Here is a 53531-nt window from a genome sequence, read left to right on the forward strand (position 1 = left end):
GCGTCGACCTCCTGGTCAAGCTGATCTCCCACCAGCTCGGCGCGGCCGATCCCGAGATCGACAAGACCGTGCAGACCGTCGACCGCAAGCTCGACGAGCGCGTCATCGCGGGCGGTTTCGGCGCCGACTGAGGCGCGGCGACGATCGGGCCGGGCCGGATGTGACATCGCGCACGGAAGGCGCCGGCCTCCACAGGTAGGTTCACGTCGGGCCAGCGCTCCTGGCCTTGGAACCGGTCGGCATGGTGGGAGAGGGAGCTTTGCTCGCCCGCCGTGCCGGCCGGTTCTCGTTCAGGGCGCCCCCGAGGCGGGCTTGGCCCGCCGGTTGCGGAGACGGGGTCAGCTGGGCAGCCACCGTGCCGGAATGGAGCGGCAGGCGGGCGCCCGAGCAGGAGTGCCGACAGTGGCCATGCCCGCCCCCCTCCCCCCGTCGTCCCAGATCGAGACTCTTCCGGCCGCGCTGGTCCGCGCCCGCGCCGTCGCCGACGCGAACCGGCTCCGGGCGCTCGCCCGCGTGGCGCTCCGCGACGGTGCGCCGATGCCGGAGCTGAGAGCCTTCAACGCCCGGGCGGCCGCCCGCCGCGTCCTCGCCCACGCGCGCATCCTCATGGAGCGCGAGGCCGCCGAAACGGCGCGGCCCGAGCCGACGGCCCTGGCCGAGCTCGCGGCCTGATCCGGGCCGGCAAGCCTGCGCGGCCGACTTCCCGCGCCCTACTCCATGTGCTGCGTCACCGCGATGGTGAAGGTCTGCCCCTTGGCCGAGGAGCCGGCGACCGCCTCGACGCGGACCGTGTCGGTCACGCCCCAGTCCGGCCCCGCCCGGTAGAACAGCCCCAGGGCCGGAAGCTTCCGGTCCGGGCAGGTCCTGGACTCGGCTTTCAGGTTGAGCGCGACGAGCCTCACGGTGAGCGTCCCGCGCGACGGGGGCGTCGCGATCCGCAGGTCCGGTGCGGGCAGGCCCGAGCATTCCGCGTTGACGTTGGCGTAGACGCCGAGCTGCACCTCCTGGCCCGCCGCGGCCTTCAGCGAGCGGTCGTCCCCGCCGGGGCCGGGCTCGGCCAGCGCGGGCTGCGCGGCGAGAAGGGCGGCCGCCAGCGCGCCCGCGCGGATGGTGTGCTGCATCGCTTGCGCCTCCCGACGCGTCTGCCAGACGACGGCGGATCGCCGCGGATGTTCCCCGGATCCTCAGCGCGGGGCCGCCCGTGCGGCGGCCGCGCAGCTATGATCGAGCAGCTTCTCGGCGTGGCTGCCCGGGGACCGGTTGGCCAGCACGTAGAAGCCCGGTTCGGGGTCCTGCGGCGACGTCGCGACCGCCGCGAGGCTGGTGGCACGCAGGTTCGTCCGATGTCCCGGCAGGCGCGTCAGGGCCGCGAAGGGGTTGAACTCGGCCGCCTCGGCCGCGGGGACGCGCATCGCGAGGAAGCGGCTGCCCTGGAGCGCGACCGGCAGGGGCGCCCAGCGGGCGGTCACGCCGGCGCCGTAGCGCTGCAGGACGGCGCGCACGCCCGGCTTGAGGCAGTCGAGATGGATGTGCAGCTGGTCCTGGCTGCGGCCGCCAGCCGAGTTCACGGCGAGCCCCACCCCCTCGATCGGCAAGCGGCTCCCGAGCGCCTCGATCACGGAGCGTCGCGCCGCGAGGGCGGCGCGCCAGTAGGCGGCGCCGTCGGCCTGCTGCAGCACGGGCGCTTCGAGGCCGACCACGTCGGCGGTCGGCATGACGACGGTGTGGGTCGGCTGCCCCGGCGCCCGCAGCACGGCCGTGCCGGGCCGCCCCGCATTGCCGAGGTCGACGGCGAGGCACGGGAAGGTCTGCCCGAGGGTCCGCTTCGCGAGGATGCAGCCCTGCAGGGCCGTCCAGAGGATGCCGCGGGACGGGTCCGGGACCGCGTGCGCCGGCCTTGCACACAGCGCTGCGCCGAGCGCCAGGGCGCAGGCGAGGCGGAGCCTCCTCATCGGGCTCCGCGGCCGGGCGTCCGGGTGGCCCCGGCCCGGATCGGGGCGCGCGGGCGCCTCACTCGTCACCGGGTTGGCTGACCATCAGGACGGTCGCCTGCAGCCGCTGCCGGTCGAGCGGCCCGGCGACGGCCTGCCGGGGCGGGGGCGCCGCGCGGTGGGGCGAGGTCGGGGATTCGAGCCGCGCGCTGCGCAGGGCGCGGTCGAGCTGGGCCCGGGTCGAGGTGTCGACCAGGAGCGTGAGGCCGCCGATGACGAGGGCGGACATGCAGGCGGTGGAGAGGAGGGTCGAGATGCTGGGCACGGCTGAGATCCTGTCGACCCAACCTACCCCTCGGCGCCGCTCGCCGATGCAGCCGGCCGGACACAGGGACCGGGCGGCACGCGGTTGCCAACAGATTGTGATGCGGAGGCCGATCCGGGCTCAGCCCCGAAGCGGCTCGGTCAGCGGCGCTGGACGACCGGGAGGATTGGAGCGGGTGAAGGGAATCGAACCCTCGTATTCAGCTTGGAAGGCTGCTGCTCTACCATTGAGCTACACCCGCGCGAGGGGCCGGATAGCACGGCCGTCCGGCCTTGAGAAGGCGGCCCGCCCTCGTTCGCGACCGATCGCTTCACCCGCGCGGGCTCGCCTGCGCAGTTGTGATGGGACGAGGCGATGGGAAGTGCTTGGTGGGGGAAGTAGGACTCGAACCTACGAAGCTTACGCAGCGGATTTACAGTCCGCCCCCTTTGCCGCTCGGGACATTCCCCCAAACTGCGGGCCCTGAAGGCCGCGTGCGGCCCTTATGATGAGGGCTCCGGCGGGTGTCAACCGGCTTGCGGTCCGCGCGCCGGTCCTCAACCGCACGGGGCGAGATCGCAGATCCGCACCTGCGTCCGCTCGGCGCCGCGCCAGCGGTCGCAGGCGAGTGTCCCGGCCACGTGGAACTCGCGCCCGACGCCGTTGAGGAGGGCCTGCCCGAGCGGTCCCTGCGCTGCGCGGAACGAGATGGCGCCGATGGCCTGCCCGTCGCGGCTGCGCAGGCGCGCGCGCACGTGCCCGTTGCCGACGAGGCCGGCATCGACGATCCGATGGCGCGGCAGGGCGAAGACGGGCTCCGGCGCGCCGGAGCCGAAGGGGCCGGCCTGCGCGATCAGCCGTACGGTCTCGGCGGTGGCGCCGCCCGCGCTGAGCGTACCGTCGAGGAGGAGCGCCTCCGCCGCGCGGGCGCTCCGCACGGGTGCGCCGAGCGCCTCGGCGAGATGCGCCTGGAAGCGGGCGAGGTCGGCCGCCGCGATGGTGGCGCCCGCCGCCATGGCGTGGCCGCCGCCCTTCCGGGCGAGGCCGGCCGCGACGCCGTGGCGGACGGCTTGCCCGAGATCGACGCCGGGGATCGAGCGGCCGGACCCCACCGCGGTGCCGTCCGGGCGGAGCGCGAAGGCGAAGGCGGGGCGGCCGAAGCGTTCCTTGAGGCGCGCCGCGATCAGCCCGACGACGCCCGGGTGCCACTCGGGCGAGCCCGCGACCAGAACCGTTCGGTCCGGATCGAGGCCGAGCTCCCGGTCCATCTCGGCCTCGGCCGCCGCCACCGCCTCGGCCTCGATCACCTGCCGCTCGCGGTTCAGACGGTCGAGCTCGGCCGCGATGCGGGCGGCCTCCGCGGGGTCCTGCGTGCCGAGGAGCTTCGCCCCGAGCGAGGCGTCGCCGATCCGCCCGCCCGCGTTGATCCTCGGCCCGATCAGGTAGCCGAGGTGCCAGGCCTGCGGCGGCTCGTCGAGGGAGGCGGCGTCGCACAGGGCGGCGAGGCCGCGGCGCCCGCGCCCGCGCATCACCGTGAGGCCCTGCACCACGAAGGCGCGGTTGAGGCCGACGAGGGGCACCACGTCGGCGACCGTGGCGAGGGCCACGAGGTCGAGGGCGTCGGCGAGGCTCGGCTCCGGCCGCCCCTGGAAGAAGCCCTCCCGCCGCAGGGCCCGGTTCAGGGCCACCAGCGTGAGGAAGACGATCCCCGCCGCGCAGAGATGGCCGAGGCCCGAAAGGTCGTCGAGGCGGTTCGGGTTCACCACGGCGCGGGCCGGCGGCAGCGTCTCGGCGGCGGCGTGGTGGTCGAGCACGATCACGTCGAGGCCGATCTCCCGCGCCACCTCCAGGGGATCGTGCCCGCTCGTGCCGCAATCGACCGTGACGAGGAGGGTGGCGCCGTCCGCGGCGAGCGCCCGCACCGCCTCGGCGTTCGGGCCGTAGCCCTCCGTGATGCGGTCCGGGATGTGGATGCGGGTCGGCACGCCGAGGGCGCGCAGGTGGCCGGCGAGCAGGGCGGCGCTCGCGGCCCCGTCCACGTCGTAGTCGCCGAAGATCGCCACGGTCTCGCCGAGGCGCACGGCGCGGGCGAGGCGCTCCGCCGCCGCCTCCATGTCGAGCAGGCAGTCGGGGTCGGGCATCAGGTCCCGCAGGCGGGGCTTCAGGTAGCCCTCGGCCTCCCCCGGCAGCACCCCGCGGCCCGCGAGCACGCGGGCGAGCAGGTCCGGCAGGCCGTGCGCCTGGGTCATGGTGAGGGCGTGCCCCTGCGCGGCGGCCGCGCCGCAGCGCTCTCGCCAGACCCGCCCGAGGAGCGAGGCGGTGACGTCGAGGAGGGCGCGCGGTTCGGGCATGGCGATGGCGGCGGACACGGGGCGGGATCATAACCGCAACCGGCGCCCGATGCTGCCGCACCGATGCGACAGGGCGCTCCCCGAATGCGTGCCCGTCCCCTACCCTGCCGGATCGGCGTCAATGCGCACCCGCAGGATCGCGTAGGGCGGCTGCTGCAGGTCGCGGCCTCCGTTGTATTCCGGGCGCCGGTTCACCTGCGCGGCCGAGACGTAGAGCCAGCGGTCCGGCGTGATCCAGAACGTGTCGGCCCAGATCAGGCGCTCATCCGAGGCGATCACCTCGATCCGCCCGTCCGGATGGCGGCGGCCGACCGCGTTCTGCTCCTGCAGGGTGAGGTAGACGCGGTCCTGCGAATCGGTGGTGAGGCCGCCGGTCATGCCCTTCTCGCCGAGGTCCTCGACGCCGGCCGCCACCTCGGCGTCCGTGGCGTCCGGATCGAGCAGGGAGGCCGTGTCGACCGCGTAGAGGCGCCGCCCGATCAGCGGCGCGTAGTAGAGCCGCCGCCCGTCCGGGCTGAGGGCGATGCCGTTGGCGCCGCCCTGCACGGGCTTCTCCGGGCCGCCCTCAAGGCGCAGCACGACGGGGCGATGCTCGACGAACTTGACGAGATTCTTCTGCGACTTCGTGCTGGCGTGGCCCTGCAGGCGCCGGACCACCCGGCCGCTGTCCAGGTCGACCGCGAGGATCGCCCCCTCCTCGCCCTGGCCCTGGTCGGTGACGTAGGCCAGCGCCCGGCCCTCGCGGATGTCGACCCGCAGGTCGTTGAGCGAGGAGGAGGGCGTGACGCCCGCCTCGAGAGGCACCACCCGGCGGATCCGGTTCTCGGCGAGGTCGACCTGGACGAGCTTCGCGCCGCCGGGCACGGGCGGCCCCTTGCCCTCCGGCAGGCCGGCGTCGAGGAGCCAGAGGGTGTCGTCGCGGTCGATGACGCCGTTCGGTACGTGCAGGAGGCTCGCCTGCGGGCTCTTCGGGTCCGGCCGGTTCATCGCCTCGCTCGGGTAGGGCCGCACCGTGCCGTCCGGCGCCACCTCGCCGACCGTGATCGGCACCGTCGCGTCGAAGCGGGGCATCATCACGAAGACGCGGCCCGTGCGCGAGATGGCGAGCCCGGTCGGCGTCGAGGGGGCGTTCGCGAGGAGCGCCAGCTCCATCGGGCCGGCCGGCCGGCTCGTCGCGCTCCGCGCCCCGGCGGGCGGCGTGGCTTCGGCCGTCGGCGCCGCCTCGGCGTGGCGCGTCAGGCCGAGGGCGGCGGCGGCCGTCAGGCCATGCGCGATCAGGTGGCGGCGGTCGAGCGCCATGCGGTCTCCTCCGGATTTTCGTGCGTCAGCGGCCTGCGACCCGTAGGTCGAGGGCGTGGATGGATCCCCCCGCCGAGACGAACAGGCGCCGTCCTTCCGGGCCGCCGAAGGCGACGTTGGCGGCGGCGCGCGGCGTGGCGATGCGCCCGAGCCAGGTGCCGTCCGGGTCGAACACGCGCACGCCGTCCTCGCAGGCGGCGTAGAGGCGGCCGGCCCGGTCGACGGCGAGCCCGTCCGGCGCGCCGGAATCGAGCTCGGCGAAGCGGCGCGGGGGCCCGAGCCGGTGATCGGGCCCGACCGGGAGGGCGAGGATCGCGCGGGCGCCCTCCGGCTGGAGCGCGGCGCCCGCGTCGCTGAGATAGAAGGTGCGCCCGTCCGGCGCGAAGGCGAGGCCGTTCGGCTGGTCGGCCGCGTCCGTCATCGCCTCGACGCGGCCGGGCTCGCTCACGCGGTAGACCCGCCGCGCGCCCTGCGCGGGCTCGGCCATCACGCCCTCGTCGGGCTGGCGGATGCCGAAGACCGGGTCGGTGAACCAGATCGCGCCGTCCGGCCCCAGCACGGCGTCGTTCGGTGCGTTGAGCGGCCGGCCCGCGAAGCTGTCGGCCAGCACGGTCAGTCCGCCGTCCGGCTCCCGGCGCACGACCCGCCGGCCCCGGTGCTCGCAGGTGACGAGGCACCCCGCGCCGTCGAGCGCGTTGCCGTTGGCGTTGTTCGAGGGGTCGCGGAAGGTCCGCGCCCGGCCGTCCGGCCCGAGCACGCTGATGCGGTTCGCCTTCACGTCGCTGAAGACGAGGCCGCCGAGCTGCGGCGCCGGGCACAGGCCCTCGCACCAGCGCCCGCCCGAATAGATCGTCTCGGGCCGGGCCGCCGGGTCGATCACGTCGGCGAAGCGCGGGTCGAGGCCGCGCACCGCCGGGGCGGCCGCGGCCTCCCTCGGCATCGCGAGGGCCAGGGCGCCGGCGGCGAGGACGTCCCGTCGTCTGAAGGAGGGCATCGGGCTTCCGCGGAAGGTTCGTCCCCGCGAAGGGATCGTTCCTGCCAACGCGGCCCGGCGCGCGATGATCCTCCGACGCTCCGGGGCGAGGCTCCCCCGAAACGCGGACGGGGCGGGCGCTGTCCGCGCTCGCCCCGCCGGAGCCTCCCGCCCTGAGCGGACGGTCAGAGGTTCTTCAGGATCGAGTCGACCACCTTCTTGGCGTCGCCGAACAGCATCATGGTGTTGTCGCGGAAGAAGACTTCGTTCTCGACGCCCGCGTAGCCCGAGCCCATGCCGCGCTTGATGAACAGCACGGTCTTGGCGCGCTCCACGTCGAGGATCGGCATGCCGTAGATCGGCGAGGTCTTGTCGGTCTTGGCGGCCGGGTTCGTGACGTCGTTGGCGCCGATCACGAAGGCCACGTCCGCCTGCGGGAACTCGCCGTTGATGTCCTCGAGCTCGAACACCTCGTCGTAGGGCACGTTCGCCTCGGCGAGCAGGACGTTCATGTGGCCCGGCATGCGGCCCGCCACCGGGTGGATGGCGTACTTGACGTCGACGCCCTCCTTCTTGAGCAGGTCGGCCATCTCGCGGAGCGAGTGCTGCGCCTGAGCGACCGCCATGCCGTAGCCGGGGACGATGATCACCTTCTCGGCGTTCTTCATGATGTAGGCCGCGTCGTCGGCCGAGCCCTGCTTGACGGGGCGCGTCTCGACCTGGCCCCCGCCGGCCGCGACGGTGTCGCCGCCGAAGCCGCCGAGGATGACCGAGATGAACGAGCGGTTCATCGCGTGGCACATGATGTAGGACAGGATTGCGCCCGAGGAGCCGACGAGCGAGCCCGTGATGATGAGCGCGAGGTTGCCCAGCGTGAAGCCGATGCCGGCCGCCGCCCAGCCCGAGTAGGAGTTCAGCATCGAGACGACGACGGGCATGTCGGCGCCGCCGATCGGGATGATGATCAGGCCGCCGAGCACCAGCGACAGGATCACGATCAGCCAGAACACCGCCTTGCTGCCGGTGCCGATGAACACGGCGAGCAGCGCCACGAGGGCGATGGCGAGCGCGATGTTGATGGCGTGGCGCTGGGGCAGGATGATCGGCTTGCCGGACATCCGCCCGTCGAGCTTGGCGAAGGCGATGACCGAGCCCGTGAAGGTGATGGCGCCGATGGCCACGCCCAGGCCCATCTCGAACAGGGACTGGCCGTGGATGTGGCCGCCCTCGACGATGCCGAAGGCCTGGGGCGCGTAGAGGGCGCCGGCCGCCACGAACACCGCCGCAAGGCCGACCAGCGAGTGGAAGGCGGCGACGAGCTGCGGCATCGCCGTCATCGGCACGCGCTTGGCGATCACCGCGCCCGCGCCGCCGCCGATGCCGAGGCCGAGGAGCACGAGGATCCAGGCGCCGAAGCCCGCCGGCGGATGGCCGACCAGGGTGGTGAGGATGGCGAGCGCCATGCCGACCATGCCGTACAGGTTGCCCTGGCGGGAGGTGGTCGGGTGCGAGAGGCCCCGCAGCGCCATGATGAACAGGACGCCGGAGACGATGTACAGAAGGGATGAGACGTTCTCGGACATCGCCTCAGGCCTTCTTCTTGTACATGCCGAGCATGCGCTGGGTGACGAGGAAGCCGCCGAAGATGTTCACGCTGGCCAGGATGATGGCGAAGAACCCGAAGAACCGGGCCCAGCCTGTGCCGTGCTCGATCAGCGGCACGCCGGCGGCGAGGATCGCGCCGACGATGATCACGGAGGAGATCGCGTTGGTGACCGACATCAGCGGCGTGTGCAGAGCCGGGGTGACGGACCAGACCACGTAGTAGCCCACGAAGATCGCGAGCACGAAGATGGCGAGGCGGAACACGGTGGGGTCCACCGCGCCGTGGGTCATGGCGGCGGCGCCGTGGCCGAGGCCGTCGGCGATGGAGGCGGCCTGGTCGGCGGCGCGGCGGGCGGCCTCGGCGGCGGCGCGCGCGGTGTCCGCGAGCACGCGGGTCTGATCGACCGCCTGGTCGGGGGGAAGGTTGGCCATCGGGAGTGTCTCCGGCGGGATCAGGCTGCTTTGGGCTGGAAGGAGGCGTGCACCACCTCGCCGTCGCGGGTGAGGTTCGTCGCCTTGACGAGCTCGTCGTCCCACTTGATCGCGAGCGCCTTCGCCTCCTTGTCGATCAGGGTCTCGACGAAGGCGAAGAGGTTGCGCGCGTAGAGGCTCGACGCGGTGGCGGCGAGGCGCCCCGCCACGTTGGTGTGGCCGACGATCTTCACGCCCTTCTCGGTGGTGACGATCTCGCCCGCCTTGGCGCCCGCCACGTTGCCCCCGCGCTCCACCGCGAGGTCGACGAGGACGGAGCCCGGCTTCATCGAGGCCACCATCTCCTCGGAGACGAGCTTCGGCGCCGGGCGGCCCGGGATGAGGGCCGTGGTGATCACGATGTCCTGCTTGGCGATGTGGCCCTTGACCAACTCGGCCTGCTTCTGCTGGTACTCGGCCGACATCTCCTTGGCGTAGCCGCCCGCGGTCTCGGCCTGCTTGAACTCCTCGTCCTCCACCGCCACGAACTTGGCGCCGAGGGACTCGACCTGCTCCTTGGTGGCGGGCCGCACGTCGGTCGCCGTCACGACCGCGCCGAGGCGGCGGGCGGTGGCGATGGCCTGAAGGCCCGCCACGCCCACGCCCATCACGAAGACGCGTGCGGCCGGCACGGTGCCCGCGGCCGTCATCATCATCGGCATGGAGCGGCCGTACTCGGCGGCGCCGTCGACCACCGCGCGGTAGCCGGCGAGGTTCGCCTGGGAGGAGAGCACGTCCATCACCTGCGCGCGGGTGATGCGGGGCATCAGCTCCATGGCGAAGCCGGTCACGCCGGCGTCGGCCATGGCCTTCAGCTCGGCCTCGCGGCCGTAGGGGTCCATGATGGCGACCACGGCGGCGCCCTTCTTGAGGAGCGGCAGCTCCTCGGCGGCGGGGCGGCGGACCTTCAGGACGAGGTCGGCGTCCCGCGCGGTCTCCTCGGCGCCCTGCGCCACGGTGGCGCCGGCCGCCTCGTACTCGGCGTCCGGAACGCCGGCCTTGAGGCCGGCGCCCGCCTGGACGACGACCTCGGCGCCGAGGCCGACGAACTTCTTCACCGTCTCGGGCACCGCCGCGACGCGCGGTTCCGCGGGATCCGCCTCCGACAGCACAGCGATGCGCATTCAAGAATTCCCTTCGATTGACCGCCTCTCGATGCGCGATTCGTCGCCGCGAGACGAGGCGGGTGACCCGGTTAGTCTGATGACAATGCGAATAGTGTAACCGTCGGCCTGACCTGCAGCGCCTGAAACGTCCTCAGGCGAAGGCGAGGTACAGGGCGAGCAGGGCGCCGACCACGAAGGGGGCCTTCCAGCCGATGCTCGGCGCCAGGGCGCCGACCGCGCCGGCCACGCTCGACAGGACCACGCCGAGGATCGCCGTCATCCACGCCTCGCGGATGCCGCCGACGGCGAGCGCCAGTACCCAGCAGATCACGACGCCGGTGGCGATCTCAACGAACCGAACGAATCCCCGATACGTCTGCTCGTGCGTCTTCTCATCCATCGCGGGGCTGTACCGAACCCCGGACAAAGTCTTCGTATCGGCCATCGTGCGCTCGTCCCTTGACGTGTCTTGCTTTGGTCCCGAGCGGATTTAGCGCAAGGTCAAACGTGCCGCAATCGGCATGCGCCGCTGCCTCATCTCTGCGGCGCAGTTTCTGGTATACCAGGGAAAATGTCCAGTCCCGTCCGCGCCTTCGGGCGTGGAAAATGTCCGGGACCAGCGGTGCGGGCGGCTCTCCGCGCGAGCCCCGCCCGAGCCTCAGTCGGGCTTCGGCAGGCCCGCGGCGGCGAGCGCCTCCCCCTGCCGTCCGGCGAGGGCATCGAGCGAGAAGTGCTCGATCTCCGCCTCGAACAGGCGGTGGTAGTTCAGCTCCGAGCGCAGGTGCAGGAACACGGCCCCGAGACCCACCGCGGCACGGTCCATGAAGACGAATTCCTGCGGCACCGTCACGGGCCCGCGCTCCTTCAGGGCCTGATGCACCTCGAAGGCCTGGCGGCGCCCGTACTCGCCGGGCTTGACCCCGTCCGCTACGGTGCGGGTGCGGTCCTCCAGAAGTGGGCCGTAGATGAAGCGCGCCCATATATTGAGGATGTCGATCAACTCTCGGTTGAGGTTCTTGAAGCCCCAGACCTCGTAGGCGTGGACGATGCGCGGCTCGTCGCCGGTGAGCAGGCCCCGGTAGAGATCGACCACGCCGCCGACGAAGCGCGGGTGGAAGATGCGCACGCAGCCGTAGTCGAGAAGGTTGATGCCCTGCGCCTCGCCCCCCTCCGAGAACACGGTGTAATTGCCGAGATGCGGGTCGCCGTGGATCACGGCGGCGCGGCTGAACGGGTGCCACCACGCCTTGAACATCGCCTGCGCGATGCGGTTGCGGATCTCGACCGGGCTGTCGGCGAAGTTGAGGATCCGCTCGCCGTCGAGCCAGCCGAGGGTGAGGAGGCGGCGCGTCGAGAGGTCCGTGTGGACCGCCGGCACGCGCACGGCGTCGATGTCCCGCAGGACGCCGCCGTAGAGGACGGCGTGCCGGGCCTCGCGGGCGTAGTCCAGCTCCTCGCGCACCCGGGCACCGATCTCCTTGGCGATCTCGCGGGTATCGAGCCAGGAGTTCATGCGCCGGTGGAGCGCGAAGGCGACTTCGAGCTGCTTGAGGTCGGCTTCAACTGCAGATTGCATATCCGGGTACTGGAGCTTGCAGGCGAGCGCGGCGCCGTCCTTCGAGGTCGCCCGGTGCACCTGCCCGAGGGAGGCGGCGGCGGCGGGCTTCAGGTCGAAGCTGCCGAACCGGCCCTGCCAGTCGGGGCCGAGCTCGGCCATCATCCGGCGCTTGACGAAGGCGGCGCCCATCGGCGGCGCGTCGGCCTGCAGCTTCTGCAGCTCGGCCGCGTACTCGGGTGGCAGGAGGTCCGGCACCGTGGCCAGGAGCTGCGCCACCTTCATGATGGGTCCCTTCAGGCCACCGAGGGCCTGGGCGAGGGCCGCGGCGTTCGTGGTCCCCTCCCTGCCGAACAGGCGTGCGCCCGCCATGCGCGCGGCGACGCCGCCCACGTTGGCGCCGACGCGGGCGTAGCGGCTCGCGCGGGCGGAGAAGCGGTTGGCTTCACGGTCGGTCTCGGCCATCGGGCTCTTCTGAACGGTCGTCGGGGGATCAGACCGGGAGATAAGCCGATCCGCACCCGCTGCCAGGGCGGTGGGGCGGCGCGCCGCGGCCTTCCCGGCCCGCCTCAGGCCGCCGGCCAGTTGTCCCGGATCCAGCGGGTGAGGCCGGATTCGTCGGCCTCGCCCGCGGCGAGACCCCGGATCATGACTACCGCCTCAGCTTCATCCGCGACGAAGTCTACGTCGTTGAAACCGAGAAAGGTCACCAGCGCGAGAAGGGCTGCCCGCTTGTTGCCGTCGACGAATGGATGCTTTTTGGCGATCTCGAAGGCCTAGGCCGCGCGATTGACCGGGCGGCCGAGAGCCGATTCGAGAGCGCCTACATCGCGGAGGCCCGGCGGGCCGCCGAACAATTTGAGTTGATGCGCGTGAATCGCCTGAACCGGATCGCTCGTCAGCCAGACGACCTCGCTCGTTTGGCGAGTTCGGACAGGGCGTTCCGGTATATCTTCATCGCCTTCTCGGCGGTCAGCGCCAACGCGAGAGCGGCCGAGGCCGGCCTCAGCCGTCCCCCTCAATCGCCTCGAGCTCCGCGATCATGCCCTCGATCATGCCGAGGCCGATCTGCCAGAAGGAGGGATCGCCGGCATCGAGCCCGAACGGCTTCAGGAGCTCGCCGTAGGGCTTCGAGCCGCCCGCCGAGAGCAGCGCGAAGTAGCGGTCCACGAAGCCTTCCTCCGCCTTCGCGTAGACGCCGTAGAGCGAGTTCACGAGGCAGTCGCCGAAGGCGTAGGCGTAGACGTAGAAGGGCGAGTGGATGAAGTGCGGGATGTAGGCCCAGAAGGGCTCGTAGCCCGCGTCGAGCGTGATCGCCGGCCCCAGCGATTCGGCCTGCACCGAGATCCAGAGCGCGTTGATCTGCTCGGCCGTCAGCTCGCCCTCCTGCCGGGCGAGGTGCACCTTCCGCTCGAACGAGTAGAACGCGATCTGGCGCACCACCGTGTTGATCATGTCCTCGACCTTGGCGGCCAGCATGGCGCGGCGCTGCACCGTGTCGGTCGTCCCGGCCAGCAGGCGCCGGAAGGTCAGCATCTCGCCGAACACGCTGGCGGTCTCGGCGAGCGTCAGGGGCGTCGGCGCCATGAGCGCCCCGTTCGGGCCGGCGAGCACCTGGTGCACCCCGTGGCCGAGTTCGTGCGCGAGCGTCATCACGTCCCGCGGCTTGCCCTGGTAGTTGACGAGCACGTAGGGGTGCACGGAGGGCACGGTGGGGTGCGCGAAGGCGCCGGGCGCCTTGCCGGGCCGGGTCGGCGCGTCGATCCAGCGGCGGTCGAAGAAGTCCCGGGCGATCCCGGCCATCCGGGGCGAGAACGCGTCGTAGGCGTCGAGCACGGTGTCGCGCGCCTCGCTCCAGGGGATCGTGCGCTGCTCGACCTTCGGCAGCGGCGCATTCCGGTCCCAGTAGGGCAGCGCCTCGGTGCCGAACCAGCGGGCCTTGAGCCGATAGTAGCGATGCGACAGGCGCGGGTAGGCCGCGCGCACCGCCTCGACGAGGGCCGCCACCACCTCCGGCTCGACCCGGTTGGCGAGGTGGCGCGCGTCGGCCACGTCCTTGAAGCCGCGCCAGCGGTCGGAGATCTCCTTGTCCTTGGCGAGCGTGTTGGTGATCAGCGTGAAGACGCGCAGGTTCGCGCGGAACACCTCGCTCAGCGCGCCCGCTGCCTCCTTGCGCACCGCCCCGTCCGGGTCCTGCAGCTTGTTGAGCGTCGGCTCCAGGGTGAGCTGCTCGCCGCGCACGGGGAAGCGCAGGGAGGCGATGGTCTCGTTGAAGAGCCGGTCCCAGGCGGCGTTCGAGGTGACGGACTTCTCGAGGAAGAGCTTCTCGATGCGGTCCTCGAGCTGGAAGGGCTTCTCCCGGCGCAGATCCTCGATCCAGGGCGCGTAGCGGGCGAGCGGGCCCTGCGCCATGGCGGCGTCCATCACCGCGTCGTCCACCCGGTTCAGCTCGAGCGCGAAGAACAGGAGGTCGCCCGAGGCGTTCGTCAGGCGCTCGCGGGTGTCGCCGTAGAACTTGGCGCGCCGCTCGTCGGTGGTGTCGCCCGAGTAGACGAGGCCCGCGTAGGACATCAGCTTGCCGAGAAGCTCCTCGATCGCCTCGTAGGCCCGCACCGCCTCGCCGAGCCGGGCCGAGGCGTCCGGTCCCGCCGCGAGCTCCGCGACGCGGCCGGCGTAACGCTCGGCGAAGGCCCGGCAATCGGCCTCGGCGCGGGCGAGGTCGTCGCGGAAATCGGGCGCGTCGATGCCCGAGTAGAGGTCGGAGAGGTCCCATTCGGGCAGGGCCCCGAGATCGAGCGCGCGGGCGGCGGCCCGGGCCGCCTGCGTCCCGTCCGCGTTGCGCGACGGTTCGGGCATCGGGGCTGGCGCGACGGCTCGGCTCGACATGGATCCTCGGTTCCTTCCTGCGGGGAAACGGCCCCGCCCGCCCTGATATCGAGCGCAAACCGCTCGCGATCAACCGATCTCCGCGCGACGGCCGCGTCTGTCACGGCGTCGCACGCGGGCCCGGCGGCGCGCACGGCGAAATCCTGCAACGTCGTTAAGCGGGACTTTACGCCTTTGGGTGACCCTGCGGCTCGAAACGAAACACGGGGCCGGATCTGCCGGCGCGGGGTCCGAACTCCCCGCGCCCCGCGCCGGCACGCCGCAGCCACGGATGGGAGCCCGCATGTCGACAACGATCCTCATCGTCGACGACGATCCCGTGCAGCGCCGCCTCGCGGAGGCGACCGTGCGGCGCTTCGGATTCGAGGCGCTGATCGCCGAGAACGGGGCCGACGCGCTCGCCCGGCTGCGGGCGGGCGGCGAGATCGACGTGGTGCTCCTCGACCTCGTGATGCCGGGCCTCGACGGGCTCGGCGTCCTCGCCGAGATGCGCAAGAGCGGCATCGATACCCCCGTCATCGTCCAGACCTCGAACGGATCGATCGACGCCGTGGTCAACGCCATGCGGGCGGGGGCCGTAGACTTCGTGGTCAAGCCCGCGGGCGCCGAGCGCCTGCAGGTCTCGATCCGCAACGCCCTCAAGGTGGACCAGCTCGAGGAGGAGGTGCGGCGCATGCGCCGCCGGGCCTCCGGTGCCCTCACCTTCAAGGACCTCGCCTCGAAGAGCCCGGACATGGACCGGGTGATCCGGCTTGCCGAGCGGGCCGCCAAGTCGAACATCCCGGTCCTGATCGAGGGCGAATCGGGCGTCGGCAAGGAGGTGCTGGCCCGCGCGATCCAGGGCTCGGGCGAGCGCCGCGGCAAGCCCTTCGTCACCGTCAATTGCGGCGCGATCCCTGAGAACCTCGTGGAATCGACCCTGTTCGGCCACGAGAAAGGGGCGTTCACGGGCGCGACCGAGCGGCATGTCGGCAAGTTCGTCGAGGCGTCCGGCGGCACGCTCTTCCTCGACGAGATCGGCGAACTGCCCCTCGACGCGCAGGTGAAGCTCCTGCGCGCCCTTCAGGAGGGCGAGGTCGATCCCGTCGGCGGCAAGCGCAGCGTGCGCGTCGACATCCGCCTCGTCTCGGCGACGAACCGCTCGCTCCTCGACCTCGTGAAGCAGGGCCGCTTCCGCGAGGACCTCTACTACCGCCTCAACGTCTTCCCGATGACCCTGCCGCCGCTGCGGGCGCGCCGCGAGGACATTCCGGACCTCGTCCGCTCCTTCTGCGCGCGCTTCGCGGCGGAGGAGGGCAAGCGCGTCCGCTCGGTGACGCCCGAGGCGATGGCGCTGCTCACCCGCTACGGCTGGCCCGGCAACGTCCGCCAGCTCGAGAACGCCCTGTTCCGGGCCGTCGTGCTCGCCGACGGCGACGAGCTGACCGTCTCCGAGTTCCCGCAGATCGCCGCGCAGGTCGAAGGGTTCGACGTGCGCATCCCGCCCGCCCCCGGCCAGCTCGTGCTGCCGACCGGCGCGCCGGAGCCGGTGCGCGAGATCGTGCGCGTCGAGGTGCGCGACCCCCACGCCATGTCCCTCGTCGTGGAGGACACGGGCGAGATGAAGACGATGGAGGCGCTGGAGGCCGAGGTGATCCGCTTCGCCCTGCAATTCTACCGCGGCCGGATGTCCGAGGTCTCGCGCCGCCTCGGAATCGGCCGATCCACCCTCTACCGCAAGCTCAAGGACCTCGGCCTCGACGAGGGCTCCGAGGAGGCGGCGGCCTGAGGGCCGGCGCCGGCCTGTGCGATTGCACACGGCCGTGCTTGAGACCATAACCATACGAAGGGTTTGGCGGCGCGGCCGCATTCCCCGGAGAGCCAGCATGCGCCTGTCGCGCTCTGCCACCCTCGCCCTGGCCGCCCTGGTGGCAGCCTCGGCGCCGCAGCTCGGGCCGGCCGCCGCCGAGGTCCAGCCCGAGGCCGCGCAATCCGCCCCGCTCCCGCCGGCCCCTTCGTCCGAGGCCGTACCGGCGCCCGCCGAGGCCCTGCCGACGCCGGATCCGGTCCGGACCGATGCCCTGGCCGCCGACCGGCCGGCCGATGCCGCACCCGATTCGCCAGGGCCCTCCCCCGGGTCCGCCGAGGCCGCGACGCCGTCCGGGACCGCTTCGCCCCCCGAGGCCGAGAAGCCGGCCGTCAGCGCCGAGGCGCCGGCCGCGCCCCAGGCGCCGCCTCCGCCCGCCGACCCGCAGGCGGCGGCTGTCGCCGCGCGCCTCGCCGACCCGGCGCCGCTCCTGCCCCGTCTCACCGCGAAGGAGCGCGAGGCGATCCAGGCTTTCTACGCGCTCGGCGCCTTCAAGCCGGTCTGGATCGCGGACCGCGCCTTCACGCCGGCCGCCAAGTCCGCCGCCGCCCGCCTCGCCCGTGCGGGCGAGGACGGGCTCGACCCGGCCGCCTACCCGGTGCCGGTCCTCGGCGTGATGACCCGGCCCGAGACCGAGGCCGAGATCGCGGAGGCCGACCTCAAGCTCTCGGCGGTCATCGCCCTCTACGCCCGCGACGCGCGGGGCGGACGCCTCAACCCTGCCGCCCTGTCCCGCCTGATCACCCCCGTCCTCGACCTGCCCGCCCCCGAGGCGGTGCTCGGCCAGATCGCCACCGGCGGCGAGGCTGCGGGCGACCTCCTGCAGCGCTACAACCCGCAGAACGCGGGCTACCTCGCCCTCAGGGCCCGCCTCGCCGCGCTTCGCGAGCGCAGCCCGGCCGGCACCCCGGCGGCGCTGCCCCCGGGCCCGGTCCTGAAGCTCGGGATGCGCGACGCGCGCGTGCCCCTGATCCGGGCCCGCTTCGGGCTGGCCGGGCGCGCGGCGGGCAGCCTCGACGCCGGCCCCGGCGAGCCGGAGGATTACGATGCCGGCGTCGCCGCGGCGGTCGCCGCCTTCCAGAAGCGGCGCGGCCTGCCGGCGAGCGGCGACCTCACGCCCCAGACCGTGGCGGCGCTCGGCGCGCCGCAGGCGAGGCCCGGCCGCCCCGATGGCGAGGTCGAGATCCTCGTCAACATGGAGCGCTGGCGCTGGCTGCCGGCCCTCGGGCGCGACTACGTGATGGTCAACATCCCCGAGTTCCGCCTGCGGGTGTTCCGCGACGGGCACCTCAAGGACGAGACCCGGGTGATCGTCGGCAAGACGGAATCGCCGACCCCGATCTTCTCCGGGATGATGGAGTACGCGGTCGTCAACCCGTCCTGGAACGTGCCGCCCTCGATCCTGAAGAACGAGTTCCTGCCCGGCCTCGCCCGCGACCCGAACTACGCGGCGCGACGCGGCTACCAGGTCGTGCGCCACGGCAACACGATCTCGGTGCGCCAGCCGCCCGGCGAGCGCAACGCCCTCGGCTTCGTCAAGTTCATGTTCCCGAACAACCACGCGGTCTACCTGCACGACACGCCGAACCGCTCGCTGTTCTCGGCCTCCTTCCGGGCGATGAGCCACGGCTGCGTGCGCGTCGACGACCCGTTCCGCTTCGCCGACGCGGTGCTGCCGGCGGCCTGGACCAGCGAGCGCCTGACGAAGCTGATCGGCAAGGGCGAGCGCACCGTGCGCCTCGACGAGAAGCTGCCCGTCCATCTCGCCTACTTCACGGCCTTCGTGGACGATGCGGGCCAGTTCCGGACCCTGCCCGACCTTTACGGCGTCGACGCCCGCATGCGCGCCGCCCTCGGCCTGGCCGGCGGCGCCGCGCTCGTCGCCAAGGCCCCGCCCGAGCCGAAGCGGCGCGCCGCCGAGATGCCGAAGCCGAAGCAGGCGGCCAGCCACGTGGCCCAGCCCGCGCCTCGGGCGCCGCGCCGTACCGCGCGCGCCGCCGACATGGCTCCGGCCGAGTTCGGCGAGCCGGGCCTGTGGACGCCGCGCCCCGCGCCGGTCTCGCGCGGCTGGTGGTGAGGGCCGGCCGGGCGCCGCGCTCAGGCCCGTGCTCCGTACGCCGCGGGACGAAATGCCCGTGTTTCCACACGGATCGCGTGCGCCAGCGCTCTTGCCGGCCATTTTTCGCCACGGTTGCGCCTTAGCGGTTTCGCCCGACCCGGTGTTCAGCCTGCGGACCCGATAACCTGGCCTTTACGGTTTTCGGCAACCCTGCGTTCACCATGACGTCCGCGCCCCGGCGCGGCATCTGGCAAGGGGTAAGGACATCGTGCGTAGGCTGCTGCGAGCCGGGCCGGATTCGGCCCCGAACCACCCTCACGCCCCCCGACGCCGCAGCCCGATCCCCCTCCGCCGCGCCGCCCTGGCCGTCTCGGCGCTGGCGCTCGCCCTGTTCGGCGGCACGACCGGCACGCAGGACGCTGTCGCCAACGGCGACACCCGCACGCTCACGATCTTTCACACCCACACCAAGGAGAGCGCCACCATCACGTTCCGGCGGGACGGGCGCTACGACCGGGCCGGCCTCGACCAGCTCAACTGGATCCTGCGCGACTGGCGGGCCGACGAGAAGACCAGGATGGACCCCCGCCTGTTCGACACGGTGTGGGAGGCCTACCGGCAGCTCGGCTCCTCGGAGGCGATCCACATCGTCTCCGCCTACCGCTCGCCGGGCACCAACGCGATGCTGCGCCGCCGCTCCCGCGCGGTCGCCGAGTTCAGCCAGCACATGGCCGGCAAGGCGATGGACTTCTACCTGCCCGACGTCTCGATCGACCAGATCCGGGCGGTGGGCATGCGCCTGCAGCGGGGCGGCGTCGGCTGGTATCCCCGCTCGGGCTCGCCCTTCGTGCATCTCGACGTCGGCTCGGTGCGCTCCTGGCCGCGCATGACCCACGACCAGCTCGCCCGGCTGTTCCCGGATGGCAAGACCGTGCACCTGCCCTCCGACAACCGACCCCTGCCCCGCTACGAGGAAGCCCGCGCCGAGATCCTCGCCCGCGGCGGCACGGTGCTCGGCGTCACCGCGGTGGCGCAGGCCGAGGAGGACGAGGGCCCGAGCATCAAGAGCTTCTTCGCCGGTCTGTTCGGCGGCGGCGGCGGCAGCAGCGCGCCGGCGCCCGTGGCGGCCACGCCCTCCCGCCGGGGCAAGCCGGTCGTCGCGGTGGCGAGCGCCGACCCGGAGGACACGACGGGGACGCGGGCCGCCCTCGCCTACGCGGCGCCGAACGCCAGCGAGGCGCTGCGCGGCTCGCTGCTCCAGCGCAACGGGCGGGATGCCCAGAGCCTGCTCACCGCCGAGGCGCCGGGCTCCAGGCCGGACGCGGAGGCCAGGGCCGAGATCAAGCCGGACGCCGTCGCCGCGCCTCTGCCGCCGCGTCGCCCCTCCGAGTTCGCCGCGGTCGCCGAGGCCCTGGCGATGCCCCTGCCCCCGCCGCGGCCGGTCCAGCTCGCCGGGCTCGGCGTCGTCGGCATGGCGCAGGCCGCGCCGGTCGCGGAGGTGCGCGCGCCCGTCCGGAAGGTCTCGCTGGTGGCCGCCGACGCGGACCCGAAGGCACAGCTGCGTGCCCTGTTCGAGGCGGTCTCGGCGACGGGCGGCCCGGCCGCATCCCCGCGCTCCGCTCCGATTCACGTGGCGCTCGCCCGCCCCGTCCCCGACGCGGCGCCGGCCGCGATCCTGGCCGAGTCCGAGAGCCCCGTGGCGAGCCGCTTCACGCGCAACGGACCGGGCGAGGACCTCGCCACCGGCCGCTTCACGGGCTCGGCGACGCGGGCCGTTCCGGGCCAGCGTTAGGCGCCTGCGACCCGCCTTCCGGCGCGATGGCTCAGAACGCCTTGCGCCCGTGGCCCGCGGCGAGCGCCGTGACGAGGCTGCCGAGATACCCGGTGCCGGAGGCGTCGGCATTCGCGATGCGCTCGGCGTCGCTGCCGCACTGGGTCGCGACCGCGAAGACGACGAGGCCCGCCGCAGCGGTGCCGCCCAGCGCGGCGAGCACCCAGAGATAGGCCTTCTCGACCGCCCGGTGGACCGGGACGGTGGCGGGATTCTCGCCGATATACAGGGGGGTCGGGCTCGGGTCGTTCATGGCCGTCGTTCCCGCGGGAGGCTTCGCCCGGACGGACCGGACGACGCTCGCGCGCCGCAATCCGCCGCAAGCACCTAACGTGCCGATACGCACGCGGTTCGCTCGCGGACGGGAAATTTTCTGCCCGTCGCCGATGCGTCCAGCGCGAGGACGGGCGCCGAGCGTCGGGATCTCAGGACGGGGTTAAGAAATCCTCCGTAGGGGCCTCGCGGAACGCGGGTTCTCCCCGCATTCCGCATTTCCTCCCGCGGGTCAGCCCTCGCCGCCGCCGCGCGCGCCCAGGGCGGCCTGCGCCGCGGCGAGGCGTGCGATCGGCACGCGATAGGGCGAGCAGGACACGTAGTTCAGGCCGACCTCCTGGCAGAAGCCGATCGAGGCGGGGTCGCCGCCGTGCTCGCCGCAGATGCCGAGCTTGAGGTCGCCGCGCACCGAGCGGCCGCGCTCGGCGCCGATGCGCACCAGCTCGCCCACGCCCTCCTGGTCGATCGTAACGAAGGGATCGGCGGACAGGATACCCTTCTGCGTGTAGGCGCCGAGGAAGGTGCCCGCGTCGTCGCGGGAGATGCCGAGCGCGGTCTGCGTGAGGTCGTTCGTGCCGAAGGAGAAGAACTCCGCGGTCTCGGCGATCTCGTTGGCGCGGAGCGCCGCCCGCGGGAGCTCGATCATGGTGCCCACCTGGTAATCGACGGTGGCGCCGGTTTCATCGGCCACTGCCTTCGCCATGGCGTCGATGCGGGCCTTGACGATGTCGAACTCGGCCTTGGTGAAGACGAGCGGCACCATGACCTCGGGGGTCACGGGCGCGCCCGTGTCCTTGGCCGCCTGCACCGCGGCCTCGAAGATGGCGCGCGCCTGCATCTCGGCGATCTCCGGGAAGGCGATGGCGAGGCGGCAGCCGCGGAAGCCGAGCATCGGGTTGAACTCGGAGAGTTCCCGCATGCGGTGGCGCAGCTTGTCCTCGGACACGCCGGTGCCCGCCGCGACCTCGGCCACCTCGGCGTCGGTGTGGGGCAGGAACTCGTGCAGCGGCGGGTCGAGCAGGCGGATCGTGACGGGCAGGCCCGACATGATCGTGAACAGCTCCAGGAAGTCCTGGCGCTGGTAGGGCAGGATCTTGGCCAGCGCCTGCCGGCGCCCGTCCACGTCGTCCGAGAGGATCATCTCCCGCACGGCGACGATCCGGTCGCCCTCGAAGAACATGTGCTCGGTGCGGCAGAGGCCGATGCCCTCCGCGCCGAAATTGCGTGCGGTGCGGGCGTCGGTCGGCGTGTCGGCGTTGGCGCGCACCTTCATGGTGCGGACCTCGTCGGCCCAGCCCATCAGGGTGGCGAAGTCGCCGGAGAGCTCCGGCTCCAGCATCTTCACCTCGCCCTGGAGCACCTGCCCCGTCGAGCCGTCGATGGTGATGCGGTCGCCCGCCTTCAGGGTCACCCCGCCGACCGCGAGCGTGCCGGCCTTGTAGTCGATCCGGATGGCACCGACGCCGGAGACGCAGGGCTTGCCCATGCCGCGGGCCACCACCGCCGCGTGGCTCGTCATGCCGCCGCGGGTGGTGAGGATGCCCTCGGCCGCGTGCATGCCGTGGATGTCCTCGGGGCTCGTCTCGATGCGCACGAGGATGCACTTGCGCTCGGCCTTCCGGGCCGCTTCCGCGTCCTCGGAGTTGAACACGATCTCGCCCGTCGCCGCGCCCGGCGAGGCGGGCAGCCCCGCCGCGATCACCTTGCGCTCGGCCTTGGGGTCGATGGTCGGGTGCAGGAGCTGGTCGAGGGCGGCGGGCTCGACGCGCCCGATCGCCTCCTCGCGGTCGATCAGGCCCTCGCTGGCGAGGTCGACGGCGATCTTGAGGGCGGCCTTGGCGGTGCGCTTGCCGTTGCGGGTCTGGAGCATCCAGAGCTTCCCGCTCTCGATGGTGAACTCCATGTCCTGCATGTCGCGGTAGTGCTGCTCCAGGATCCCGTAGATCCGGGTCAACTCGGCGAAGCTCTCCGGCATCGCCCGCTCCATCGAGGGCTTGTCGGACTTCGCCTCGATGCGCGCCTTCTCGGTGATGTCCTGCGGCGTGCGGATGCCCGCCACCACGTCCTCGCCCTGCGCGTTGATCAGGAACTCGCCGTAGAGCGCCCGCTCGCCCGTGGAGGGGTTGCGGGTGAAGGCGACGCCGGTGGCCGACGTGTCGCCCATGTTGCCGAACACCATCGCCTGCACGTTGACGGCGGTGCCCCAGCTCTCCGGGATGCTGTTCAGCTCGCGGTACTTCTTGGCGCGCGGGATCATCCAGGAGTTGAACACTGCGCCGATCGCGCCCCAGAGCTGGTCCTCGGGCTTCTGCGGGAAGTCGGACCCGTGCTCGGTGCGCACGATCTCCTTGTAGGTGCCGACGAGGTGCTTCCAGTCCTCGGCGCCGAGTTCGGTGTCGAGGTTGAGGCCCTTGCCCTCCTTGTAGTGCTCGAGCGCCTCCTCGAAGGCGTGGTGCTCCACGCCGAGCACCACGTTCGAGTACATCGTGATGAAGCGGCGGTAGGAATCGTAGGCGAAGCGGGGGTCGCCGGCGCCGCGGGCCAGCGCCTCGACGGTCGCGTCGTTGAGGCCGAGGTTCAGCACCGTGTCCATCATGCCGGGCATCGAGGCGCGGGCGCCCGAGCGGACCGAGACGAGGAGCGGGCTCTCCGGGTCGCCGAAGGTTCGGCCGGTCAGGGCGCCGACCTGGGCGAGGGCTGCCGCGACCTGATTATGCAACTCAGGCGGGTATTGCTTGCCGTGATCGTAGTAGTACGTGCAGACTTCGGTGGTGATGGTGAAGCCGGGCGGCACGGGAAGCCCGAGATTCGACATCTCGGCGAGGTTCGCACCCTTTCCGCCGAGAAGGTTGCGCATCGCGGACTTACCTTCGGCCTTGCCGTCGCCGAACGAGTAGACCCACTTCGTCGTGCCGTCGGTCGCCATATCGATCCCGTCCACTTCGCAGATTTGTGACAGCCCCGAGCTTGTGGCGGCGGGTTGGACCATCTCTTGCTGCAATGCAAGATGAACGGCACAGCTTCGCCCCGTGCGGAGATTGACGCTCCCCGCCTCCTGTCACCGGCCCGACAGGCCGGATTCCGCGGTCCGGCGCGCGGGCCACGACCGTCAAGATAGAGCGCGGAAGACGCCGAGGCCAATCAACCCGACGAGGATCAGGTAGGCGGCGACGATGTAGTGGAGGAGCTGCGGGCGCAGCAGGATGAGCACGCCCGCCGCGATGGCGAGGATGGGCTGCAGCTTCGCGATGGTGATCGTCATCGATGCCTCGTGGAGGGTGGCCGCGCGTCGAGGCTGCCCGTGAGCCGGCGCGCGTCGCGGCCGGTTTCAAGCCTCCGCCCGCGGAAGGCAAGGCACCGCGCACGCCGCCGCGACGCGTGCGCGGGCCGGGAGCGGCCCGCTCTGCTTGTACAAAGCAATCTAACACGCTTGAGTTGCGGCGATGATCTGCATTCCCGCACTGTAGTCCTGAACAGGACGCGGGAGAAACAGGAATCGCGGCAGCCCGCGCCGCTGTCGGTGCAGGTCCGATGCTTGATCAGGCCCGGTCCTGACTCACGCCCGGTACTTGCCGTTGCGCTTGACCAGCACGGTCGTCCCGACCGGCACCCGCTCGTAGAGATCGACGATGTCCTCGTTGAGCATGCGGATGCAGCCCGAGGACATCTGTTCGCCGATGCTCCAGGGCTCGTTGGTGCCGTGGATGCGGAACAGGATGTCGCGGTTGCCCTGGTAGAGGTAGAGGGCGCGCGCGCCGAGCGGGTTGTCGAGGCCGCCCTTGCGGGTGCGCGGCAGATCGGGGTTCAGCGACACCATGGTGGTGGTCGGCCTCCAGTCCGGCCAGACGCCCTTGCGGCCGACCCGGGCCTCGCCCTTCCACGAGAAGCCGAGCTTGCCCACGCCGACGCCGTACTGCACGGCCGAGCCGTCCTCCTGCACGAGGGCGAGCTGGCGCTTGTCGATGTCGACCACGATGGTGCCCGGCTTCTCCGGCCCGCCGTAGCGCACGATCTGGCGCCGGTACTTCGGGTCGAGGCGCGACTTGTCCACGAGCGGAACGTCGTAGGGCTTGTCGGGCATGCTGCCGATGTACCAGGCCGAATCGTCGTCGGATGCCACGTTGACCGGCCCGCGGCTGTTGCAGGCGGCGAGCGGCGCGATCAGCATCGCGGCGATCAGGATCCGGCGGTTCATGGGCCCCCCATGCTGGTTTCGTCTCGATCCGGCCCTTGCTAACCCCTCGCGAACGGAACCGATGTGACTTTTGCGCCGCATCGCGGCACCAATGGCCGACCCCTCTGCGAGTGCTCACGGTTTCGCGAACCGGCGTCCCGGAGGGTACGGAACCGCTCGCTGGCGGGTGCCTGGGCCCTAACTGCCGGGTGCGGCGACACCCGCTCGCGACAACCGGAAGGCGCGTCCGATGGCCGACACGCAGACCCTGACCACCGCGGCCGGCACGGGCCTCGACCCGGACCTCCGCCCCGCGATTCACCTCGACCACTGCGTGATCCACGTCTCGGACTGGGAGCGCTCCACCGCCTTCTACCGCGACGTGCTGGGCGCCGAGGTGATTCCGGTGGGGCGGGGCTTCGCCTACCGGTTCGGCGGCGTGCAGCTCAACGTCCACGGTCCCGGCCAGATCGGCGAGCCCCGGGCCGACAAGCCCGTGATGCCGGGCAACAGCGATCTCTGCTTCCGCTGGTCGGGGGGCATCGAGTCGGCGATGGCGCATCTCGCCACCCACGCCGTCCCGGTCGAGCTCGGCCCCGTCACCCGCCACGGCGCGGCGGGCGAGGGCACGAGCGTCTACTTCCGCGACCCGGACGGCTCGCTCATGGAATTCATCACCTACGCGGAGACGTGACGGGACCCGGACGTGATCGACCGCACGCGCGGGTGCGCGAGGCCCTGGCCCGCAACCAGGTCCGTCCCCATATCGTTGGTCAGCCAACCGAATTCGGAGACGACGATGACACGGACCCTTCTCGTGGCCGCTGCCGCGCTCGCGCTGACCGCAGGCGCCGCGCAGGCGCGCGGCGGCGGCTCGTCCGGCGAGGGCGACGGATACCTGCGCCAGCAGCTCCAGAACCCGGGCTACATCGAGCCGAGCCCCTACGCCTACCGCAACGGCTACCGGCCCTACGACCGGGGCGCCGAGTACGAGGCCTATCGCCGGGGCTACCCGATCTACGGCGAGTGGGGCTGGAAGTACCGCTGACCGCGCGGGCGTCGAGGCTGACCGCCTCAGCCCCGGCTCTGCGCCAGGGCTTGGTTCGTCTGCTCCAGGCGCAGGGCCAACTCGCGCATCACCGCGATGCTGATCTGCGGAAACTGCCCCAGGAGCTCCAGGAACACGCCGCGGTCGACCCGCAGGGCCGTCGTTGCGGTCTCCGCCGTCACCGTGGCGGAGCGGGGCTGGTCGGCGAGGATGCCCATCTCGCCGACGAGCGCGTTCTCGGAGAGGAGGGCCAGCCGGAACGGCCCCTGCGCGCCCTCGATCGACACGGAGGCGCTGCCCTCCAGGATCAGATAAGCCGCGTCGGCGACATCGCCCTGCGCGAAGAAGCGCTGGCCCGGCTCGAAATGCACGCGCTCGCTGGTGAAGGCGAGAAGCTTCAGCCGCGCCGGCTCGACCTCGCGGAACAGAGGCACCTGCCGTAAGGACAGGACCTCGGCGTCAAGGGTCATGGTTCTGCTCCGGGCCGGCCAGGCGTCTCGAGGGCCCCTCGGGCGGGGCGGTGCGGGCGCGTATCCATGCGGGTTGCGCGCGGCTTGTCCAGTGCCGGGGGTCGAGGGGAGCGCGCGCGGTGCCTGAGGTCCCACGAACCGATCGCCGCGACCGCGCCGTGCGCGGGGCGGCCTCGATCCTCGCCCTCGCCTTCACCCTGCTCTGCGGTCTCACGCCGGCGCAGGCACGCCTGACCCGGGCCGAGATGTCGGCCGTCGCGGTGGCTCCCCCGCCCGGCGCCCGGGCGCCGACCGACCTTGCCTTCGTCGACGCGGCGAGCGGCCGCCCGACGAGCCTCGGCGCCGCGATGGGGAACCGCCCCGCCCTGCTCCTGCCCATCGACTACACCTGCGGCAACGTCTGCGACCCGATGGTCTCACTGTCGGCCGCCGCGCTGAGGGCCACGGGGCTGCGGCCGGGCGACGACCTGCGGCTCGTCCTGGTCGGCCTCGACCCGCGGGACGGCCCCGACGCCGCCCGCGCCCTCCTCGCGCGCGACGGCACAGGCGAGGCCCTCGGCGAGGGCGTGCGGGCTCTCGTCGGCGAGCAGGGCACGATCGACCGTCTCACCGGCGCCCTCGGCTACAGCCTGACGAGCGACCGCGAGACGGACGCCATCGCCCACCCGGCCGCCGCCCTCCTCCTCGCCCCGGACGGGCGCCTCGCGCGCGTCCTCTCGCCGCTCGCGCTCATCGGGCGCGACCTGCGCCTCGCGGTGGTCGAGGCAGGCGAGAGCCGGATCGGCAACCTCGCCGATCGCTTCACCCTGCTCTGCTACGGGTTCGACGCGGCGACGGGCATGTACACGCCGCTGATCCGCCGCATCCTGACGGGGGCGGCTCTCCTCACGATCCTGGCGATCGCGGGCGGCGTGCTGATCCTCGCGCGGATGTCGCGACGAGCCGTGTAGGCGCGCCCGGTCTGTGCCGCGGTCGCTGTTCGGCCCCTCCCCGCCCTCAGGTCCGGTCCGTCCCGAGGCCGGGGCGGCTCGGGCTCGGTGGAGCCCGCTTGATGCTGGCATTCGACTGCTGCGGCGAGTCGACCGGCTCCTCGTTCGTCGCCGGGGTCTTGCTGTCCTCCGGCGCCGGCATCGGAGGCAGGGGGTGCCGGTTCGGCTCCGGCGCTGCGCCCGGTCGCGCGCCCGCCGCACCTTTCGCCATGTCGCGGTTCGTCATGTCTCGCCTTCGCGCCTCGCCCGTGGTGCCCGCTCGCGCACGCGCTCGGCTGTTCCCGAGAGGCAGGAACAGAATATCCGCGCCGCGTGGGCCTGCCCGCACAACGCATCGACTGGTTGGCGGTTGCCGCTTTCGTGACGCAGGCTGAGCAGAGGAACCATCGGTTATTGGTGAAGGTTGATCCGGGTGTGAGGCAAAGCCTGAGGAGGCGCTGATGGCATCTGGAAATTCAACCTCGAAGCGAGGTTTCGCGTCGATGGATCTCGAACGCCAGCGCGAGATCGCGAGCAAGGGCGGGCGCAGCGTCCCCGCCGAGAAGCGCTCGTTCTCGCAGGATCGCGAACTCGCCTCGTCCGCCGGCCGCAAGGGCGGCCAGTCGACCGGCACGGGCCGCGGCGGCGCGGAGTGACCGCCTGAACGGGGGTGTGGCCGGCCCTGCCGGCTTCACCCCCGCTACTCCTCCGGGAGCACGAAAAACCCCTCGCCGCGGCGAGGGGTTTTTCGTTGGGCTTCGGCTTCGGGTTGTGAGCCCGGTCGAGGCCGGCTCAGGCGATGCAGCGGCCGGGGACCATGCGCCGCGCCTCCGGCCCGACGAGAGAGCTCAGCGCGCCCTCGCAGCCGTCGCGCATGCGGCGCGGCCGGGCCGGGGTCTGCTCGCCCATCTCTGTCGCCGGCTGCTGGGAGACCGCCGGGGATGCCGGGCCCTGGCTGCCGGGACGGGGCGCCGTGGCGAACCGTACCGGGCTCAGGGCCGTGGAGACCGGCCGCATGCCGGGCAGCGGCGCGGGCGGGATGAAGGCGGCCGGCTCGGCGACCGCGGCGGGGCGCGGCGGGGGAGCCGGGGCCGCCCAGGCATCCGCGGTCTGGCGGACCATCGGTTGCACGAGCAATGTCAGGGCGACAGCCGGGCCACTCACACCGAGAATGAAGCCGGACCGAAGCATCGTGCGATCTCCGAGGGGAGCTTGACAGGATGTCGGGACAACGCGATCGGCGGGTTACTGGTTCCTTAACTGACCAGCTCTAGCTCTGAGTGAGTATTCACCCCCGCCGAGCGGGGGCATTGGGGGTGCCGTCCACCGCCGTCCACAGGGCGGGTTGTGGCGCGAAGGACGCACCATCCGGAAAAAGGGAGCGTCGCCGGAACCGGTGGGGCGTCCGCCCGTTAGCATGACACCCGGCCACCTGGTCCTCCCCGCATTCCCCTTGTGCATTGGCCGGAACCTTCGAACGGGTCGGATCCCATCCGGCCCGTTTTTTCTTGGGTACCTTCCCGACGCCTATTGTCTTCCGGTCTGTCGCCGCGACGGCGGCGGCCAAAACGAAAGCCCCGGCCGGGGGGGCCGGGGCTTGGCAGATGCGCGGAGAGTGCCCGCGTCGGGTCAGGCGGTGCGGGCTTCCCGGCGGCGGGCGCTCTGCTGGAAGAACAGCGCCTGGCTGATCACCGCCGAGACGTTCGCGGGCTGGAAGGGCTTGGCGATCAGGAAGGCCGGCTCCGGCCGCTCGCCGGTGAGGAAGCGCTCCGGATAGGCCGTGATGAAGATCACCGGCACCTCGAAGGTCTTCAGAAGGTCGTTGACGGCGTCGAGGCCCGACGACCCGTCCGCGAGCTGGATGTCGGCGAGGATCAGGCCGGGGCGCTTGTCTCCCGCGAGCTTGATCGCCTCGGTGCGGGTGCGGGCGACGCCGATCACGTTGTGGCCGAGGCCCTCGACCAGGGCCTCCAGGTCCATGGCGATCAGCGGCTCGTCCTCGATGATCAGGATCTCGGTCGCCATGTCGGCGGCGAGCTCGCGGCCCGCCTCGTCCACGAGATCGCGCACCTCGGAGACGTCGACGTCGAGGATGATGGCCGCGTCCTCCTCGGAGAATCCCTCGAGGCAGGAGAGCAGGAAGGCCTGCCGGGGCAGCGGCGTGATCTGTCCGAGCCGCACCTCGGCGGGCAGGTCGTGCTGAACCTGCTCGCTCTGGCCGTTGACCGAGAGCGAGTTCCAGATTCGGGTGAAGACGCGGAACAGGTCGGCCTTCACGTTGGCGCTTCGGCCGAGCGTCTCGGGCTCGTTCACCAGCGTCTCGAGCGTGGCGGCCACGTAAGCGTCGCCAGCGACCTGGCTGCCCGTGAGCGCGCGCGCGTAGCGGCGCAAGTAGGGCAGGTGCTGCACGACGAGTTGAGATGTCGACATTAGATCCCCTGGGCCTTGCCGTTCTTCTGGTAGCCTCCGCCCCAACGCGGCTCTCCCGACTCCGTTCCGGGAACGCGGAACCGATTGTGTGTCACGGCGTTGCTGCTGCAGCCATGACGTATGTCAAGCCGCAAAACAATCGCGGCGGCGCCGACGCTCGGCGTCAAGGGGACCTGTGAATGAAGGATGATGGTGGGACCGGTCCGAGACGGGGCCGCTTCGACGACGCGCGCCGAGAAGATATGCCGGGCGACGCGAGCAGCCCGCGGAGGGCCCGCGCCGGACTGAGCGATCAGACCCAGAGGCGCATCGGCAACCATCTGCGCGCCATGTACGACGCCGTCCTTCAGCAACCCGTACCCGACCGTTTCAGCGATCTCATCGCCCGGCTCGACACGTCGGAACCCGACAAGGCGTGAGTCGCACGGGCCCGGAGACCGGGCCTCACCGTGTCCCGATCAGCATGCCGCACGGACGAAGGCCGCCCCGCGCCGATCGGCGAGGCGGCCGTCTCGCGGCTCCCGAACGGGCGCCCGCCGCCTCACAAGGTGGTGGAGCGGCCGCGCATCAGGCCGATCACGGCCGAGATCGCGAACAGGACGATCGCCACGAAGAAGACGAGCTTGGCGGCTTCCATCGCGGTGCCGGCGATGCCGCCGAAGCCGAGGAGGGCGGCCACGAGGGCCACGACAAGAAACGTTACGGCCCATCCGAGCATTTGCGTGATCCTTCTCAAAGCGTGGTGCGGGCTGAGCCGTCACCTTCTGAAGGCAATAACGTCAAGGTTTCGGATCAGTTCCTCTCGCCTCCCACAGGTGGTTCGGAAGGTGAACGCCGGCCGCGCGTCTTCGTCCCCACGCGTCTGCGGCGCATCGCCCTCTGCTCTCGCGGCGCGCGGGTCCCGTCCCCATCTGTGGTGTCGAACCGCACGGCGGGACGCCCCCAGGTCGGAACAGGGTCGGGCGGCGCCGCGTTCGTAGACGGTTTCCGGATGCGAGCCCTGAACGTGAGCTCTGAGATGAGAGATTTCGCCGCCGCCGTCGCCAAGCGTTTCGTCGAGGCCGCCTCGGCAGCCCTCAAGGGCGCCGAGCGCCTGATCGAAGGAGCGATGCCGTCCCCGCAGCCCGTGCCGGTTCCCGTACGCGTGCGCGGACGGCGAGATCCGCGCCGGTGACCGGTGCCCCGGCGCCGGACGGACCGGGGACCTGCGAGAGCCGCCTTCGGGCGGCTTTTTCGTTGCGCGAGCCGCTGTCGGGCGGCCTTCTCTGTGCGAGAGCCGCTCTGGAGAGGCGTGACCGGTGAATGCCCGCGACGTCCAATGCCGGATGAGATCTGACCGGCGCCGCCGTCGCGTTCATCTGTCGATACCCTCGAAGTCCGTGGTCTTCCGCAATTGTCCGCCGGCGGACAATTCGCTTACCTGCAGGCGCGGCCGAGCCTGAACCCGCTCGGACTCGGCGATGCGGCCGCGACGTCCGGGAGTTTCCATGACCCTCAGCGCGCGGCTGCGCCGGTTCGCCGCTTCCGGCGGCACGCCCCGGCAGCTCATCGGCACGGCGCTCGCCGGCCTGATCCTGGGGGTCGGGGCCGTGGTCATCAGCGCGAGCCTCGCGCGCGCCACCGAGCGGAACGGGCTGCTCGGGTTCCTCGATGACCTGTTCCGGCCCGCCGCCCCCGCCCCCGTGGCCGTGCCGCCCCGGCCGCGCCGCTACGCGGCCCTGCCCGAGCCGCGCGCCCTCCCGGAGCGCCGCCTCGTGCAGGCGCCGCGCCACCGCCTGACCGACCTGCGCGGGACCAGCCCGGAGCGGCGCGCCTCGATCCGGCGCGACCGGGCCGCCGCCCAGGCGCCGGCGGGCACGCGCACGGTCTGCGTGCGCGCCTGCGACGGCTACCTCTTCCCCCTCGGCAATCTCGCCTCGCGCCGGGACCTGCCGGTCCACGAGTCGGCCTGCGCGGCGGCCTGCCCAAGCGCCGCGACGAGCCTCTACACGCTGGCCCCCGGCGAGACCGACCTCGACCGGGCCGTGAGCCTCAAGGGCCAGCCCTATCTCGGGGCGGCCTTCGCGAACGTCTACCGCCGGCGGCGCGTGGCCGATTGCAGCTGCCAGCCCGCGGGCGGGGCAGCGCCTTTCCCCATCGCGCAGGACGGGACCCTGCGCCGGGGGGACGTGGTGGCACTGCGCAGCACGGTCGGCGTGGTGAGTCAGGCCCGCTCCGGCAGCCTCGAACTCGTCGACTTCCGGCACGCGCGCAACCTCTCCGCCGCCCGCACGCGCACGATCGAGGACCGGGTCGGCGTGCTCCGCCGAGAGGCGGAGGCCCGCGCCTTCCGCCGGGCGATGCGGGCGGCCGACCGGGCCGGCATCGTGCGCGTCGCGGCGGCCGGCGGGGGTTTCGCCCCGGTCCTGCCGGCCGAGACGGCGCGCGGGGGCTTCGGCCCTGTCCGGGTGGTCGTCCCCGCTCCCTACGGGCACTGAGAGCGCCGCCGGTCTCGCGGGCGGCGCGTTGTCGGTGGGCGCGCGATGTCGTAGGCCGGCCCGGACAGGCGGTCCCGGCTGAGCGGGCCGCCGGACGCCGAGACCGGGTTCCGATCCATGAACCAGACGAATGGCGGGCCCGAGGCCGAGCCGGCCTTCGAGGCGGCCGCGCCCGCGCCGGGCACGATCGAGGCGCTGACGCCGCTGGTCCGCCGCCGCATCGCCCCGAACGGCGGCCCGTTCACCGCGAGCGGCACCTGCACCTACGTCGTCGGGCGCGGCCGCGTCGCGGTGATCGACCCGGGCCCCGAGGATGCCGGGCACGTCTCGGCGCTCCTGGCCGATCTCGACGGCGAGAGCGTCGAGGCGATCGTGGTGACCCACACCCACCGCGACCACTCGCCGGGCGCGCGCCTCCTCGCGGCGCGGACGGGGGCGCCGATCGTCGGCTGCGGGCCGCACCGGGCGGCCCGCTCCCTCGCCGAGGGCGAGCTTCCGATGCTCGATGCCAGCGCCGATAAAATCCATCGGCCGGACCGGCGGCTCGCCGAGGGCGAGACGGTCTCGGGCCCCGGTTGGACGCTCGTCGCCGTCGAGACCCCCGGCCACACCATGAACCACCTCGCCTTCGCCCTGCCCGAGGAGCAGGCCCTGTTCTCCGGCGACCACGTCATGGCGTGGTCGACGAGCATCGTGGCGCCGCCGGACGGCTCGATGCGGGCCTACATGGAGTCCCTCGACAAGCTGCGCGAGCGCTCCGAGCGGATCTACTGGCCGGGGCACGGCGGCCCCGTGCGCGATCCGCGCCGCTTCGTGCGCGGGCTCGCCGCCCACCGTCGCCAGCGCGAGACCGCGATCCGCGCCCGCGTGGCGGCGGGCGAGGCCGATATCCGCGCCATCGTTGAGGCCATCTACCAGGGGCTCAACCCGGCGCTGATCGGCGCGGCGGCCCTCTCGGTCTACGCGCACCTGGAGGATCTGGTGGAGCGCGGCCTCGTCCTCACCGACGGGCCTGCCCGGCTCGACGGGCGCTACCGGGCTGGCGCCGGGATCTGACCGGGCGCCGCCGCGGACGGGCCGGGGCTCACTTCACCGCGATGGCGAGGTTGGCGACCTCGTCGAGGTAGGCCCGGATCCGGTCGGCGTTGACGCCGAAATCGCGGCCGGCGAGCCGCGAGGCCGAGCGCACGTCGATGCGGGCCCCGTCCGCGCGGGGGTGCACCCGCACGGTGACATCGTCGGGGAGGTTGAGGACGAGCCCGCGGGAGATCGCCTCGATGCGCCCGTTGCCGATGCGGCCGCCCGGCCGGATCGCCTCGACGATCTGCCAGCGCCGGTTGAGCGCCGCCTTGCGGGCGAGCTCGAAGGCCTGGTCGGCGTCGATGTCGAGGGTGAGCGGCGCGATCTGCGGGTAGGCGGCGCGCTGCCGGTCCCGGGCGGCCGGCCCCGGGTCCGGCGGGTAGCGCCCGCCGCGGGCCGCGAAGGCGACCCGCGAGCGCGAGAAGGCGGGCGGGTTCTCGATGTCGGTGGTCACGTCGTTGATCGCCGGCAGGCGCAGGCCCCGCAGCGCCGCGTAGGCCGGGTAGGCGAGGACCAGCGCGGCCAGGAACAGGCCGCCCATCGCCGCGCCGAGCCCGCGCGCGCCCTCCCGCCAGACCCGCAGAAAGGCGTAGAGAGCGAGGAGAATCGCGAGGAGCGCGAGCGCGAGCCCGCCGCCGAGGGTCGCCAGCGCCGGTACCGTCTCGGCCCGCGGGTCGCGCACCACCAGGAGCCCGATCCCCGTGACGAGGAGCGCGAGCCACGCCACCTGCCGCGACAGGCCGCCGGCGCGGGTGACGGGTTCCTCGATGAGCAGGCGGCGCATGCTGGCGGGTTCGCTGTCCGAGGCGGGCTGGCGTGGGATGGGCCGCGGGGGCGCGGCGCCCGAGCTTTACAGCCCGGCCCGCCCCGGCGCCACCCGCCTCGCCGGCTGCAACCGATGCGGGCAATGCCGCCGCAGGTCCCGAGCGAGGCCCGGCCCGCGCCACCGCGAACGGGTACGCGCCCAACCTCCCACAGTTGTCTCGCGCCGACCCGCTGCCGAGCGGTCGCGGGTCTGCTATAGGCAGGCCACGATGTCGCGTCCGCACGCCAAGGAAGATCCCGGCCCGGAGCCGGTCGACCCGCTCCGGGTCTGGTTCCGGTTCATCCGCCTGAACCGGCGGGTCACGGCCGCGGTCGGCGCGGAGCTGCGCGAGATCGGGCTCTCGATCCCGCAATTCGACGTGCTCTCGACCCTGACCGAGCGCGAGGGCCTGACCCAGCAGGAGCTGGCCGCCCGCCTCTACGTCACGAAGGGCAACGTCTCGGGCCTGATCGACCGGCTGGTCGAGGCGGGCCTCGTGGAGCGGCGAGCGATCCCCGGCGACCGGCGCTCGCACGCGCTCCACCTCACGCCGGCCGGCAGCGCCCTCGCCTCCCGAGGCATCGAGGCGCAGGAAGCCTACGTGGCCCGGACCCTCGGGCGCCTCGCGCCGGCGGACATCGCCGCCTTCGAGCGGCTGGTGCTCGAATGGCGCGACCTCGCCCGCGCGGACGCGACCGACCGGTCCTGAGCGCGCGCCGGAACCGCGGCCCCGGCGCGCCGGGCGCCATTCCCGTGCGCGGCCCGGAGCGGTATCGTCGCTCCCGTCCCGCGGAGCCGGACGCGGGGCGGCCGGGCCGGCAGCGTGGCAGGAGGATTGCTTCGCCGCCGCTCTTCAGGGCCGGCACGGGGCGGGTATGGACCTCAACACGGTGGAGGCCGTTCTCAGGCCGCGGGGGCGGGCGGATCTGCCCCGGTGGCGGCCGGGCGACGCCTGGCTCGCGGGCGGGACCTGGCTCTTCTCCGAGCCGCAGGCCGGACTGAGCCGCCTCGTCGACCTCACGGGCCTCGGCTGGCGGGACGTCGAGATCTCGGAAGAGGGTCTGTCGCTCGCCGCGACCTGCACCATCGCGGCGCTCGACCGGCTCGACCTGTCCCCCGACTGGGTCGCCGCGCCTCTCGTCGGGCAGTGCTGCCGCGCGCTGCTCGGCTCGTTCAAGATCCGGACCATGGCGACCGTGGGCGGCAACCTCTGCATGGCCCTGCCGGCGGGGCCGATGATCGCGCTCGCGGCCGCGCTCGACGGGTCCTGCCTGATCTGGACGCCGGAGGGCGGCGAGCGGAGCCTTTCCACCCTCGCCCTCGTGCGGGGGCCGCAGGAGACCGCCCTCGGACCGGGCGAGGTCCTGCGCCGGATCGACCTGCCGGCCGCAGCCCTGCGCCGCCGCACCGCCTTCCGCCGGATCTCGCTCAGCCCGAACGGCCGCTCGGCCGCCCTCCTGATCGGGACCCTCGATCCGGGCGGCGCCTTCGCGCTCACCGTGACCGCCTCGGTCCGGCGGCCGGTGCGGCTCGATCTCGGTGCGCTTCCCGGCGAGGCCGAGCTGCTCGGCGCGCTGGCGGCCGCGATTCCGCCCGGCCTCTGGTACGACGACGTCCACGGCGCGCCCGACTGGCGCGCCCACGTCACCCGGCTCCTCGCCGAGGAGATCCGGGTGGAACTCGGCGGGGCCCTCCGATGAGGCTGACCGTCAACGGGACGCCGCAGCAGGCCGAGCCGCGCCCCGGGCAGTGCCTGCGCACCCTCCTGCGCGATCTCGGCTGGTACGGCGTCAAGAAGGGCTGCGACGCGGGCGATTGCGGCGCCTGCACGGTCCATCTCGACGGCGAGCCGGTCCATGCCTGCCTGCTGCCGGCCTTCCGTGCCGAGGGCCGGCAGGTCACCACCGTCGAGGGCCTCGCCGGCCCGTGCGCGCCGGACGGGCAGGTGCCGGACGAGCTTCACCCGATGCAGGCGGCCTTCCTCGCCGCGCAGGGCTTCCAGTGCGGGTTCTGCACCCCCGGCATGGTGATGACGGCCGCCGCCCTCGACCAGGGCCGGCGCCGGGACCTCGACGACGCCCTCAAGGGCAATCTCTGCCGCTGCACCGGCTACCGGGCCATCCGCGACGCCGTCGCGGGCCTCGGCGATGCCGAGCCGGACCCGGAGGGCGACCCGGTCGGGCGCTGCCTGCCCGCGCCGGCGGGCCCGGCGGTCGTGACGGGCCGGGCGGCCTTCACCTTCGACCTGCCGGTATCGGGCCTCCTGCACCTCAAGGTTCTGCGTTCGCCCCACGCGCACGCGCGCATCCGCGCCATCGACGCCGCCGCGGCGCTCGCGCTGCCGGGCGTCGTCGCGGTGCTCACGCACGCCGACGCGCCGGCAGCCCGCTTCTCCACGGGCCGGCACGAGAACCCGGCCGACGACGCGCCCGATACGCGCCTCCTCGACGACGTCGTGCGCTTCGTCGGCCAGCGCGTCGCGGCGGTCGTGGCCGAGAGCGAGGCCGCGGCCGAGGCCGGCTGCCGGGCGCTCGCCGTGACCTACGAGCCGCTCCCCGCGGTGCTCGACCCGGAGGCGGCGCTCCGCCCCGGCGCGCCCCTGGTCCATGCCGATCCCGAGGCGCCCGGCGAGGACGCGCCCCCGCGCCGCGCACACCCGAACCTCGCGGCGGAGGCGCACGGGCACCTCGGCGACGTCGAGTCGGGCTTTGCGGAGGCCGACGCGGTGCACGAGGAGACCTACGTCTCGCAGCGCGTCCAGCACGCGCATCTGGAGACGCACGGCGCCGTCGGCTGGCTCGACGAGGCCGGGCGCCTGACGATCCGCTCCTCGACGCAGGTGCCCTTCCTGACCCGCGACGCGCTCTGCACGCTGTTCGGGCTGGGGCGGGACCGGGTCCGGGTCCTGTGCGGGCGGGTCGGCGGCGGCTTCGGCGGCAAGCAGGAGATGCTCACCGAGGATCTGGTGGCGCTGGCCGTCCTGCGCACCGGGCGGCCGGTGAAATGGGAGCTGACGCGCCGGGAGCAGTTCGTCGGCACCACCACGCGGCACCCGATGCGCGTGCGGGTGAAGCTCGGGGCGCGGCGGGACGGCCGGCTCACGGCCATCGCGCTGCACGTCGTCACGAACACGGGCGCCTACGGCAACCACGCGGGCGGGGTGCTCCACCACGGCTGCAACGAGGTGATCGGGGTCTACCGCTGCCCGAACAAGCGCGTCGACGGGTATGCCGCCTACACCCACACCCTGCCGGGCGGCGCCTTCCGCGGCTACGGGCTCAGCCAGACCATCTTCGCCGTGGAATCGGCGATGGACGAGCTCGCCCGCCGCCTCGGGCTCGACCCGTTCGAGATGCGCCGCCGCAACGTGGTGCGGCCGGGCGACCCGATGGTCTCAACGAGCCTCGAGCCGCACGACGTGATCTACGGCAGCTACGGGCTCGACCAGTGCCTCGACCTCGCGGAGGCGGCGCTGGCCGGGCCCGGCGGCGAGCAGGCGCCGGAGGGCTGGCTCGTCGGCGAGGGCATGGCGCTCGCGATGATCGACACGATCCCGCCGCGCGGCCACGTCGCCGACGCCCGCATCCGGCTCGAACCCGGGGGCCGCTACGCGCTCGACGTCGGCACGGCCGAGTTCGGCAACGGCACCGCGACCGTCCACGCCCAGCTCGCCGCCCACGCCCTCGGCACGCGGCCGGGCCGGATCGTGCTGCGGCAGGCCGACACCGACGCGGTCGGCCACGACACCGGCGCCTATGGCAGCACCGGCACGGTGGTGGCCGGGCAGGCCACCCTCAAGGCGGCGGCCGCGCTCGCCCGGCGCATCCGGGAGGCGGCGGCCGCCCGCGCCGGGGTCGCGCCGGATGCCTGCCGCCTCGGCCCCGACGCCGTCACCTGGAAGGGCGGTGAAATCCCGCTGGCGGATCTCGCCGCCGTGGAATTGGAGGCGGTCGGGCGGGCGGACGGCTCGCCGCGCTCGGTCGCCTTCAACGTCCAGGGCTTCCGCGTCGCCGTGCACCCGACCCGCGGCGAGGTGCGGATCCTGCGCAGCGTCCAGGCGGCCGACGCGGGCCGCGTCATCAACCCGATGCAGTGCCGCGGCCAGATCGAGGGCGGGGTCGCGCAGGCGATCGGCGCGGCCCTCTACGAGGCCATGCGCATCGGTCCGGACGGGCGCGTCGCGACGGATGCCTTCCGCAGCTACCACATTCCGGCCATCGCCGACGTGCCACGCACCGAGGTGCTGTTCGCCGAAACGCACGACGCGGTGGGTCCGCTCGGCGCGAAATCGATGAGCGAGGCGCCGTTCAACCCGGTCGCGCCGGCCCTCGCCAACGCGATCCGCGACGCCACCGGTGCGCGGCTGACCGCGCCGCCCTTCGCGCCGGACCGCATCTTCCGGAGCGTGATGGCCGCCCTCGCCCGGGATGCGGCGGGCGGCGGCCCGTGCCAGGATGCGGGCCCTGCCTCGCCGCCCGCCGCGCTGATGCCCGAGACGAATCCGCGAGGGACTCGATGACCCGATCCGCGCCGCTCAACCGCTTCTCCGTCGCGCCGCTCGCCGCGATGACGCGCCGCCTCGCCGACGTCGCCGCGGGACGCGCCGATCCCGACCTCGTGATCGCGGGGGCGCGGGTGCTCTCCACCTATTCCGAGCGGATCCTGCGCGACCGAGAGGTCTGGATCGCGGGCGGGCGCATCGCCGCGGTCAGGCCGGCGGGCAGCCATCGCGGCGGGGCGGCGCGCTACGACGCGGGCGGCGGGCTGATCGCGCCCGGCCTCGTCGACCCGCACCTGCACATCGAGAGCAGCATGGTCACGGCCTGCGCCTACGCCGAGGCCGCGCTCCTCAACGGCACCACGACGATCTTCTGCGACAGCCACGAGATCGGGAACGTCCTCGACGCGCAGGGCGTCGCCTGGATGCTGGAGGATGCCCGCGAGGCGCCGCTCAACATCTATCTCACGGTGCCGAGCACGGTGCCAGCCACCTCGCCGGACATCGAGACGGCGGGCGGCGACCTGACCCCCGAGAAGATCGCCGCCCTGTTCGACGCCTGGCCGGAGGCGCTCGCGCTCGGCGAGAAGATGGACTTCGTGGCGGTGGCCGAGGGCGACGCGCGTGCCCACGCCATCATCGCGACGGCCCTGGAGCGCGGCCGGCCGGTCTCGGGGCACATCTACGGGCGGGATTTCGTGGCCCCCTACGCCGCGAGCGGCGTCACCGACACGCACGAGGCGACAGACCCGGACATCGCCGACGACCTCCTGGAAGCCGGCGTCTGGATCTTCCTGCGCGGCGGCCCACCGACGACGCCCTGGCACAGCCTGCCCCGGGCGATCGGCGCGGTGACCGAGTACGGCGCCGCCTGGAAGCGGGTCTGCGCCTGCACGGACGACCGGGACGCCGACGACCTCCTCGCCTTCGGCCTCGACTGGGTGGTGCGCGAGGCGGTGCGCAACGGCATCCCGAAGCCCGCCGCATGGGCGATGGGCTCGCTCCACCCGGCGACGCGCTTCGGCCTCGACGGGGAGATCGGTGGCCTCGGCGGCGGGCGCCGGGCCGACCTCGTGCTCCTCGACGACGACCTCACCCCGCGCTCGACCTGGTACGGCGGCGAGCTCGTGGTCGAGGACAGGCGCGCGACGCCGGTGCTGGAGGCGGCTCTCTCCCGCCCCTACCGCTACCCGGCGGCGGCCTACGCCACCGTCCACCTGCCGGCCCCTCTCCCCTCGCTCCTGCCCGCGCTGCCGGCGGCCCCCTGCACGGTCAACGCCATCCGCACCACCCTGCCGGGAATCGAGCTCGTCCACGAGCGGGTCTCCCTGCAGCCCGGGGCCGACTGGCCGGGCACGCTCGCCGCCCACGACCTCTGCCACGTCGCCGTGGTGGAGCGGCACGGGCTCGGCGGGCGGGTCGGGCACGGGCTCCTCAGCGCCTTCGGCCTGACGCGCGGCGCGGTGGCGAGCAGCGTCGGGCACGACGCGCACAACCTCGTCGTCGCCGGCCTGAACGAAGCCGACATGCGCGTCGCCGTGGAGGTGCTCGCCCGCGAGCAGGGCGGCGTCTGCGTGGTCGAGGACGGCGCCGTCGTCGCGATGGTGCCGTTGCCGGTGGCCGGCCTTCTCTCGGACAAGCGCGTCGGCGCCGTCGCCGCCGAGATGCGCACCCTGAAGGAGGCCTGGGCGCGGGCGGGCTGCGCCATCCCCTATATGGGCTTCAACCTGATCCCGCTCTCGGTGATCCCGCGGATACGCCTGACCGACATGGGGCTGATCCTGGTGCCGGAGATGCGGCAGATCCCGCTGTTCGAGGCGTGAGCGCCATGAGCCCCCCCGACTCGGAACCCGCCTACCCGGACCCCGCCTACCCGCGCGACCTGATCGGCTACGGCCGCAACCCGCCGCACGCGCGCTGGCCCGGCGGTGCCCGCATCGCCGTGCAGATCGTCCTGAACTACGAGGAGGGCGGCGAGAACTGCATTCTCCACGGCGACCCCGCGTCCGAGGCGTTCCTCGCCGAGATCGTGAACGCGCAAGCCTGGCCGGGCGAGCGACACATGACCGTGGAGTCGATCTACGAGTACGGCGCTCGGGCGGGCTTCTGGCGGATCTGGCGGCTGTTCACGGGGCGCGGCATCCCGCTCACGGTGTTCGGCGTGGCCGAGGCCCTCAACCGCAACCCGGAGGCTGTCGCGGCCATGCGGGAGGCCGGCTGGGAGATCGCGAGTCACGGGCTCAAGTGGATCGATTACGCGCATTTCTCCCGCGACGAGGAGGCCGTCCACATGGACGCGGCGATCCGGCTCCACGAGGCGGCGACGGGCGAGAAGCCCCTCGGCTGGTACACGGGCCGGTTCTCGGTGCACACCCGCGAGCTCGCGATGGAGCGGGGCCTCGCCTACCTCGCCGATTCCTACGCGGACGACCTGCCCTACTGGATACCCGGACCCGGGGGCCCGGCCCTCGTCGTGCCCTACACGCTCGACGCCAACGACATGCGCTTCTCCGTGGCGCAGGGCTTCAACGCGGGCGACCAGTTCTTCACCTACCTGCGCGACACGTTCGACGTGCTCTACGCCGAGGGCGCGCAGGCGCCGAAGATGATGTCGGTCGGGCTCCACTGCCGCCTCGTCGGACGCCCCGGGCGGATCGCGGCGCTCGCGCGCTTCCTCGACCACGTGGCGGCCCACGAGCACGTCTGGATCGCCCGCCGCATCGACATCGCCCACCATTGGGCCGCGGCCCACCCGCCGGCCTGAGGGGCCTCAGCCCTCGATCACGCTCACATGCGCGGCGACCACCCGCCAGCCCTCGGGCAGGCGGACCCAGGTCTGGCTCTGGCGCCCGACGCGGCCCGGCGCGCCCGCGCGCCGGAACAGGGTCATCGCCACCGCGACATCGCGCCCGTAGGTGGTGATCACCGTGTCCGAGAGGTCCCGCGCCAGTCCCTGCGGCGAGCGGGCGCGGCGGAAGGCCCGGATCGCGTCCATGCCGTAGAGGTTCTCGCCCGCCCCGTAGCGGATGGTGCGGGGATCGTCGTGGAAAAGCGCTTCCAGCGTCTCCACGTCGTTGCCGACGAGGGCCGCCTCGTAGCGGCGGAAGGCGGCCTCGACCTCGGCGCGAACCTCCGGGATGTCGATCTCCATGCGGTGTTCCTTGGGGTCTCAGTCGAGGGTCGCGACAGGCGCCCGGGCGACGCCGGCCCGCTCGAGGTGATGCGCGACGCGCAGGGCGACGTCCTCGCGCCAGGGCGCGGCGATGACCTGGACGCCGAGCGGCAATCCCTCGTCGAGCCGCACCGGCACCGCGACGACGGGCAGGCCGATGAAGGAGATCGGCTGCGTGTACAGGCCGACATTGGCCCGCACCGGCAACTCCACCCCGTCGAGCACGAAGGTCTTCTGTCCGCCCCGCGGCGCCCGGCAGGGCGTGGCGGGGGCGAGGATCACGTCGACCTCCCGGAACAGGGCGCCGACCGCGTCCCGGTACCAGCGGCGGAAGCGCTGGGCCCGCTCGATGACGGGTGCCGGGATCATCGCGCCCGCGATCAGGCGGTCGCGCACCGCCGGGTCGAAGTCGCGGGGCCGGGCGCGCAGGCGCTCGAGGTGCAGGGTCGCCCCTTCGGCCGCCGTGATGAGGTAGGCCGCCGCCCTGGCGCGGGCCGCCTCCGGGATCTCGATGCCCCGCTCCGCGCCGAGGGCGCGGGCGACCGCGGCCACAGCCGCGAAGGCGTCCGGCTCGCCCATCCGGGCGAAGTAGCCTCCGGCCACCGCGATCCGCAGGCTCCCGATGCCGGCCTCCAGCGACGGTCCCGCGGGCTCGGCCGGCCGGTCGGCCTGGGCCGGATCGTCCGGGTCGAGCCCGAGCATCGCGTCGTAGGCGAGCGCGAGGTCGCGCGCCGAGCGCGCCATCGGCCCGACATGGTCGAGGCTGCCGACGAAGGGGAAGCTGCCCGCCCGGCTGAGCCGCCCGTAGGTGGGCTTCAGCCCGAAGCAGCCGCAGAAGGCGGAGGGCACACGGATCGAGCCGTTGGTGTCCGAGCCGAGCGCCAGTGGCACGAACCCTGCCGCGACCGCCCCGCCCGAGCCCCCGGAGGATCCGCCCGACATGCGGGTCAGGTCGTGCGGGTTGTGCGTGTCGCCGTCGTGCACGTTCTCGCCGGTGAAATCGTAGGCGTACTCGCCCATGTTGAGGCCGCCGAGGAGGACCGCGCCCGCGGCCTCCAGCCGCCGGATCAGCGCGGCGTCGCGGGCGGCCGGCTCCCGCCCGCGGTTGATCTTGGAGCCCGCCCGGGTCGGCAGGCCGGCGATGTCGAACAGGTTCTTGACCGCGAAGGGCACGCCCGCCAGCGGCCCGGGCGCCTGCCCGCCGGCACGGGCCGCGTCGAGGGCGTCGGCGCGGGCGAGCGCGCGCTCGGGCAGGAAGTCGGTGAAGGCCCTCACCCGCGGATCCAGCCGGCCGATGCGTGCCAGCGCGGCCTCGGTGACGGCGCGGGCGCCGACGCGGCCGGCCGAGACGGCGGCGGCGATCTCGGCAGCCGGGGCGAGGCTCCAGTCGGCCTGATCGCTCATGCGGTGAAGACCGGGGCCGCCTCGGCCTCGTCGGGCAGGGGAAAGGCGCCGACGAGGTCGGCCGCCGCCCTCAGTACCCGCAGGTTGACGACGATCGTCTCGCGCCATTCCGGCTCGACGGCGAGGCCGAGCATGGCGGCGGCGGCCTCCGCGTAGGCGTCGAGGTCGGTCTCCGTCTCGGCCATGGTCACTCCTGCTGAACGCGCGCCCCGCATCCTGCAACGGCCGCGCCAGGGGCCGCCGCGGAGCCGGGCGGCGGTCAGCATAGACGCCCGCGACCGCCCACGCATCATCGCGCGGGCGGCGCGACGCTTGCAACGGCGCCCCCGCCCGCTCCAAACCGGAGGCGGCGGGGCCGGGACGGGCCCCCGCGCAACCTGACGAGGATGGGATGACGGCACGGCGCCTCTGGATCAGGAACCCGCTCGCGATCCTCGCGGCCGGCGCGGGCGGCGGCGTGGTGGTGGAGGGCAGCCGGATCGCGGAGCGCGTGCCCTCGGGCGGCCGGCCGTCGCTGCCGGTGGACGAGACCTTCGACGCCTCGCGACACGTCGTCATCCCCGGGTTGATCAACACCCACCATCACTTCTTCCAGACCCTCACCCGGGCGCACCCGGCCGCGATCAACAAGCCGCTCTTCCCCTGGCTGAAGGCGCTCTACCCGGTCTGGGACAAGCTCAACGCCGACGCGTTCCGGCTGGCCTGCCGCCTCGCCTACACCGAGCTTCTGCTCTCGGGCTGCACCACCGCGGGCGACCACCACTACCTCTACCCGAAGGGGCTGGAGACCGCCGTCGACATCCAGGTGGAGGAGGCGCGCGCGCTCGGCATCCGCGCCGTCGTCACCCGCGGCTCGATGAGCGTGTCCGAGCGCGACGGCGGCCTGCCGCCGGACGCCCTGGTGCAGGACGACGACACCATCCTGGCCGACAGCGAGCGCGTGCTCTCCCTGTTCCACGATCCCGCGCCCGGGGCGATGGTGCAGGTCGGCCTCGCCCCCTGCTCGCCCTTCAACGTGACGAAGCGCCTGATGCGCGAGAGCGCGGACCTCGCCGAGCGGCACGATTGCCGCCTGCACACGCATCTCTGCGAGACCCTCGACGAGGAGGCGTTCTGCCTCACGACCTTCGGGCAGCGCCCGGTCGACTATCTGGAGGAAGTCGGCTGGATGAGCCCGCGGGTCTGGCTCGCCCACGGCATCCACTTCAACGATGCGGAGGTGGCCCGCCTCGGCCGGGCCGGCGTCGGGGTCTGCCACTGCCCGACCTCGAACATGACGCTGGCCTCCGGCCGCTGCCGGACCTGCGAGCTGGAGGCGGCGGGCAGCCCGGTCGGCCTCGGCGTCGACGGCTCGGCCTCGAACGACAGTTCCAACCTGATGGAGGGCGTGCGCCACGCGCTCATGCTCAACCGCCTGACCTACGGGGCGGAGGCCGTCACCCATCTCGACGCCCTGCGCTGGGCCACGGACGGCTCGGCCCGCTGCCTCGGGCGCACGGATATCGGCCGCATCGCGGAAGGGTGCGAGGCGGATCTCGCCCTGTTCACCCTGGACGAGCTGCGCTTCTCTGGCAGCCACGACCCGCTCGCCGCGCTCGTGCTCTGCGGCGCCCACCGGGCGGACCGGGTGATGGTGGCCGGGTGCTGGCGCGTCCTCGACGGGCAGCCCCTCGGCGTCGACACCGGGCTGCTCCGCGAGGAGCACACCCGCCTCGCGCACCGCCTGTTCGGCGCGAGTTGAGAGCCGGCTCAGCCCCGTCCGATCGTGGCCTCGATCTGCCCGTGGGGCTCGTCGGTCGGCAGGAAGACCGCGCCCGGATTGTCGAGGCCGAACGAGGCAAGATCGATCGGCACGTAGTGCTTGTTCGGCATCGCGAAGCTGATCTCGGCGACCTCGGGAACGTCCGCGAGCACCGCCTCGCCCATCCGGTACAGGCTGTCCTGGATGCTGTGGCTGTAGGTGGTGCCGAAGACCTCGATCAGGCGCGCGAGCACCCGGGCGTTCGCCGCCGCGAAGTCCGTGGGCCGGTCCGCCCAGGTCCAGGTCGCGTCCATGCTGGTGGCCGCGATCCGGTCCGTCGCGTCGGGGAGCGTGCGGTACGCGTCATCGACGAAGCCGGCCCAGCCCGACCGGGTGGTCTTCATGACGGTGTAACCGCGCAGCCCCGATGCCAGCACGCTCCCGCCCCGGCCCGCGCTGAGCTTCACGTAGCCGAAGCCGTTGCCGTCGAGGGTGAAGGTGTGGCCGTGCGGCGCCTCCCCGAAGGCGTGGCGGATCCAGCGGGTCTCCGTCGCCTCGACGACGACCTCCTCGATCTGCGGGTAGGTCTCGAGGAGAACCGCGGCGACAGCGCGGGCGAAGTCCTCCTTCTCCAGGGAGAGGTTCCGGGCCGCCGTCACGTTCACGATGTTCCTGACGCTGTCCGTGGCCACGCAGGCCCTGTTGTCCGCGCTCGTGAAGGCGGCGTCGAACGCGCCCGTCATGAGCACGGCGAGGCTCAGCTCGCGCGGCGTGTGGTGATCGCCGTCCCGGGTGAGGCGCATCACGCGGACGCGTTCCTTGCCGTAGCGCGATGCGGTCAGGGCCATTCGGGTTTCTCCTCGCTGCGCCGGGCGCCCGAGACGATGTCCGGCGATCTCCTCGGGGAGGATGCCCGTTTTGCGCGGCGGGAGAAGCCCCGCGGCGCGGACCGGAACCGGAGCCGGTCCGCGATGGCCCGTTGTCTGCTACGCTCCGCTCCGTCCCGGCCGCCGGCCGGGCTGCACAAGGATGCAAGCGGGCGCGATGAGCCTCGACCTCGCCTCCCTGAACGCGGCCACCCGCGCGGACTTCGTCGCCGCCCTCGGCGCCGTGTTCGAGCACGCGCCCTGGGTCGCCGAGGCCGCGGCGGGCGGACGCCCTTTCGCCCGCGTCACGGACCTGTTCGCGGCGATGCGCGAGGCCGTGGAAGCCGCCCCCGCGGTCCGGCGCCTCGCCCTGCTGACGAACCATCCCGAACTCGCCGGCCGGGCGGCGCGGGCGGGCACCGCCGCGCCGGACTCGCTGGCCGAGCAGGCTGCCGCCGGGCTCGACCGCCTGTCGGAGGCGGAGTACGCCCGCTTCGAGGCCCTGAATGCGGCCTACAGGGACAGGTTCGGCTTCCCCTTCATCCTCTGCGTCAAGCGGCACGGCCGCGCTTCGCTCCTGCGGACCTTCGCCGCCCGGCTCGAGAGCACGCCCGAGGCCGAGCGGCGCGCGGCGGAAGCCGAGGTCCTGCGCATCGCCGCGATCCGCCTCGACGCCCTGGTGGCGGGCGAGGGCTCCTTGCAGACGAAAGGGCGCCTCTCGACGCACGTCCTCGACACCGTGACGGGGCGTCCGGCAGCGGGCGTGGCGGTGGAACTCGCCGAGATCGTCTCAGAGAGCGAGGCGACAATCGTCGCCCGCGCCCGCACCAACGCGGACGGCCGCACCGACGCGCCGCTCATCGGGGGGCGCCCGGTGCCGATCGCGGCCTACGAGCTGCGCTTCGGGCTCGGCGACTATCACCGCGCGGCCGGGCTCGCCCTGCCGGAGCCGCCCTTCCTCGACGTCGTGACGCTCCGCTTCGGCGTCGCCGAGCCGGAGGGCCACTATCACGTTCCCCTGGTGGCGAGCCCCTGGAGCTTCCAGACCTATCGCGGGAGCTGAAGCGCTTGAGAGGGTTCGCCGCCGGAATCCTGGAGCGCCTCGACGCGCTCGCCGCGATCAGCGCGGAGCCGGGCGCGATCACGCGCGTCTATCTCAGCCCCGAGCAGGCGCGCGCCAACGCGCTCGTGATGGGATGGATGCGCGAGGCGGGGATGAGCGCCCGCCTCGACGCCGCCGGCAACGTCGTCGGCCGGGTCGAGGGGGCCGAGCCCGGCGGCCCTGCCCTCGTGATCGGCTCGCATCTCGACACGGTGCGGGACGCCGGGCGCTACGACGGCCCGCTCGGGGTGGTCACCGGCATCGCCTGCGTCGCGGCGTGGCTGCGGGCGGACGGGAGGCCGCCCTTCGCCGTGGAGGTCGTCGGCTTCGGCGACGAGGAGGGCACGCGCTTCCAGTCCACGCTGATCGGCAGCCGCGCCTTCGCGGGCACCTTCGATCCGGCGCTCCTCGCGCTCAGGGATGCGGACGGGATCAGCCTCGGCGCGGCGCTCACCGCGTTCGGGCTCGACCCAGCCCGGATCGGGCAGGCGGCGCGGGCCGCCAAAGACGTCCTCGGCTATCTCGAACTGCACATCGAGCAGGGCCCGATGCTGGAGCAGGCGGGGCTGCCGGTCGGCGCCGTCACGGCGATCAGCGGCGCGACGCGGCTCGCCGTGACGCTGACCGGCGAGGCGGGCCATGCCGGCACCGTGGCGATGGCGGGACGGCGCGACGCGCTCGCCGGCGCTGCCGAGTGCGTGCTGGCCGTCGAGGCGCGATGCCGGGGCGAGGCGGATCTCGTCGGGACGGTCGGCGGGATCGCGGTGCATCCGGGCGTCGTCAACGTCATCCCGGGCGAGGCGCGGTTCACCCTCGACCTGCGGGCGCCCGACGACGCCTGCCGCCGCGCGGCGCTGGCCGACATCGAGGCGGCCTGGAGTGCGATCGTTCGGCGGCGGGGGCTCGATCTCGCCGTCCGCCGCACGCACGAGGCGCAGGCCGTGCCCTGCGACCCGGCGCTCACCGCTCTGGTCGAAGCGGCGATCGCGCAGGAGGGCTACCGCGCGCTGCGCCTGCCGAGCGGGGCCGGCCATGACGGCATGGCGGTCGCCGCCATCGCCCCGATCGCGATGATCTTCGTGCGCTGCCGCGGCGGCATCAGCCACAGCCCAGCCGAGTTCGCGGGCCCGCCCGACATCGAGGCCGGCGCCCGCGTGATGCTGGGCACGCTGCGGGGGCTGGCGCGCAGGATCCGTGCCTGAGCTTCGGAGATCGTCCGGTCTAGACCCTTGCCCGCACGAAGCAGGCCGCGAAGTCGCCGGGACCGTAGGCACGTCCGGTGATGTCGGTGATGAACACCCGGTCCGACCCGGCCTTCTGCAGTTGAAGCGCCTTCTCCAGCGCCCCGCTGGGGGAGCGCCGCTGGTAGGACACGACGCGCCCATCGTGCTGGGCGGTGACGATCAGGTTCATGTCGCGCTCCTCGGCCGATCCGGCCTTCCGTCAATGCAGCCGCGCGCGGTCCTGGCAGCTCGCCCAGCAGGCGATCTGATCCCAGTCCACCCGCAGGACCAGCTCGCGCAGGCGCTGGATCTCCTCCCGGCTCGGCGGCCGCGACTGCATCTTCAAGCCAGCGATGAAAGCTGCATCTGTGCCCACCATGAGATCACCGTCGAGATGAAGGGCAGCCCCGTGCGTGTTAACCGACATCATGGACGTCAGTTGCGGCCACGCTTCCAAGGATCGGCATGATTTCGACAGCAGCTGCGCGTGCTGCACAGGCGGACGGAATTTCGGCAGTACAACCGCGGATGCAACGCAACCGAGTCTGCTCGCGCCGGTTGTCCCCGTAAGGTACCGAGGGACCTCAGGACTGGGCTTCGACGGCGCGGGAGGGGGAGCATTGCTCGCCCGCGCCGTCGAAGTCTTGCGCGATGGCCGGCACGACCAGCCGTCCTCTTCCGCCGCGCCGTTCGCATCGATGGGCGCGCGCCCGGCCGGCGGCTCAGGCCCCGCGCCGTCGGCGGCCGTCGGCCTCGCCCCGCGGGATCGGCGCCGGGCCGGCCCCTTGCGCGAGCCAATCCCGCCTCCGCGCGATCAGCGCCTTGAGGCGGGCCGCCCGCGCCCTGCGCCGCTCGCAGCCGCACGGCCAGTCGCAAGGACCGTCGAGATGGAGGTTCCCGCCCTGCCCATCCAGCAGACTCAGGATGGAGATCACGAGCCCGGCCAGGACGAGGATCGCGGCGGCGAGCATCGGCCAGGCGAAGCCCACGCCGACCAGGGCCGAGAGCGCGAGCTTGATCGCCAGCGAGCCCGCGATCTTCAGCTTCAGGAGCAGGCCGAGCGTCGCCCCGGCTCCGGCGGCGCCGCGAAGGGCGCGGAAGGCGCGTCGGCGCAGGCGGTTGCGCGCGGCGAGCGCCTCCAGCCGGCCAAGCTCCCGCGTCACCCGACGAATCGTGCGGGCCTGCTCGTCGGGCGCGAGGACCGGCGCGGACTGCATCCGGGTCTTCTCGCCGGCGCCGGAAGGCGGCTCCAGACCTACATGCCGAGGGCCTGCATGTAGAGCTCGAGGATCGCCTCCTCCTCCTGCCGCTCGGCGTGGTCCTTCTTGCGCAGCGAGACGATCTTGCGCAGCGCCTTCGTGTCGAAGCCGCTGCCCTTCGCCTCGGCGTAGACGTCCTTGATGTCGCCCGCGAGGCCGGCCTTCTCCTCCTCCAGGCGCTCGATGCGCTCGATGAAGCTCTTGAGCTGGTCCGCCGCCACCGAGGACGGATCGACCGCCGGGCTTGCTGAGGCTGCCATGTGTCCGAAAGTCCTTGCTCTGTGCCGCGCCCCGCGCGACGCCTCGCGCGACGGGTTACAGCGATAACCTTACCGGGACCTTAGCCGGTCGGCGTCAGTGCGGCTCGGCCTGGCGCTTGGCGAAGGCTGCCTGCTGCTCGGGGCTCGCCTCCGACTGATGCTTCGCCTTCCAGGCGTCGTAGGGCATGCCGTAGACCTGCTCGCGGCTCTCGTCCTTCGTGAGCGGCAGGCCGCGCTCGTCGGCGGCGTCCTTCAGCCAGTTCGACAGGCAGTTGCGGCAGAAGCCGGCCAGGTTCATCAGGTCGATGTTCTGCACGTCGGGGCGGTTGCGCAGGTGGGAGACGAGGCGCCGGAACACGGCGGCCTCCAGCTCCGTCTGGGTCTTCGGGTCGATCTCGGCCATGGTGATGCTCCGGTTCTCGCGTGTCAGGTCGGCGGCGCGGGCGCCCGCGTCAAGCGGCCGGCCGGAGGATGGGGCGCAGGAGCTTGGCGAAGCGCGCGGCCCACTCCGCTTGGCCCCCCTCGCCCGCGATCAGGTCCTGGCGGATCTCCACGAGGGCGTTCGGCCGGCCGCGGGCCGTGGCGTGGCGGTCGATCGTGTCGCCCGGCAGGCCGCCGCCGTAGGGCTCGTTGTCGCCGACCGTGAGCCCCGCCGGATCGGCCCGCAGCCCCGCGATCAGCGGCGCGCTGAGGCGGTCGTCCCGGTCCCACAGGATGCCGACCTGCCAGGGCCGCGCCACCCCGCGCCAGTAGGGGGTGAAGCTGTGGATCGTCACGATGGCCGGCGGCGCGCCCGCGGCCTCCCCCTCCGCGACCGCGACGTCGATCGCCCGGTCGAAGGGCTCGTAGAAGCGGGCGATGCGCTCGGCCTTGCCGGCCTCGTCGATGCGGGCGTTGCCCGGCACCACCGCTCCGTCCGAGAGGCGCATCACCAGTGTCGGGTCGGCCCGGCCGCGGTTCGGGTCGATGATGAGCCGCGAGAAGCGGGTGAGAATCGCGGGCGCGCCGAGATGGCGGGCGAGCGCCCGCGTCACGCCGGCCGCGCCGATGTCGTAGGCGATGTGGCGGGCGAACTCCGCCTCCGCGACGCCGAGCCCGATGTCCTCCGGCACGAAGTTCGAGGCGTGGTCGCAGATGAGGAGCAGCCCGCAGGCCGGATCGCCGGGCACCGTCTCGACGGGATGGGGCGGTTGCGGGGCGGGCATGGGGATCCGGTTCGTTTCCAGCTTGCCGACGGGTCGAGGCTCGGGCAGAGCACGTATCAAGGATCGTGCGCTCACGGCAACATGAGGCCCGTCGCCCTCCCCTCGCTCCGGCGGGCGCGATGGCGAGGACGCACGAGAGAAGACGACACGACGCGCGAGGACGCCCGTATGAGTGCCACCACGCCCGCCCCCAGCGACGCGCCGAACGCAGCCGAGGCGAACGACCTGCGCAGCCTGCTCGACGGCTTCCTCGCCGAGGCCATCGCGGCCGCCCACCCCTCGCGCTGCCTCACCCCGCACCTGCCGCCCCCGCCGAAGGGCCGGCTGATCATCCTCGGCGCCGGCAAGGCGGGCGGCAGCATGGCCGCGGTGGCGAGCCGCTTCTACCGCGAGGAGCACGGGCTCGGGCCTGACCGCATCACCGGCCTCGCGGTGGCGCGCCACGGCTACGGCGAGGAGGCGCCCCTCATCCGCATGGTCGAGGCGGGCCACCCCGTGCCGGACGCGGCCGGCATCGAGGCCACCAGGGAGGCGCTGCGCATCGCCTCCGAGGCCGGTCCGGACGACGAGGTTCTGGTGCTGCTCTCCGGCGGCGGATCGGCGAACTGGATCGCGCCCGCCGGCGAACTGACGCTCGCCGAGAAGCAGGCCATCACCCGCGCGCTGCTGCGCTCGGGCGCGCCGATCAACGAGATCAACACCGTGCGCAAGCACATCTCGCGCATCAAGGGCGGGCGCCTCGCCCTCGCCGCCCGCAACGCGGCCCGCATCCTCACGCTGGCGATCTCGGACGTGCCCTTCGACGACCCGGCCGTGATCGCCTCGGGCCCGACCGTGCCCGACCCGTCCACGCTTGCCGAGGCCCGCGCCATCTGCGAGCGGCGCGGCATCCCCCTGCCGGAGGCCGCCCGCACCCTCCTGAACGACCCGAACAACGAGACGCCGAAGGCGGGCGACCCGGCCTTCGCGCGGGCGGAGTACCGCATCATCGCCCGCCCTGTCGACGCGCTGGAAGCCGCCGCCGAGGCTGCCCGCCGGGCCGGCTACGAGCCCGTCATGCTGGGCTCGGACGTCGAGGGCGAGGCCCGCGAGGTGGCGGCCGAGCACGCCCGCCTCGCCCGTGAGGCGAAGGCGCAGGGGCGCAAGGTCGCGCTGATCTCGGGCGGCGAGCTCACCGTGACGATTCGCGGCGAGGGCCACGGCGGTCCGAACCAGGAATACGCGCTGGCGCTCGCCATCGCGCTCGACGGCGAGACCGGCATCGCCGGCATCGCGGCCGACACGGACGGCACCGACGGCGGCCGCGGCGAGGCGACCGACCCGGCCGGCGGCCTCGTCGATCCGTCCACCCTGGCGCGCGCCCGCGCGGCCGGCCTCGATCCGGCCGCGATGCTCGCCGACAACGACTCGACGCGCTTCTTCGCGACGATCGGCGACCTCGTCCAGCCCGGCCCCACCCGCACCAATGTCAACGACTGCCGCATCATCCTCGTCGGCTGAGGGCATGCCCACGGGCGCGCGGCGCCGCTCGGCTCCGGTCTTAGCCCTCGCGGCGGCGCTCTGCTTCCTCGGGCCTGCGCCGGCGCGGGCGGACCTTCGCATGTGCAATCTCACCGCGAGCAAGGTCGGCGTCGCGCTCGGCTACCGCGACCCGCAGGGCTGGGTCACGGAGGGCTGGTGGGACCTCACGCCCAAAGCCTGCGAGACGCTCCTGAAAGGCGCGCTCGCGGCCCGATTCTACTACGTCTTCGCGGTGGACTACACGCGCGGCGGCGAGTGGAGCGGGCGCTCGCTGATGTGCACCAAGGATTCCGAGTTCACGATCCGCGGGGTCGAGGATTGCCTCGCACGCGGCTACGACCGCAACGGCTTCTTCGAGGTCGATACCGGCGAGCAGAAGAGCTGGACGATCCAGCTCACCGACCCGAACCAGCCCGCTGCCCCCTCGCCCTGACCCGCCTCAGCGATGCTGGGCGGTGAGCGAGAAGAAGGCGCCCTGCGGGTCCACGCACTGCGCGATCCAGGAGCCGCCGGGCACTTGGTGCGGGCCCATCAGGACCCGTCCGCCGCCCTCCGCGACGCGGGCGGCGGCCGCGTCGATCCCCGGCACGGTGAAATAGTAGCCCCAGGCCGAGACGGGCATGTTCGGCGGCCGGTTCATCATGCCGCCGATCGAGCGCCCGTTCGCCGCGAAGGTCTGGTAGGTCCCCATGCCCCCGAGATCGACGGCCAGATCCTTCGTCCAGCCGAACAGGCCGGCGTAGAAGTCGAAGGCGGCCTGCCAGTCCGTCGCGAACAATTCGTGCCAGCCGATATGGCCCGGCGCGGTGGCCGGAACCTCGGGCATCGCCGGCCCGTTCGGCCGGAACAGGATGAAGAACGCGCCCTGGGGATCGCCGACGACGGCGTAGCGGCCGACCCCGGGAATGTCCTCCGGTCCCTTGCGCACGCTGCCGCCCGCCGCCGTGGCCTGCTCGGCCGCCGCGTCGACGTCCGGAACCCCGATGAAGCCGCTCCAGCCCGGGTGGCCGCCCTGCGCCTTCACCTCATCGGCGAGCGGAGCGATGTCGGCGACGGGCCGCCCGGCCACGCTCAGAAGCGTGTAGGGTGCGTTCCCGCCCTCCCAGGGTTGCGCCTCCCACCCCACAACAGCGCGGTAGAAGGTTTCCGCCGCCTCCGGGTCGGTGGTCATCAGCTGGTACCAGACGAAGGTGCTGGCGGTCTCGGGCATGGTCGCTTCCCTCTGTCGTGCGGATGATCGGGTGGTGCGGGCAGCCTCGCGCCGCGGTCAGTCGGCGTAGGCCTGCTCCAGGGCCGGGAGGTCGAGCTTCGTCATGCCGAGCAGCGCCTCGGTCACGC

At 73.0% G+C, this 53531-nt stretch carries 55 protein-coding genes, 2 tRNA genes and 2 pseudogenes (1 of these 59 running past the window's edge); 22 read left to right on the forward strand and 37 right to left on the reverse strand.

What is annotated here, in order from left to right; genetic code table 11:
• Positions 1-408: 408 nt before the first annotated feature.
• Complete coding sequence (locus tag MOX02_RS19185) at positions 409-672, forward strand: hypothetical protein (RefSeq protein WP_174804947.1); 264 nt, start codon at positions 409-411, stop codon at positions 670-672.
• Between the two features lie 38 nt (positions 673-710).
• On the opposite strand, the gene MOX02_RS19190 is transcribed toward MOX02_RS19185, so the two are convergent.
• From MOX02_RS19190 to MOX02_RS19260, 15 genes and pseudogenes are all read right to left on the reverse strand, one after another.
• On the reverse strand, positions 711-1121 hold the full coding sequence (locus tag MOX02_RS19190; protein ID WP_147027405.1) for a hypothetical protein: 411 nt from the start codon (positions 1119-1121) through the stop codon (positions 711-713).
• Between the two features lie 63 nt (positions 1122-1184).
• Complete coding sequence (locus MOX02_RS19195) at positions 1185-1952, reverse strand: CDP-diacylglycerol diphosphatase (protein ID WP_147027406.1); 768 nt, start codon at positions 1950-1952, stop codon at positions 1185-1187.
• 58 nt (positions 1953-2010) lie between these two features.
• The gene (locus MOX02_RS19200; protein ID WP_147027407.1) at positions 2011-2256 is read right to left on the reverse strand and encodes a hypothetical protein; all 246 of its coding nucleotides are present in this window, start codon (positions 2254-2256) and stop codon (positions 2011-2013) included.
• A gap of 167 nt (positions 2257-2423) precedes the next feature.
• Positions 2424-2497, reverse strand: a tRNA-Gly gene (locus MOX02_RS19205).
• A 125-nt stretch (positions 2498-2622) separates the two neighbouring features.
• A tRNA-Tyr gene (locus MOX02_RS19210) sits at positions 2623-2706 on the reverse strand.
• 86 nt (positions 2707-2792) lie between these two features.
• Entirely contained in the window at positions 2793-4586 is a 1794-nt protein-coding gene (gene recJ, locus MOX02_RS19215; protein ID WP_147027456.1) for a single-stranded-DNA-specific exonuclease RecJ, read from the reverse strand.
• A 99-nt stretch (positions 4587-4685) separates the two neighbouring features.
• Positions 4686-5885, reverse strand: coding sequence for an SMP-30/gluconolactonase/LRE family protein (locus MOX02_RS19220; protein ID WP_147027408.1), 1200 nt, complete (start codon positions 5883-5885; stop codon positions 4686-4688).
• A gap of 25 nt (positions 5886-5910) precedes the next feature.
• Entirely contained in the window at positions 5911-6879 is a 969-nt protein-coding gene (locus MOX02_RS19225; protein WP_174804948.1) for an SMP-30/gluconolactonase/LRE family protein, read from the reverse strand.
• A gap of 164 nt (positions 6880-7043) precedes the next feature.
• The gene (locus MOX02_RS19230; RefSeq protein WP_147027409.1) at positions 7044-8441 is read right to left on the reverse strand and encodes an NAD(P)(+) transhydrogenase (Re/Si-specific) subunit beta; all 1398 of its coding nucleotides are present in this window, start codon (positions 8439-8441) and stop codon (positions 7044-7046) included.
• A 4-nt stretch (positions 8442-8445) separates the two neighbouring features.
• The gene (locus MOX02_RS19235) at positions 8446-8895 is read right to left on the reverse strand and encodes a proton-translocating transhydrogenase family protein (protein WP_147027410.1); all 450 of its coding nucleotides are present in this window, start codon (positions 8893-8895) and stop codon (positions 8446-8448) included.
• 20 nt (positions 8896-8915) lie between these two features.
• Complete coding sequence (locus MOX02_RS19240) at positions 8916-10058, reverse strand: Re/Si-specific NAD(P)(+) transhydrogenase subunit alpha (protein ID WP_147027411.1); 1143 nt, start codon at positions 10056-10058, stop codon at positions 8916-8918.
• A 133-nt stretch (positions 10059-10191) separates the two neighbouring features.
• On the reverse strand, positions 10192-10485 hold the full coding sequence (locus tag MOX02_RS19245) for an aa3-type cytochrome c oxidase subunit IV (protein WP_147027412.1): 294 nt from the start codon (positions 10483-10485) through the stop codon (positions 10192-10194).
• Between the two features lie 213 nt (positions 10486-10698).
• Positions 10699-12060 (reverse strand): ABC1 kinase family protein, encoded by a 1362-nt coding sequence (locus MOX02_RS19250; protein WP_147027413.1) that lies wholly within the window; start codon positions 12058-12060, stop codon positions 10699-10701.
• A gap of 104 nt (positions 12061-12164) precedes the next feature.
• Positions 12165-12545: pseudogene (locus MOX02_RS19255) on the reverse strand (type II toxin-antitoxin system death-on-curing family toxin).
• A gap of 55 nt (positions 12546-12600) precedes the next feature.
• A complete protein-coding gene (locus MOX02_RS19260) occupies positions 12601-14481 on the reverse strand; it encodes a M3 family oligoendopeptidase (RefSeq protein WP_147027414.1) in 1881 nt (626 codons plus the stop codon).
• Between the two features lie 283 nt (positions 14482-14764).
• Here MOX02_RS19260 and MOX02_RS19265 point away from each other — a divergent pair, with 283 nt between their 5' ends.
• From MOX02_RS19265 to MOX02_RS19275, 3 genes are all read left to right on the forward strand, one after another.
• On the forward strand, positions 14765-16249 hold the full coding sequence (locus MOX02_RS19265) for a sigma-54-dependent transcriptional regulator (RefSeq protein WP_147027415.1): 1485 nt from the start codon (positions 14765-14767) through the stop codon (positions 16247-16249).
• A gap of 97 nt (positions 16250-16346) precedes the next feature.
• On the forward strand, positions 16347-18404 hold the full coding sequence (locus tag MOX02_RS19270; RefSeq protein WP_147027416.1) for a L,D-transpeptidase family protein: 2058 nt from the start codon (positions 16347-16349) through the stop codon (positions 18402-18404).
• Between the two features lie 259 nt (positions 18405-18663).
• The gene (locus tag MOX02_RS19275; protein ID WP_373866767.1) at positions 18664-20178 is read left to right on the forward strand and encodes a peptidoglycan L,D-endopeptidase MepK; all 1515 of its coding nucleotides are present in this window, start codon (positions 18664-18666) and stop codon (positions 20176-20178) included.
• 31 nt (positions 20179-20209) lie between these two features.
• On the opposite strand, the gene MOX02_RS19280 is transcribed toward MOX02_RS19275, so the two are convergent.
• The 4 genes from MOX02_RS19280 to MOX02_RS19295 form a co-directional block, all read right to left on the reverse strand.
• Positions 20210-20470 carry a hypothetical protein gene (locus MOX02_RS19280; RefSeq protein ID WP_147027417.1) on the reverse strand — a complete coding sequence of 87 codons (261 nt, stop codon included), beginning with the start codon at positions 20468-20470 and terminating at the stop codon, positions 20210-20212.
• 252 nt (positions 20471-20722) lie between these two features.
• Positions 20723-23416: a pyruvate, phosphate dikinase gene (gene ppdK / locus MOX02_RS19285; RefSeq protein ID WP_147027418.1), complete on the reverse strand. Its 2694-nt coding sequence runs from the start codon at positions 23414-23416 to the stop codon at positions 20723-20725.
• 183 nt (positions 23417-23599) lie between these two features.
• A complete protein-coding gene (locus tag MOX02_RS19290; RefSeq protein WP_147027419.1) occupies positions 23600-23752 on the reverse strand; it encodes a DUF3096 domain-containing protein in 153 nt (50 codons plus the stop codon).
• Positions 23753-24046: 294 nt separating this feature from the next.
• On the reverse strand, positions 24047-24685 hold the full coding sequence (locus MOX02_RS19295) for a L,D-transpeptidase (protein ID WP_147027420.1): 639 nt from the start codon (positions 24683-24685) through the stop codon (positions 24047-24049).
• Between the two features lie 229 nt (positions 24686-24914).
• Between MOX02_RS19295 and MOX02_RS19300 the strand changes: the two genes are divergently transcribed.
• Both MOX02_RS19300 and MOX02_RS19305 read left to right on the forward strand, forming a co-directional pair.
• Positions 24915-25358 carry a VOC family protein gene (locus MOX02_RS19300; RefSeq protein ID WP_147027421.1) on the forward strand — a complete coding sequence of 148 codons (444 nt, stop codon included), beginning with the start codon at positions 24915-24917 and terminating at the stop codon, positions 25356-25358.
• Positions 25359-25463: 105 nt separating this feature from the next.
• Positions 25464-25712 carry a hypothetical protein gene (locus MOX02_RS19305; protein ID WP_147027422.1) on the forward strand — a complete coding sequence of 83 codons (249 nt, stop codon included), beginning with the start codon at positions 25464-25466 and terminating at the stop codon, positions 25710-25712.
• Between the two features lie 26 nt (positions 25713-25738).
• On the opposite strand, the gene MOX02_RS19310 is transcribed toward MOX02_RS19305, so the two are convergent.
• Positions 25739-26182 (reverse strand): Crp/Fnr family transcriptional regulator, encoded by a 444-nt coding sequence (locus MOX02_RS19310; protein WP_147027423.1) that lies wholly within the window; start codon positions 26180-26182, stop codon positions 25739-25741.
• Between the two features lie 119 nt (positions 26183-26301).
• On the opposite strand from MOX02_RS19310, the gene MOX02_RS19315 reads away from it, so the two are divergent.
• A complete protein-coding gene (locus MOX02_RS19315; protein ID WP_238179253.1) occupies positions 26302-27132 on the forward strand; it encodes an SCO family protein in 831 nt (276 codons plus the stop codon).
• A gap of 46 nt (positions 27133-27178) precedes the next feature.
• Here MOX02_RS19315 and MOX02_RS19320 read toward each other — a convergent pair whose 3' ends face one another.
• A complete protein-coding gene (locus tag MOX02_RS19320) occupies positions 27179-27397 on the reverse strand; it encodes a hypothetical protein (protein WP_147027424.1) in 219 nt (72 codons plus the stop codon).
• A gap of 214 nt (positions 27398-27611) precedes the next feature.
• Between MOX02_RS19320 and MOX02_RS19325 the strand changes: the two genes are divergently transcribed.
• On the forward strand, positions 27612-27806 hold the full coding sequence (locus MOX02_RS19325) for a con-10 family general stress protein (RefSeq protein ID WP_147027425.1): 195 nt from the start codon (positions 27612-27614) through the stop codon (positions 27804-27806).
• A 136-nt stretch (positions 27807-27942) separates the two neighbouring features.
• Here the strand turns inward: MOX02_RS19325 and MOX02_RS19330 are convergent, their stop codons facing one another.
• Positions 27943-28272 carry a hypothetical protein gene (locus MOX02_RS19330; protein WP_238179257.1) on the reverse strand — a complete coding sequence of 110 codons (330 nt, stop codon included), beginning with the start codon at positions 28270-28272 and terminating at the stop codon, positions 27943-27945.
• A gap of 507 nt (positions 28273-28779) precedes the next feature.
• Positions 28780-29580, reverse strand: a complete 801-nt coding sequence (locus MOX02_RS19335) for a response regulator (protein ID WP_109895677.1) — start codon at positions 29578-29580, stop codon at positions 28780-28782.
• Between the two features lie 242 nt (positions 29581-29822).
• Here MOX02_RS19335 and MOX02_RS19340 point away from each other — a divergent pair, with 242 nt between their 5' ends.
• Positions 29823-29999, forward strand: a complete 177-nt coding sequence (locus MOX02_RS19340) for a NepR family anti-sigma factor (protein ID WP_147027427.1) — start codon at positions 29823-29825, stop codon at positions 29997-29999.
• Positions 30000-30121: 122 nt separating this feature from the next.
• Here the strand turns inward: MOX02_RS19340 and MOX02_RS19345 are convergent, their stop codons facing one another.
• On the reverse strand, positions 30122-30298 hold the full coding sequence (locus MOX02_RS19345; RefSeq protein WP_012454900.1) for a DUF1328 domain-containing protein: 177 nt from the start codon (positions 30296-30298) through the stop codon (positions 30122-30124).
• A 300-nt stretch (positions 30299-30598) separates the two neighbouring features.
• On the opposite strand from MOX02_RS19345, the gene MOX02_RS31365 reads away from it, so the two are divergent.
• The 3 genes from MOX02_RS31365 to MOX02_RS19355 all read left to right on the forward strand — a co-directional run bounded on the left by MOX02_RS31365 (position 30599) and on the right by MOX02_RS19355 (position 33113).
• The gene (locus tag MOX02_RS31365; RefSeq protein ID WP_170267927.1) at positions 30599-30754 is read left to right on the forward strand and encodes a hypothetical protein; all 156 of its coding nucleotides are present in this window, start codon (positions 30599-30601) and stop codon (positions 30752-30754) included.
• 313 nt (positions 30755-31067) lie between these two features.
• Complete coding sequence (locus MOX02_RS19350; protein ID WP_147027428.1) at positions 31068-32057, forward strand: DUF2865 domain-containing protein; 990 nt, start codon at positions 31068-31070, stop codon at positions 32055-32057.
• 117 nt (positions 32058-32174) lie between these two features.
• The gene (locus MOX02_RS19355; RefSeq protein ID WP_147027429.1) at positions 32175-33113 is read left to right on the forward strand and encodes an MBL fold metallo-hydrolase; all 939 of its coding nucleotides are present in this window, start codon (positions 32175-32177) and stop codon (positions 33111-33113) included.
• A 28-nt stretch (positions 33114-33141) separates the two neighbouring features.
• Here MOX02_RS19355 and MOX02_RS19360 read toward each other — a convergent pair whose 3' ends face one another.
• Positions 33142-33921 carry a DUF1499 domain-containing protein gene (locus tag MOX02_RS19360; protein ID WP_147027430.1) on the reverse strand — a complete coding sequence of 260 codons (780 nt, stop codon included), beginning with the start codon at positions 33919-33921 and terminating at the stop codon, positions 33142-33144.
• A gap of 250 nt (positions 33922-34171) precedes the next feature.
• Here MOX02_RS19360 and MOX02_RS19365 point away from each other — a divergent pair, with 250 nt between their 5' ends.
• The 5 genes and pseudogenes from MOX02_RS19365 to puuE form a co-directional block, all read left to right on the forward strand.
• Positions 34172-34651: a MarR family winged helix-turn-helix transcriptional regulator gene (locus tag MOX02_RS19365; protein ID WP_147027431.1), complete on the forward strand. Its 480-nt coding sequence runs from the start codon at positions 34172-34174 to the stop codon at positions 34649-34651.
• A 166-nt stretch (positions 34652-34817) separates the two neighbouring features.
• A complete protein-coding gene (locus MOX02_RS19370) occupies positions 34818-35642 on the forward strand; it encodes an FAD binding domain-containing protein (protein WP_147027432.1) in 825 nt (274 codons plus the stop codon).
• Positions 35639-38461 (forward strand): molybdopterin-dependent oxidoreductase, encoded by a 2823-nt coding sequence (locus tag MOX02_RS19375; RefSeq protein WP_147027433.1) that lies wholly within the window; start codon positions 35639-35641, stop codon positions 38459-38461. The genes MOX02_RS19370 and MOX02_RS19375 overlap by 4 nt, the downstream gene beginning before the upstream one ends.
• Positions 38458-40263, forward strand: a complete 1806-nt coding sequence (locus tag MOX02_RS19380) for an adenine deaminase C-terminal domain-containing protein (RefSeq protein WP_147027434.1) — start codon at positions 38458-38460, stop codon at positions 40261-40263. The genes MOX02_RS19375 and MOX02_RS19380 overlap by 4 nt, the downstream gene beginning before the upstream one ends.
• A 5-nt stretch (positions 40264-40268) precedes the next feature.
• Positions 40269-41195: pseudogene (gene puuE, locus MOX02_RS19385) on the forward strand (allantoinase PuuE); the annotation flags it as partial.
• A gap of 15 nt (positions 41196-41210) precedes the next feature.
• Here puuE and hpxZ read toward each other — a convergent pair.
• Genes hpxZ through MOX02_RS19400 form a run of 3 tightly spaced genes read right to left on the reverse strand, consistent with a single transcriptional unit; the run spans position 41211 to position 43201 of the window.
• Positions 41211-41591 (reverse strand): oxalurate catabolism protein HpxZ, encoded by a 381-nt coding sequence (gene hpxZ / locus MOX02_RS19390; protein ID WP_147027436.1) that lies wholly within the window; start codon positions 41589-41591, stop codon positions 41211-41213.
• A gap of 18 nt (positions 41592-41609) precedes the next feature.
• Positions 41610-43016, reverse strand: a complete 1407-nt coding sequence (locus tag MOX02_RS19395) for an AtzE family amidohydrolase (protein WP_147027437.1) — start codon at positions 43014-43016, stop codon at positions 41610-41612.
• Complete coding sequence (locus MOX02_RS19400; protein ID WP_147027438.1) at positions 43013-43201, reverse strand: DUF4089 domain-containing protein; 189 nt, start codon at positions 43199-43201, stop codon at positions 43013-43015. The genes MOX02_RS19395 and MOX02_RS19400 overlap by 4 nt, the downstream gene beginning before the upstream one ends.
• A 206-nt stretch (positions 43202-43407) precedes the next feature.
• On the opposite strand from MOX02_RS19400, the gene MOX02_RS19405 reads away from it, so the two are divergent.
• Positions 43408-44757, forward strand: coding sequence for an 8-oxoguanine deaminase (locus tag MOX02_RS19405; protein ID WP_147027439.1), 1350 nt, complete (start codon positions 43408-43410; stop codon positions 44755-44757).
• 8 nt (positions 44758-44765) lie between these two features.
• Here MOX02_RS19405 and pucL read toward each other — a convergent pair whose 3' ends face one another.
• Positions 44766-45605: a factor-independent urate hydroxylase gene (pucL, locus tag MOX02_RS19410; RefSeq protein WP_147027440.1), complete on the reverse strand. Its 840-nt coding sequence runs from the start codon at positions 45603-45605 to the stop codon at positions 44766-44768.
• 196 nt (positions 45606-45801) lie between these two features.
• Here pucL and uraD point away from each other — a divergent pair, with 196 nt between their 5' ends.
• Entirely contained in the window at positions 45802-46686 is an 885-nt protein-coding gene (gene uraD / locus MOX02_RS19415) for a 2-oxo-4-hydroxy-4-carboxy-5-ureidoimidazoline decarboxylase (RefSeq protein WP_147027441.1), read from the forward strand.
• A gap of 5 nt (positions 46687-46691) precedes the next feature.
• Positions 46692-47927, forward strand: coding sequence for an allantoate amidohydrolase (locus MOX02_RS19420; RefSeq protein ID WP_238179258.1), 1236 nt, complete (start codon positions 46692-46694; stop codon positions 47925-47927).
• A 19-nt stretch (positions 47928-47946) separates the two neighbouring features.
• On the opposite strand, the gene MOX02_RS19425 is transcribed toward MOX02_RS19420, so the two are convergent.
• The 6 genes from MOX02_RS19425 to MOX02_RS19450 all read right to left on the reverse strand — a co-directional run bounded on the left by MOX02_RS19425 (position 47947) and on the right by MOX02_RS19450 (position 50672).
• Positions 47947-48138: a hypothetical protein gene (locus MOX02_RS19425; RefSeq protein WP_147027442.1), complete on the reverse strand. Its 192-nt coding sequence runs from the start codon at positions 48136-48138 to the stop codon at positions 47947-47949.
• Positions 48139-48168: 30 nt separating this feature from the next.
• The gene (locus MOX02_RS19430; protein WP_147027443.1) at positions 48169-48444 is read right to left on the reverse strand and encodes a hypothetical protein; all 276 of its coding nucleotides are present in this window, start codon (positions 48442-48444) and stop codon (positions 48169-48171) included.
• Positions 48445-48670: 226 nt separating this feature from the next.
• Positions 48671-49165 carry a hypothetical protein gene (locus tag MOX02_RS19435; protein ID WP_147027444.1) on the reverse strand — a complete coding sequence of 165 codons (495 nt, stop codon included), beginning with the start codon at positions 49163-49165 and terminating at the stop codon, positions 48671-48673.
• Between the two features lie 38 nt (positions 49166-49203).
• Positions 49204-49467, reverse strand: a complete 264-nt coding sequence (locus MOX02_RS19440) for a DUF2312 domain-containing protein (protein WP_147027445.1) — start codon at positions 49465-49467, stop codon at positions 49204-49206.
• Between the two features lie 94 nt (positions 49468-49561).
• Positions 49562-49870, reverse strand: coding sequence for a DUF1244 domain-containing protein (locus MOX02_RS19445; RefSeq protein ID WP_147027446.1), 309 nt, complete (start codon positions 49868-49870; stop codon positions 49562-49564).
• Positions 49871-49919: 49 nt separating this feature from the next.
• Positions 49920-50672, reverse strand: a complete 753-nt coding sequence (locus MOX02_RS19450; protein WP_147027447.1) for an N-formylglutamate amidohydrolase — start codon at positions 50670-50672, stop codon at positions 49920-49922.
• Positions 50673-50840: 168 nt separating this feature from the next.
• Here MOX02_RS19450 and MOX02_RS19455 point away from each other — a divergent pair, with 168 nt between their 5' ends.
• The gene (locus tag MOX02_RS19455) at positions 50841-52172 is read left to right on the forward strand and encodes a glycerate kinase type-2 family protein (protein WP_147027448.1); all 1332 of its coding nucleotides are present in this window, start codon (positions 50841-50843) and stop codon (positions 52170-52172) included.
• Positions 52173-52176: 4 nt separating this feature from the next.
• Positions 52177-52626, forward strand: coding sequence for a DUF1036 domain-containing protein (locus tag MOX02_RS19460; protein ID WP_373866766.1), 450 nt, complete (start codon positions 52177-52179; stop codon positions 52624-52626).
• 6 nt (positions 52627-52632) lie between these two features.
• Here MOX02_RS19460 and MOX02_RS19465 read toward each other — a convergent pair whose 3' ends face one another.
• Positions 52633-53403 (reverse strand): VOC family protein, encoded by a 771-nt coding sequence (locus tag MOX02_RS19465; protein ID WP_147027450.1) that lies wholly within the window; start codon positions 53401-53403, stop codon positions 52633-52635.
• Between the two features lie 57 nt (positions 53404-53460).
• Positions 53461-53531, reverse strand: the final stretch of a protein-coding gene (locus MOX02_RS19470) for a VOC family protein (RefSeq protein ID WP_238179260.1). 439 nt of this gene lie beyond the right edge of the window; the window shows 71 of its 510 coding nt (coding positions 440-510); its start codon lies beyond the right edge, outside the window; its stop codon occupies positions 53461-53463.

Source organism: Methylobacterium oxalidis (assembly GCF_007992195.1).
Classification (GTDB): Bacteria; Pseudomonadota; Alphaproteobacteria; order Rhizobiales; family Beijerinckiaceae; genus Methylobacterium; species Methylobacterium oxalidis.

What these genes read in the sequence shown, in the direction of transcription:
- MOX02_RS19185 (WP_174804947.1), top strand. Translation starts at nt 409, where the DNA reads ATGCCCGCCCCCCTCCCCCCGTCGTCCCAGATCGAGACTCTTCCGGCC.
- MOX02_RS19190 (WP_147027405.1), bottom strand. Translation starts at nt 1,121, where the DNA reads ATGCAGCACACCATCCGCGCGGGCGCGCTGGCGGCCGCCCTTCTCGCC.
- MOX02_RS19195 (WP_147027406.1), bottom strand. Translation starts at nt 1,952, where the DNA reads ATGAGGAGGCTCCGCCTCGCCTGCGCCCTGGCGCTCGGCGCAGCGCTG.
- recJ (WP_147027456.1), bottom strand. Translation starts at nt 4,586, where the DNA reads ATGCCCGAACCGCGCGCCCTCCTCGACGTCACCGCCTCGCTCCTCGGG.
- MOX02_RS19220 (WP_147027408.1), bottom strand. Translation starts at nt 5,885, where the DNA reads ATGGCGCTCGACCGCCGCCACCTGATCGCGCATGGCCTGACGGCCGCC.
- MOX02_RS19225 (WP_174804948.1), bottom strand. Translation starts at nt 6,879, where the DNA reads ATGCCCTCCTTCAGACGACGGGACGTCCTCGCCGCCGGCGCCCTGGCC.
- MOX02_RS19230 (WP_147027409.1), bottom strand. Translation starts at nt 8,441, where the DNA reads ATGTCCGAGAACGTCTCATCCCTTCTGTACATCGTCTCCGGCGTCCTG.
- MOX02_RS19235 (WP_147027410.1), bottom strand. Translation starts at nt 8,895, where the DNA reads ATGGCCAACCTTCCCCCCGACCAGGCGGTCGATCAGACCCGCGTGCTC.
- MOX02_RS19240 (WP_147027411.1), bottom strand. Translation starts at nt 10,058, where the DNA reads ATGCGCATCGCTGTGCTGTCGGAGGCGGATCCCGCGGAACCGCGCGTC.
- MOX02_RS19245 (WP_147027412.1), bottom strand. Translation starts at nt 10,485, where the DNA reads ATGGCCGATACGAAGACTTTGTCCGGGGTTCGGTACAGCCCCGCGATG.
- MOX02_RS19250 (WP_147027413.1), bottom strand. Translation starts at nt 12,060, where the DNA reads ATGGCCGAGACCGACCGTGAAGCCAACCGCTTCTCCGCCCGCGCGAGC.
- MOX02_RS19260 (WP_147027414.1), bottom strand. Translation starts at nt 14,481, where the DNA reads ATGTCGAGCCGAGCCGTCGCGCCAGCCCCGATGCCCGAACCGTCGCGC.
- MOX02_RS19265 (WP_147027415.1), top strand. Translation starts at nt 14,765, where the DNA reads ATGTCGACAACGATCCTCATCGTCGACGACGATCCCGTGCAGCGCCGC.
- MOX02_RS19270 (WP_147027416.1), top strand. Translation starts at nt 16,347, where the DNA reads ATGCGCCTGTCGCGCTCTGCCACCCTCGCCCTGGCCGCCCTGGTGGCA.
- MOX02_RS19280 (WP_147027417.1), bottom strand. Translation starts at nt 20,470, where the DNA reads ATGAACGACCCGAGCCCGACCCCCCTGTATATCGGCGAGAATCCCGCC.
- ppdK (WP_147027418.1), bottom strand. Translation starts at nt 23,416, where the DNA reads ATGGCGACCGACGGCACGACGAAGTGGGTCTACTCGTTCGGCGACGGC.
- MOX02_RS19290 (WP_147027419.1), bottom strand. Translation starts at nt 23,752, where the DNA reads ATGACGATCACCATCGCGAAGCTGCAGCCCATCCTCGCCATCGCGGCG.
- MOX02_RS19295 (WP_147027420.1), bottom strand. Translation starts at nt 24,685, where the DNA reads ATGAACCGCCGGATCCTGATCGCCGCGATGCTGATCGCGCCGCTCGCC.
- MOX02_RS19300 (WP_147027421.1), top strand. Translation starts at nt 24,915, where the DNA reads ATGGCCGACACGCAGACCCTGACCACCGCGGCCGGCACGGGCCTCGAC.
- MOX02_RS19305 (WP_147027422.1), top strand. Translation starts at nt 25,464, where the DNA reads ATGACACGGACCCTTCTCGTGGCCGCTGCCGCGCTCGCGCTGACCGCA.
- MOX02_RS19310 (WP_147027423.1), bottom strand. Translation starts at nt 26,182, where the DNA reads ATGACCCTTGACGCCGAGGTCCTGTCCTTACGGCAGGTGCCTCTGTTC.
- MOX02_RS19320 (WP_147027424.1), bottom strand. Translation starts at nt 27,397, where the DNA reads ATGACGAACCGCGACATGGCGAAAGGTGCGGCGGGCGCGCGACCGGGC.
- MOX02_RS19325 (WP_147027425.1), top strand. Translation starts at nt 27,612, where the DNA reads ATGGCATCTGGAAATTCAACCTCGAAGCGAGGTTTCGCGTCGATGGAT.
- MOX02_RS19330 (WP_238179257.1), bottom strand. Translation starts at nt 28,272, where the DNA reads ATGGTCCGCCAGACCGCGGATGCCTGGGCGGCCCCGGCTCCCCCGCCG.
- MOX02_RS19335 (WP_109895677.1), bottom strand. Translation starts at nt 29,580, where the DNA reads ATGTCGACATCTCAACTCGTCGTGCAGCACCTGCCCTACTTGCGCCGC.
- MOX02_RS19340 (WP_147027427.1), top strand. Translation starts at nt 29,823, where the DNA reads ATGCCGGGCGACGCGAGCAGCCCGCGGAGGGCCCGCGCCGGACTGAGC.
- MOX02_RS19345 (WP_012454900.1), bottom strand. Translation starts at nt 30,298, where the DNA reads ATGCTCGGATGGGCCGTAACGTTTCTTGTCGTGGCCCTCGTGGCCGCC.
- MOX02_RS31365 (WP_170267927.1), top strand. Translation starts at nt 30,599, where the DNA reads ATGAGAGATTTCGCCGCCGCCGTCGCCAAGCGTTTCGTCGAGGCCGCC.
- MOX02_RS19350 (WP_147027428.1), top strand. Translation starts at nt 31,068, where the DNA reads ATGACCCTCAGCGCGCGGCTGCGCCGGTTCGCCGCTTCCGGCGGCACG.
- MOX02_RS19355 (WP_147027429.1), top strand. Translation starts at nt 32,175, where the DNA reads ATGAACCAGACGAATGGCGGGCCCGAGGCCGAGCCGGCCTTCGAGGCG.
- MOX02_RS19360 (WP_147027430.1), bottom strand. Translation starts at nt 33,921, where the DNA reads ATGCGCCGCCTGCTCATCGAGGAACCCGTCACCCGCGCCGGCGGCCTG.
- MOX02_RS19365 (WP_147027431.1), top strand. Translation starts at nt 34,172, where the DNA reads ATGTCGCGTCCGCACGCCAAGGAAGATCCCGGCCCGGAGCCGGTCGAC.
- MOX02_RS19370 (WP_147027432.1), top strand. Translation starts at nt 34,818, where the DNA reads ATGGACCTCAACACGGTGGAGGCCGTTCTCAGGCCGCGGGGGCGGGCG.
- MOX02_RS19375 (WP_147027433.1), top strand. Translation starts at nt 35,639, where the DNA reads ATGAGGCTGACCGTCAACGGGACGCCGCAGCAGGCCGAGCCGCGCCCC.
- MOX02_RS19380 (WP_147027434.1), top strand. Translation starts at nt 38,458, where the DNA reads ATGACCCGATCCGCGCCGCTCAACCGCTTCTCCGTCGCGCCGCTCGCC.
- hpxZ (WP_147027436.1), bottom strand. Translation starts at nt 41,591, where the DNA reads ATGGAGATCGACATCCCGGAGGTTCGCGCCGAGGTCGAGGCCGCCTTC.
- MOX02_RS19395 (WP_147027437.1), bottom strand. Translation starts at nt 43,016, where the DNA reads ATGAGCGATCAGGCCGACTGGAGCCTCGCCCCGGCTGCCGAGATCGCC.
- MOX02_RS19400 (WP_147027438.1), bottom strand. Translation starts at nt 43,201, where the DNA reads ATGGCCGAGACGGAGACCGACCTCGACGCCTACGCGGAGGCCGCCGCC.
- MOX02_RS19405 (WP_147027439.1), top strand. Translation starts at nt 43,408, where the DNA reads ATGACGGCACGGCGCCTCTGGATCAGGAACCCGCTCGCGATCCTCGCG.
- pucL (WP_147027440.1), bottom strand. Translation starts at nt 45,605, where the DNA reads ATGGCCCTGACCGCATCGCGCTACGGCAAGGAACGCGTCCGCGTGATG.
- uraD (WP_147027441.1), top strand. Translation starts at nt 45,802, where the DNA reads ATGAGCCTCGACCTCGCCTCCCTGAACGCGGCCACCCGCGCGGACTTC.
- MOX02_RS19425 (WP_147027442.1), bottom strand. Translation starts at nt 48,138, where the DNA reads ATGAACCTGATCGTCACCGCCCAGCACGATGGGCGCGTCGTGTCCTAC.
- MOX02_RS19435 (WP_147027444.1), bottom strand. Translation starts at nt 49,165, where the DNA reads ATGCAGTCCGCGCCGGTCCTCGCGCCCGACGAGCAGGCCCGCACGATT.
- MOX02_RS19440 (WP_147027445.1), bottom strand. Translation starts at nt 49,467, where the DNA reads ATGGCAGCCTCAGCAAGCCCGGCGGTCGATCCGTCCTCGGTGGCGGCG.
- MOX02_RS19445 (WP_147027446.1), bottom strand. Translation starts at nt 49,870, where the DNA reads ATGGCCGAGATCGACCCGAAGACCCAGACGGAGCTGGAGGCCGCCGTG.
- MOX02_RS19450 (WP_147027447.1), bottom strand. Translation starts at nt 50,672, where the DNA reads ATGCCCGCCCCGCAACCGCCCCATCCCGTCGAGACGGTGCCCGGCGAT.
- MOX02_RS19455 (WP_147027448.1), top strand. Translation starts at nt 50,841, where the DNA reads ATGAGTGCCACCACGCCCGCCCCCAGCGACGCGCCGAACGCAGCCGAG.
- MOX02_RS19460 (WP_373866766.1), top strand. Translation starts at nt 52,177, where the DNA reads ATGCCCACGGGCGCGCGGCGCCGCTCGGCTCCGGTCTTAGCCCTCGCG.
- MOX02_RS19465 (WP_147027450.1), bottom strand. Translation starts at nt 53,403, where the DNA reads ATGCCCGAGACCGCCAGCACCTTCGTCTGGTACCAGCTGATGACCACC.